Consider the following 57671-nt stretch of genomic DNA (forward strand, 5'->3'; position numbering starts at 1 on the left):
AATCAATCTCTCAGCTGAGCTGGCATTACAATGAAGTTCCCGAAGGAGAAAAACTTTGTTTATTCGGAATCAGTAATTACCTCGAAATTGCTATTAATAAAGGCAACGCAAGCGGATTGCTGGGCTTGCACCTGAATGATATTGTGAGGATTGAGTTTCACTCTTAAACAATAGTCCTTTTCTGCGGTTTCTGTCTGTACGCTTATTTCCAATCTCAAATCATTTAAAAATGAGAATTTTTATACTTCTTTTCTTATTTAGTTCTTTTTATTTGACAGCAGGGGCTCAAAACAATTCCGCTTACGAACTACAGCGTAAAAAGGTTAACGGCCTGCTGGAAGCAAGAAGTTCTAAATTCGGGCAGTATGATGAAAGCCTTACCATGCATACCGGCATTTTTGGCCTGAAGACAAAAAAAGATATGCAACGGTCGATCGACATCTTAAGAGATATAGTACAAACAGACAACGCTGTATTTAAAGAGCTTAAAATTTTACTTGATTATAAAGATCTGGAGAAAAAAGAAGTACAGACAAAAGCAGAAGAAACAGGAAGCAGAATTTCTAAATACATGCAAACCATAACAAAACTGCAGGCGCAGAACGATAAACTACAGAAAGAAGTAATCGAAATGGAGAATAAAAACACGTCGCCAACCTTATATATTGTTACCATTGCAGTACTTGTTATCGCAGTTGTTTTTCTTATTATCCGCAAAAATTGACCTTTAGTTGATACGCCTCGCCGATTTTTCATCCGCTAAAACCTATTTTTGCATTGCTTTACTTTAAGCACTTGAAAGATTCAGATGGCCCGAAACAGATTAAACAGCAGTACAGCAGCAGCAGAAGAACTACCCAAAGCAAAAATAAATTCAGAAACTATTAATAAGATTTCAGGCTTGCTGGCATACCTGAAACCCTACAGGGTTAAATTTATTCTCGGACTGATTTTCCTTTTTCTTTCAAGCCTTACCGGACTTGCATTTCCGTCTTTGCTTGGTGCTATGATCGATGCCGCACAGGGTAAACAAAAGTTCCCTTTTATTCCCGCAAGTATCAATATGATCGGAATAATATCGTTTGTTATTCTTTTTGTGCAGTCGTTTGTATCTTTTTTCCGGGTTCGGCTATTTGTTGAAGTTGCAGAAAAATCACTCGCTGATATTCGTCGTGATACCTATTTCAAATTAATTACTTTACCCATGAATTTCTTTGCCAATCGTCGTGTTGGTGAATTAAACAGCCGCATTTCTGCTGATTTATCGCAAATACAGGACACACTTACCACAACGTTGGCAGAACTGGTAAGACAAGTAGTTTTACTAATTGGTGGTATCGCTTTTTTAATAATTGTTTCTCCCAAGCTGACGCTGTTTAACCTTTCTATATTACCGGTATTGGTTATTGCTGCTATATTCTTTGGCCGTTACATCCGGAAAATCTCAAGGCAAGCGCAGGATAAACTGGCAGAATCGAATACCGTAGTGGAAGAAACCCTGCAAGGCATAAGCAATGTAAAAGCTTTTGTAAATGAAGCGTATGAAGCTAACAGGTACGATAAAAGCTTAAGAGAAGTGGTACAAATCGCTTTAAGAGGAGCCACTTTTCGTGGTGGTTTTGCTTCTTTTATCATCTTTTGTTTATTCGGCGCTATTGTAGGTGTTATCTGGTACGGATCAACCCTGGTTGCTCACGGCGATCTTTCTGTAGGGAGCCTCACAACCTATATTTTATATTCCATATTTGTTGGCGCTGCGATGGGTACCTTTCCTGAGTTGTATGCAAACGTTCAGAAAGCAGTAGGCGCAAGTGAACGGGTTTTAGAAATCCTGAGCGAAGAAAACGAGCCTATTTCTATCAAAGCAGAAGAAAATAAAACTCAAAAGGTTTTAGAAGGAAATCTTGCTTTTGAAAATGTTGAGTTTGCCTATCCTTCCCGCAAAGAAATTACCGTGTTGAAAGGCGTATCTTTTGAGGCAAAAGCAGGCGAAAAAGTAGCAATTGTAGGTTCAAGCGGCGCCGGAAAATCAACTATCGCATCCTTAATCCTTCGCTTTTACGATCCGGAAAAAGGGCAGCTGTTATTTGACGGAAAACCTTCTTCCTTGTATTCGTTAACTGATATCCGTAACCAGGTAGCAATTGTTCCGCAGGACGTGATTTTATTTGGAGGAACGATACGGGAAAATATCGCTTATGGAAAACTGGAGGCATCAGAAGAAGATATAATGCAGGCGGCAAAAAGAGCCAATGCGCATAATTTTATTTTAGGATTTCCTGAAGGCTATGATACCATAGTCGGCGAACGTGGAGTAAAACTATCAGGGGGCCAGCGTCAACGCATTGCTATTGCCAGGGCACTATTAAAAAACCCTGCTATTTTAATCCTTGATGAAGCTACTTCGTCATTAGACAGTGAATCAGAACGGCTGGTTCAGGAAGCCCTGGAAGAACTAATGAAAGAACGGACTTCCATCATTATCGCACATCGCTTGTCTACAATCCGCGAAGCAGATAAAATCGTCGTGCTCGAAAAAGGAAAAATTTCTGAGATCGGAACACATCTCGAACTGATGAAAAATGAGGAAGGCTTATACCGTTATTTAAGCAATTTGCAGTTTGAAGCGTAGAAAAGCTTTCAGTTGCGGGCGATAGCTTTTAGCTTTCTGTTTTGAGCTACTCGCTTTCTTAACACCTAACTACATTAAATGAAATTAACAATATGGGGTGCAGCGAAACAGGTTACCGGAAGCATGCATCTTTTAGAACTTGATAATTATAAAATCCTTATGGATTGCGGCCTTGATTACGAACGTGAAACGCGGCTGGAAGATAACCTGTTATTTCCGTTTGATCCTGCAGATATTGATGTTGTAATTTTAACACATGCTCATATTGATCATTCCGGCAATCTTCCTACCCTGGTAAGACTGGGTTTTGAAGGACAAATTTTAGCTACCCCCCCTACTGCCGATTTAACAGAACTATTACTGCTTGATTCGGTAAATATCTTTTTAAGTAAACAAAGAAAGAGCCATAACGGGAGAAGAAAACACACATCAGGCCCTCAGCCATTATTTCTTCAAAAACATGTAATGGATACGATGGAACGATTTGTAACAATTGGTTTCAATAAACCGTTCCGGCTGAACGGACAGGTTGAACTTACATTTGTTCCTATCGGCCATTTGTTAGGAGCAGCCGCAGTTGTATTAACTATTAATGAAAAAGGCACGGAGCGAAAAATTGCTTTTACCGGAGATGTGGGCAGAAAAAACTATCCCGTACTTTGTGATCCGGAGGCTCTTCCACAGGTCGATTTTTTGGTATGCGAATCTACTTATGGCGGGCGATTTCACAGTACCGGCAAAACAGTAGAAGAAGTTTTAACCGAAACTATTAAAGAAGCATGTATTAAAAATCCCGGAAGACTTATTATTCCAGCTTTTAGTATCGGCCGCACGCAGGCACTGGTGTATTCGCTGAATAAAATATTCACTGAAGGAAAATTACCGCCTGTAAAGGTTTTTGTGGATAGTCCGCTGGCTAATTATGCTACCGATATTTTCAGGAAATACCATTACCTGCTGAGCGAAGATGCCCAGGATTTTTATCACCAAAAAGGCGACGAATTTGAATTTGATAACCTGGAATATACCCAGAATATGAAAGAGAGCAAGGAGCTTTCCAATTATTTTGAACCTTGCATCATTGTTTCTTCAGCCGGCATGCTTGAAGGTGGCCGTATCCAGGACCATCTTTTTTACAATATCTCGAATTACTACTGTACCATCCTTTTTATTGGGTACAGCGCAAAAGGAACACTTGGAAACCGCTTATTAAGAGGCGATCCTATTGTTCACATTCGCGATCGCGAACTTCCTGTATATGCAACCATTAAACAAACAGATCTTTTCAGTGGCCACGGTGATCATACTGACCTGATGAACCTGGTTAAACAACAGGATAAACAGCATCTGAAAAAAGTATTCCTGGTACACGGGGAAGTGGAAAGCATGAATAGTTTGGGTAAAAATCTTGCAGAAGAAGGCTACACGGTAGAAATGCCTGAACAGGGACAGGTTTTTGATCTGTAATAATATAGAAATAATAATTTCAGATTTCGTTTGTATATTTCATTTATGAATTCTGCAACCGAACCTCTTACCTCCGCTCCCATCATCAATCCTGCCCTTAAACCCAAACGCATTGTTTCCGTAGATGCGTATCGCGGCTTTGTAATGCTGTTGATGATGGCTGAGGTTTTATCTTTCAGAAATATTTCAGAAGCTTTACCCGAAAGTTCCTTCTGGAGGTTTCTGTATTTTCACCAGGACCATGCTCAATGGTTTGGGTGCTCGTTGCATGATCTTATTCAACCCTCATTTACTTTCCTTGTTGGTGTAGCTCTGCCATTTTCGCTCGCCAGCCGACTAGCCAGAGGTGCTGATAAACCGTCACTTTTTAAACATGCGGTTATTCGTTCGCTGATTTTAATTCTCCTGGGAATTTTCCTGAGGTCGATGTACGCAAAGCAAACGTATTTTACATTTGAAGACACGTTAACCCAGATCGGCTTAGGCTATACCTTTCTGTTTATTCTTGGATTTTATTCAGAAAGGGTTCAACTAATTGCTCTGATCAGCATCCTGTTAGCCTACTGGGCTGCTTTTGCCCTTTATCCATTACCGGATTCTTCTTTTAATTATTCAGCAGCAGGCGTAACTGCAAACTGGGAACATAATTTTAATGGCTTTGCGGCTCATTGGAACAAAAACACCAATCTGGCATGGGCCTTTGATAAATGGTTTTTAAATCTTTTTCCAAGGGAACATACTTTTATGTTTAACGAAGGCGGATACTCAACCCTAAGCTTTATTCCAACGCTTGGAACAATGATTCTCGGCCTTTTTGCAGGTAATGTATTAAAATCTCAAATTGATATTTATCAAAAGATAAAACGCTTTATACTTATCGGATCAAGTTTGCTTCTGCTTGGCTTTATTCTTCACATATCCGGTATTAACCCGATTGTAAAAAGAATCTGGACTCCCGCCTGGACTATTTTCAGTGGCGGCTGGTGCTTCCTTCTTCTTGCCCTGTTTTACTGGCTGATCGATGCAAAGCACTATCAAAAGTGGAGTTTCCCGCTTATGGTAATTGGTATAAATTCCATTGCGGCATACGTTATTGCCCACACGTTACCTTCATTTATTGTCAGCTCCTTTTCTACTCATTTCGGTCAGAATTTTGATAAGATTCTCGGGAATGCTTACACTACACTCATTTCAGGCGGAGTTGTACTATTAATAGAGTTCTGGATTTTATACTGGATGTATAAAAGGAAATTGTTTATCAAGATTTAAAAAGCCTGTCAGGGCAAAGCAAGAACTTACGCCCTGATACTTTAACATTAATATTTCATCAATAAATTCAGCATCTTTCGGTCAAGTTTATGTCCGTACCAGTCTTCGTACTGTACATCTGCCCTACCGGAATCAAGAACACCGAAATCACCAGAAAATTCCCAGATTGCAAAGCCGATGCCGTTTGAAGTTAAAATATCGAGGACATCATTAAACCATGAAAGAAAAACCGGGTGAGGGGTTTTGTTCCAGCAACCGCATTCTCCGCAATGTACGCCAACTCCCTGTTTTACTAATTCAATCCAGGGTTTATAGTATTCTTCCAGCATCTGGCGACTCAAATATTTATCCCCAACTTGTCCGGGCCATTTTGGTTCCGGCATGTGCTCCACATCTTTATTGGCCCATGGCGCTTTGTAATGAGAAATTAAACCGGGATTGTACCCTCTGCAGCTTTGAGCGATGTTCAAATCAATTATTTCAGGAATTACAGAGCTGCCAACATTATTCCCATCCGCTATTATCAAACGGTTCGGATTTTCCTTTCTGATAGCTTCTGAAGCAGCTTTAGCTACCTTTCTGTATAATTCTCCCGGAACAGTACTTGCCCTCGAATGCTGATCATTCATATCCTCCCTCATACTGGGCTCATTCAATAAGTCAAAACTTATTTTTTTGGATGATACATTCTTATACTTTTTAGCCCACATATTCCAGTGAAAACAAAAAGCATCAAGGGCAGCCTGATCTTTCCACAAATTATACGGTTCATGAAAACCTGCATTGATACAATATCCCGGAGCACGGTGTAAGTTCAAACTCACGTGCATATTATATTTGTGAGCAATGGAAACAAGTTGATCGATTTTATCTACTGCCCGATCGTCGATGTGGTAAACCTCTTCCGGTTTTATATTTCTGGAACGGTCGAAATTGAGATAATACGGGTAAGCTATGGGAATGCGAACAAAATCAAATCCCCAGTCAGACATCCATTTAAAATATTCTTCAGGAGTTGCTTTTCTGGAATTTGAAGGGTCGGGAGAAAAGAAATCGAGGAGGTTAAATCCTTTCCACTTTGGCAGTTTATTTTTTGCTTTCCCCAAAAAAGGGTCACTTGCAAAAGCTGCAGTTCCGGCCAAACCCAAACCTGCTGTAAGAAGTGCAGTGCTTTTTATAAAGGCCCTTCTGCTTAATTCTGTATTTTGTTTCTTCCCCATTTAATTGCTTATTGAAAGGTTAAATTAGAAATGTATTCCTGTTTTTAAAAATTTATAACTCAAATGATACGAAAAGCAGGACATAAAAAAAGTCCCAACCGAACGGAAGGGACTTTAAAAATTAACTTTTATTAATTATTATTTATTAAAATGATCTATGATCAGATTGGCAAGTTCTACACCTATGCGTTCCTGTGCCTCGTTGGTAGCAGCACCAATATGAGGAGTTAAAGAAACTTTAGGATGGGTAAGCAGATCCTGACGTGGAGTAGGTTCGTTTTCAAATACATCTATACCTGCAAAACCTACCTGGCCTGAATTTAGCGCTTCAATCAAAGCTTCTTCGTCAATAGTACCACCACGGGAACAGTTAACAACTCCTACTCCTTTTTTCATGCGCTCAAATTCTGTTCTTCCTAATACAGGCTTATCAAGAAAAGGAACGTGTAAACTGATAAAATCAGCATCAGTAATCAGTTCGTTAAACTCCACTTTTTTTACCGGAATTTTTACCTTGATGCCGTTGGCAAGGTCGAGTTCAAGTTCTGCAGGAACGTCATATAAGTCGTAAGCCAGAACTTCCATCCCTACACCTAAGGCTACCTTTGCCGTTTCACGACCAATGCGGCCGAAACCAACGATACCGATTTTCTTACCTTTCAGTTCAACTCCTTTTGCGTAAGCTTTTTTAAGTCCGTTAAAATTGGTTGCCCCTTCAACCGGCATTTTCCTGTTAGAGTCCTGTAAGAAACGAACACCGGTAAAAAGATGCCCAAAAACAAGCTCTGCAACAGATAAAGAAGAAGACGCGGGAGTATTAACTACAGCAAGTCCTTTACTTCTAGCATAATCAACATCGATGTTGTCCATTCCTACTCCGCCACGACCAATTAATTTAAGATTTGGGCAGGCATCAATCAGATCTTTGCGAACTTTAGTTGCACTGCGTACAGTTATAGCATCGTAATTCAACAATGCGTCTTTTAATTTATCCTGGGGAATATTCTCTGTATCAACAGTAAAACCTGCTTTTTCCAGCATAGCCTTACCTACAGCATCTATTCCGTCATTAGCTAATATTTTAATCATGATTATAATTTTAGGTTTAAGCTAATAGCTTTTGATCTTTTATTTATTATTATCTGCAAACTCCTGCATGGTTTCAATTAAACGATGCACACTTGAAATTGGCAATGCATTGTAAATAGAGGCTCTGAAACCACCTACACTACGATGCCCCTTAATACCGATCATACCGCGTTCCTGTGCAAACTGAAGGAATGGTTTTTCCAGTTCTTTGTTTTCCATAACAAAGCAAACATTCATCATGGAACGGTCTTCAACTTTACAGGTTCCTTTAAACAAGGGGTTTCTGTCTATTTCTTCATATAAAGCCCTTGCTTTCGCCTGATTTTCTTTATAGATCTCTGCCACGCCGCCTTTTGCTTTTAACCAACGTAAATTAAGCATAGAAACATAGATTGAATAAACAGGAGGCGTATTATACATAGAACCACCAGCTATCTGAACTTTATAATCAAGCATAGATGGAATCTTACGATCAATCTTTCCTAAAATTTCATCTTTAACAATAACCAGTGTTACGCCTGCAGGGCCCATATTTTTTTGAGCTCCGGCATAAATCAAACCAAAATCAGCTACATTGATGGGACGGCTTAAAATGTCTGAAGACATATCGCTTACAACAGGAACAGGTGATTTTGGAAATTCATGAAGTTGAGTTCCGTAAATCGTATTATTTGATGTACAATGGAAATAAGCCGCATCAGCAGGAATTTCATATCCTTTAGGAATGTAAGTATAATTAGCTTCTTTGGATGAGGCAACAACATTTACTGAGCCAAAAAATTTAGCTTCTTTCATTGCTTTACTTGCCCAAACTCCCGAATCAAGATAAGCTGCAGTTTGACCTTCACCTAAAAGATTCATTGGAGCCATGGAGAATTGCAAACTTGCACCTCCCTGAAGCAAGATAACCGAGTATCCTTCAGGAACATTCAACAGTTCTTTAACTAAACGAACTGTTTCTTCAACAACTGCTTCAAATTCTGGTGTTCTGTGTGAAATTTCCAGGATTGACAACCCGGTTCCATTAAAATCAAGAACAGCCTGAGAAGCTTGTTTGAATACTTCCTGAGGTAAAATACAAGGGCCTGCGCCAAAATTACATTTCATTTTTACTAGGATTTTTATGTTTGGTCAAAAATAACAGAATTCTAATAAATTCCCTATTTCTATTTAATTTTTGCAATAATTCTTAAATTTAGTTGACGGGATGTTAAATAATTAGGAATAGCGTACTGATTATTATCAACATCCTTTATCCACAGGTAAGAAATGGTATTATTTATATCCAGCAGGTTAAAAATTTCTGCATAAATAATTAAGGAGTTCAGATAAGATGAAAGCAAGCTGGACCGGTTTTTACCCGATTTTTCCAAAAGATCTTTAGAAAACCCGATATCAACCCTGCGGTAGGCAGGAATTTTAAACACATCTTTATAACGTTCTTCCTGCGGTGGACCAACGGGCAAAGCCGACCCGTACAAAATATTAAGGTGCACCTTATAGGTAGGACTGTTAAGCAATTTATCCTGAAAAAAAGCGGAAAAATTAAGCCGCTGATCGGTGGGCCTTTTTAAATACCCTGGTTCTGTTCTTACAGCGTTTCCATTAATCGTTGTATAGTTAAAGTCATTCACAATGTCTTCTGAAGTTTTCATCAGTGAAAGGCGAAAAACCGATTCCAGATCTTCCACAAATTCTCCGCTTAAATTAAAATCGGCACCCATTGCATATCCACGAGAATGTTGATCCGGGAAATATTTTACCCGCAGGTTTTCTATTTTATAAGGAATTAAATTAAACAGCTTTTTATAATATAATTCAGAAGAGAATTTCAACTGCTTTTTCCAGGATTTGAATGAATAATCGGCACCGGCAAGTAAATGAAACGAGCGTTGGGCTTTTGCATTCTGATTGATAGATCCATCGAAATTTCTAAACTCCCTGTAAAAAGGGGGCTGACTATAAATTCCTGCCGCCAGACGTAAGGAAAAATTATCAGCAGGAGTATAGAAAAAATTTAACCTGGGACTAACTAAAAACTGTTTTGTAAATGAATTATAATTCCCTCTTAATCCTCCTGTAAAAGAAACTGCTGGTGATAAATTAAATAAGCTTTGCCAATAAGCAGTATATATATTTGTTTGAATTGAGTTAAGTGTATTGATAGTATCAGAATTCCCTGAAAGATATTCAGGAGAAGGAAAAGCATACGTTGCTGAATCAATAGTGTTATATTCGTTAAGCCTGTCATCAATCAGATTTCGCTGGTACCGCAGCCCCCATTCCATGTACAGCCGCTTTAACTGCTGATATATTTTAAGTTCTGAACTGATGATAGAAGAATTTAGCCTGTTATTGGCATAATCGGCATAAAAACCCTTTTTCCGAATTAATTCAGGTTCGCTATCCGGCTTCTGTTTATCTGAAATATTAAAGAGGTAATCCGCTTTAATATCAAGGTTTTCCTGGTCAGAATTACTGAATACAGAACTCATCCATTTTATATTGAACCTTTCGGAAGGTTTATAAAGAGCCGTAACGTTTGCCGCAACAGAGCGGAAAGCATCCAGTTCCTGGCCGTTGAAATTTACATTGAAGCTCTTCAACTGATTTAAAGTCCCAAACTTAGTTTCCCTGCTTGCAGGAATCAACTTAAAACTACCTGTATTCAGATTACCAAAAAAAGAAAGATTCAGCGATGAATTGATATCGCGATTATACAGGAGTTGTAAATCATAAAAATTGGGGTGATAGCTTCCTTTAACCTCCTGCGTTTTAAGTAAGCCTCCATTTTCCTTCTTCCTAAACCCGAATAAAAGGTAGCCGGATGTAAGTGAAGCCTTGTAGGTAGCGGAAAAACCAAGCAACCCGGCAGAAATGATAGTTTCGGTGCTATCTGGCCGAAGGTATTTTACATCCAGTACGGATGACATTCTATCTCCGTATTTAGCTGCAAACCCACCTCCGGAGAAACTTGCCCGACTTACAAAATCGGGGTTAATAAAACTTAACCCCTCCTGCTGGCCATTGCGGAGTAATAAAGGCCGTATCATCTCAACATCATTCAGATAGAGTAAATTTTCGTCAAAATTTCCTCCGCGAACAGAATACTGAGCACTTAATTCATTGTTTGTAGAAACGCCAGGAAGTGTTTTTAATATTGATTCAAAATTCTGCGAAACAGAAGGGAACGATTTCATCAGCCCTCTTGCAACAGCAATACTGTTTCTGTTTGGCTCTGAACTTGTCTGAATTACGATTTCATCCAGGGGCTTAATATAGCGCTGCAGAACAATATTTTTTTCTATAACAGCATCAGCAGTAGTTGTAACTTCTTCAGCTTTTGTAATATACCCTGTAATGCTAAAAGTAAGTTTAAAGCTTCCTGAACTTAATCTCATACGGTATTTACCATATTGATCGGTACTGGTAAATACCTTGTCATTGACAGAAATTGTTACACCATCCAGCGTTTCGTGTTGTTCATTAAAAACTCTACCTTCCAGAATGCTGCTTTTTTGAGCCATACAAATGCCTGAAAAAAACATCAGCAGTATGGACAAAAAAAACTTCATTAAGAACAATCAGGCCTTAAGTGTATATGGCGACAGTTGTTTTAATTTAGATATAGTAGCGGCCGGATATTCTGATGCAAACACGAAATTGCCAGCAACCAAAACATTAGCTCCTGCTTTTAATAAAGCTAAGGCGTTTTTATCATTTACTCCGCCATCTATTTCAATATATAACCCTTCATTTCGTCCGGCTGCAAGAGCCTTTAGCTGAGCGATTTTCTGGTAGGTCTGCTCTATAAATTTCTGCCCTCCAAAACCTGGGTTAACAGACATGATTAAAACCAGGTCAATATCCTGAATAATATTTTCGAGTACACTAACCGGTGTATGCGGATTTAAAGAAACTCCTGCTTTACAACCTAAATCCTTTATAGCCTGAATTGTGCGATGCAAATGAGTACAGGCTTCGTAATGAACCGTAATTATCTCCGCACCAACTTTTTTAAATTGTTCAAGGTAACGGTCGGGCTCAACAATCATCAAATGAACATCCAAAGGCTTTTTAGCATGGCGGGCAATAGCTTCCAGCACGGGGAACCCGAAAGAAATATTAGGAACAAAAACGCCGTCCATTATATCAATATGAAACCAGTCGGCCTCGCTGTTATTTATTACTTCGATATCTTTTTGGAGATTGGCAAAATCAGCTGCCAGAACTGAGGGAGCGATGAGATGATTCATGCGCAAATATACGAGGATTTTTAGATTGAGTTAAGAGTGAATCAGTTTGTTTTATCATTACCCTGCATCTCCCGGATCTTTTCAAGCATTATAATATCGATTTCATCCTTTGGTCTTGCGGCAGCTTTTTTGGCTTGTATTAGTTGGTTGATATGCAAAAAAGGGACTTTGATATCGTAAATATTAGCAATTGAAGCAAGTTGTAAACAATTATCAAATGAATATTCCTCAAGGCCTTTTACAGCAGTCATAATATCTAATCTTATTCCATTATTTAAATGAAAATAAGTCCAGCCTGCTATAAATTCTATTCGTTCAAGAGATTCAAAATCTCCCAATCCATATTCCTTAAAAGCAATACGCAGCTTCTTCCTGTTTATCAATGTATCTTCCAGCCATATATCTATATCTTCCGTTGTACGCTGGTAACCATGCAGGTTTGTTGCAACCCCACCAATCATAATATACTTAATCTGATGTTTATTTAGGATTTGCCAAAACAAAAGAAGCTCTTCATCAAAAACATCCATACTTACTTATCTGACGGAAAAGGCTTATGAGTAATTACAGCCTTACGAAAAAAAGCATTCATTTTCATCAGCTTTGTCATCATTTCAAAGCGCTCTGTGTGCGTACGTTTTAAAGCAGCTTTAAGAAGATCCATTTCGGCCTTTTCATAATCATGCAAAGGCTCCTGCAAAACAGGTTTGGAAGTTTTTTTCATTATGATGTCAAAGTATTAATGCAATATAACCAAAATAAAACAGTTATAAAACAAAAATCCCGCCGAAGCGGGACTTGATTTTTTATTGATTTTCCTGTTGAGGATTTTCCTGGGCCTGTGGTTTTGGCTGGCCTTCAGGTTTTGGAGGGCGTGGAATCAACGCTTTTCTTGATAATTTAAGTTTCCCTTGTTTATCAATATCAAGCAATTTAACTCTTACCTCGTCTCCTACTTTGAAGATACCTTCCATGGTTTCATAACGTTTCCAGTCAATTTCTGAAATGTGAAGCAAACCATCTTTTCCAGGCATAATTTCAACAAATGCCCCAAATGGCATAATTGACTTCACTTTACCTTCGTAAACCTCTCCTACTTCAGGTTTTGCAACAATCGCCTTGATTCTGCGGGTAGCATTATCAATTGATTCTTTATTGTCGGCAAAGATCTGGATGATACCCTGGTTATCTTTTTCTTCAATAGAGATAGTTGCGCCTGTTTCACGCTGCATTTCCTGAATGATCTTTCCACCGGGACCAATAACGGCGCCAATAAATTCTTTATCGATACGCATTTCGATGATTCTCGGTGCGTGAGGTTTAAAGTCTTCGCGTGGTTGAGCGATGGTTTTCTTCATTTCATTCAGAATATGAAGACGCCCTTCTTTTGCCTGTTCTAAAGCAGCTGTTAAAACCTCCCAGCGTAAGCCGTTTATTTTCAAATCCATCTGGCATGCTACAATACCATTTTCAGTTCCGGTTACCTTAAAGTCCATATCACCCAAATGATCCTCATCTCCAAGAATATCTGAAAGGACTGCGTATTTTCCTGTCTTTTCGTCGGTAATCAATCCCATTGCAATACCAGAAACCGGGGCTTTAAGTTTGATACCAGCATCCATTAAAGCTAAAGTACCTGCACAAACTGTAGCCATTGAGGATGAGCCGTTCGATTCAAGAATATCAGAAACTACACGGATAGTATACGGGTTTTGATCGTCGGCAGGTAAAACCTGTTTCAATGAACGCATTGCCAAATTTCCGTGACCAATTTCTCTTCGGCCTGCTCCCCTGTTCGGACGAACTTCGCCGGTTGAGAATCCGGGAAAATTGTAATGCAGAATAAATTTCTGGTAGCCGTTAATAAATGCTCCGTCAATTAATTGTTCATCTGTTTTAGCTCCAAGGGTAACGGTAGTTAATGACTGAGTTTCGCCACGGGTAAAGACAGCCGAACCGTGTGCTGCAGGCAAATATCCTACTTCGCTCCAGATAGGACGAACGGTACGAACGTCACGGCCATCGAGACGGATTCCCTCATCCAGTATCAGGTTACGAACGGCGTCATACTGCACATCGTGAAAATATTTTTTCGCCAAGAACTTAGTAACATCATCGATTTCCTCACCTAACGAAGCAATAAACAAATCTTGTATCTCAGCGAACTTTTCAGAACGTTCATGTTTTGAAGAGCCTGATTTGGCTATATCATACACTTTCTGATAGGTTTCTGCAAAAGCACGTTCTCTCAATTCGGGATTGCTGTTTTCGTGAGAATAAGCACGTTTTTCAGTTTTACCAACTGCAGCAGTTAATTCTTTCTGAACCTGAACCTGAACTTTAATTGCCTTGTGCGCAAACTCAATTGCTTCTACCATTTCAGCTTCAGAAATTTCACTCGCCTCACCTTCAACCATCACAATATCATTTTCAGAACCTGCTACAATAAACTCTAATGTAGCACGCTCCAAGTCATTCATGTATGGATTGATTACCAGTTGTCCGTCAATTTTCGCCACACGAACTTCAGAGATAGGCCCGTTAAACGGAATATCTGAAACAGCCAGTGCTGCAGAAGCGGCCAAACCCGCTAAGGCATCGGGCATTATATTTTTATCGGCAGAAATCAAAGAAATCATTACCTGGGTATCGGCATGGTAATCTTCAGGAAACATTGGACGCAAGGCACGATCCACTAAACGTGAGATTAATACTTCATAATCTGAAAGACGCGCTTCACGGCGTAAAAAACCTCCGGGTATGCGGCCCGTTGCAGCGTATTTTTCCTGGTAATCTACTGATAAAGGAAGAAAATCTACTCCCTCTTTCGCTTCTTTTGAACTTACTACGGTAGCAAGAAGCATGGTATCACCCATTTTAACAACTACCGAACCGTCTGCCTGCTTTGCAAGTTTTCCGGTTTCAATTTCGATCATCCGGCCATCGCCTAAATCGAATGATTTTGTAACTAAATTATAATTCATCGTTTGTTAATTACAATGTGCTTTTCCTCTTTCGAGCACATTGGTTTTTATATTGACTTTGTTTTGTGCGAATTTAAAACAAAAAAGCCATCCCCTATTGAGATGGCTTTGATTTTTTTTGTTAAGAATTATTTGATGATATCTCTTAATTCTAAAGCTTTGATAATAGCACGATATCTGTTGATATCTTTCTTATATAAATAAGCTAATAATGCCCGGCGTTTACCAACTAATTTCTGAAGAGATAACTGGGTTGAAAAATCTTTTTTATTTTTCTTTAAGTGCCCTGTTAAATGTGCAATACGAGTAGTAAATAATGCTACCTGTCCTTCGGCTGAGCCTGTATCTGCAGCGCCTTTACCATGTTTAGCGAAAATCTCCGCTTTTACTTCTTTACTTAAATACATTACCTGAATAATATTAAAGCGATTAAAAATTTTTGTTAATTGAAGTGCAAAGGTAGAATTTAAAAACGTAACGAACAAAAGTTTTTAATTCAGCCCCAGGGCATATTACAAAATAATATTTCTCATTTGTTTTTAATATACCAATTTTACAGCGTCTAAAAGTATTAAATAATGAGTACTGATAAAACCTACAGCAAGTTTACAACAGAATTTAAAGTCCGGCCTGACGATATTGACATGTTTAACCATGTACATAACAGTATTTACTTCGATTATGTACTTGCTGCCAGATACGAGCAAATGGAGACTTATTATGGTATGCCGATGGAAAAATTTCTTGAACTGGGATATGGCTGGGTTGTAAAAACTGCGTATGTAGATTATAAACGGCCGCTTGGTTTAGGCGATTATTTCCTGGTTACTACCGGTATTGTTACTCTTAACGACAGAGGATGTCGTGCCGAATTTGATATCAAATTTAAGAAAACAGGCAAAGTAAGTTGCGACGGTTGGTTCGACTTTGTTCTTATAGACTTAAAAACAGGCAAAGGAATGAAGGTTACGGAAGAAATGATTGAGAAGTATTCTATTTGAGCGGAAAGCACACAGCAGAAACTATCTGCTTGACACTTACTACTTGATACTTACTACTTGATACTAATACTTACTACTAATCCAAAGCCACTTCTATTAATTCATTATAGAAATCTTTGATATCAATTCCTGCGGCTTTTACCTGCTGAGGAATAAAGCTGGTTGGAGTTTGCCCCGGAATAGTATTAATTTCTACAAAATAAAATTTGCCTGTTTCAGCTTCAAGGAAATAATCTATCCGAACCATTCCCCTGCAATTTAATTTCTTAAATACATCCTTTGCTATTTGTTCTACCCTTTTTCTTTCCTCTTCATTCATCCGGGCAGGAGTAATTTCTTCGGTTACACCGGGAGTATATTTTGCTTCGAAATCAAAAAACTCTTTTGAACTGATCACTTCAGTTGCAGGCAGCACGGTTATTCCTTCCCTGCTCTGATACAAACCAACCGTAAATTCTCTACCACTTATAAATTCCTCTACCAGCACCTGCGTATCTTCTTTAAATGCCTTTTCTAAAGCTTCGGGCAGTTCGTCCAGCGTTTTCACCTTACTCATCCCAATACTGCTTCCACCATTATTGGTTTTAACAAATAAGGGTAATTTCAACGCTGATCCAACTTTTCCTACAGGATCTTCTGTATTAAAAAACAACTGGACAGAGCGTGCGACATGGAGATTTTCTATATCTGAAACAATGGCTTTGGTATAGCCTTTATTCATAGTTAAAGCGGAGGTTAACGCGTCGCAGCCGGTATAAGGTATTGCCAGCATATCGAAATAACTTTGCAATTTTCCATCCTCGCCCGGAGAACCATGAAGCATGATAAAAGCGAGGTCGAATGTTACAGTCCTGTCATTTAGGGCGATACTGAAGTTATTTTTATTTACCGGATGCTCAAAATCATTTTCATCTACATAATACCAGCTTTCTTCTGTTATAATGATCTTGTACACATCGTATTTCTCCCTGCTGATATTGCCATAAACAAATTCTGCACTCTTTAAAGAAATCACTGATTCGCCGGTAAATCCTCCGGTAATAAGGGCAACTGTTTTTTTCATAACTATTCCTGCACCAAATATAGTTTATGATAAAGACCTTTTCGATTAAACTTCCAAAATCTTAATTTTTCAAGTAAGTTTGACTTTTTAAATTTTTGAAGCGTATCCTGAAAGATTAATGAATAAATTCTTTGCTTATTTAGGAACCACCACGTTCCGCAATAACCTGCTGATAGCCCTGGTATCAATTATCGTTTTTGTGACGTTAATTTTCATGAGCCTTCGTTTTTATACACGTCATGGCGATAGTATTCCTGTTCCAAAGCTTAAAGGTTTATCCATTGAAGAAGCTGTGCAATTGCTGGAAGAACAGGGTTTTCAATACCAGGTAGATTCTGTTTACCAAATGGATAAAGAGCCTGGCCTGGTAATTGAGCAGGACCCGGATCCAAATACCAGTGTGAAACAGCACCGTACCATTTACCTTACTATTATCACCAGCAATGCCCCTGATGTAGGTTTTCCGGACATTCTTTCGTTGACTTTTCTTGAGGCAAAAGCGATTCTTAATAATTACGGATTAAAACTTGGTGATACTTCCTACGTTTCTGACATTGCCCGGGATCGGGTACTCGAGGTTCAGTTTGGAGGTGTTCCGGTAAAAAAAGGACAGCAAATCCCAAAAGGCTCAAAGGTTGATCTTGTTTTAGGCGACGGCAAGGGAGCAAGCGAAGTAGACCTTCCTAACCTGATAGGCCTTCCGCTTGATGAAGCGAGGTTTTCTTTGCGAGGTTCTTCTCTTGAACTAGGAAATGTAACTTATGAAGGCACATTAACCGACTCTGCTTCAGCAAAAGTGATTAAACAATATCCTGCCTTAAGCGATTCTCTGACAAAAGTAAGTATTGGCACACGTGTTGACCTGATACTTTCAAACGATCCTCCACCTGTTGAAACTCCATGAATATTTCAGCAAAAGAATTAAAAGAAAAAATAGATTTAAAAAGCAAATTAACAATTCTGGATGTTCGTGAAGAACTTGAATACCATACCTTTAATATAGGGGGTAAAAATATCCCTTTGGGTAAATTGCCGGTTGTTTTAGAAGATCTTGATTATGAAAAATCAGAAGAAATTATTGTAGTATGCCAGCGCGGACTACGAAGTGCAACAGCCCAGAAAATACTTCAGGCGGCCGGCTACGTTAATACGAAAAATCTGCAAGGCGGATTGCTTGCTTATAGAAGAACTAATAATTAATTTAAAAAACTTTAACGGGAAAACAAAAATGACTGAGAAAAAGGGAGGGCGGTTTAGTCTGACCACTAAAATACTGATTGCATGCGCTCTGATACTCGTACTGGCTTTAGGATTAACAGGCTTGACGTATTACCTGCGCTATTTTGGCCCGAATGTTACAGATAACCAGGAGTATTTATACATCCCCACGGGATCTGGTTTTGATGATGTAGTAAAAACTATAAAAGAAAAAGAAATTGTAAAAGATACTACAACGTTCATCTGGTCGGCAGAAAACATGGATTATACCAATCGTATTAAACCGGGAAAGTATAAGTTAACAGCTGGAATGAGCAACAGAAGGCTTATAAACATGTTGAAAGCGGGAAATCAGGAGCCTGTAAAATTACGCTTTCAGAATATCCGGTTAAAAGAAGATTTTGCAAAATTTATCTCAACCAAAATTGAAGCGGATTCAACAGCGCTTATTCATTTGCTTGATTCTTCTGCATTCGTAAGCAATTATGGCTTTAACACAGAAAATGTGTATACGATGTTCATTCCGAATTCGTATGAAATGTACTGGAATTTATCTGCAGAACAGTTTTTTAAAAGAATGTACGATGAATATCAAAAATTCTGGACGGAAGAACGAAAACAAAAAGCGAATGAAATTGGCTTAAATCCTATTAAAGTAAGCATTCTGGCTTCTATAGTAGATGCAGAAGCTTTGCACGACGATGAAATGCCAACCATAGCAGGCTTGTATATGAATCGTTACAAAAAGGGTGTGCGGCTGCAGGCCGATCCTACCGTTATTTATGCAACAAAAGATTTTACCATACGAAGAGTGCTTAACAAGCATTTAAGAGTGAGCTCGCCCTATAATACATATCAAAATACCGGACTTCCGCCGGGCCCTATTATGATGCCAAGTATCAATGCAATAAAGGCAGTTTTAAACTATAAAAAACATGACTTTTTATATATGTGTGCCAAAGAGGATTTTTCCGGATATCATAATTTTGCAGTTAGCGAAGCAGAGCACCGCGTAAATGCAAAAAAATTCCAGGCAGCACTCAACAGAATGAACATAAAAAAATAATGTACATACACGAAACGAAGCTCAGGGTAAGATACGGCGAAACTGACCAGATGGGCTATATGTATTATGGTAATTATGCCGAATTTTATGAAGTAGGAAGAGTAGAAATGCTTCGCAGTCTGGGCATGACCTATCGGTGGATGGAAGAATCGGGAATAATGATGCCGGTATTAGATATGAAATGTAAATACTTAAAACCGGCCTTATACGACGAAGAAATCACCATTAAAGTAATACTGGCGAAAATGCCCGGAGTAAAAATTCATTTCCGGTACGAACTTTTTAATGAAGATAAACAGCTTATAAACGAAGGAGAAACTACCCTTGCTTTTATTGATATCAAACGCAACAAACCCTGCCTGCCTCCTAAGAGCTTTCAGGATAAACTGAAGCATTATTTTGAATAAACAGTATGCAATGGCTCCACAAGTTATTATTACGAACACATTTATACCAGTCATTTATTGAGTGGACTAAAAGAGTCATTTTTCCCGGATTCAGCCTTCCCCTTTATACCGTTGGTACTTTCTTTTTCCAGGAAATTGCAAAGGACTCGCTGGTAAGCCGGGCATCGTCTTTGTCGTACAACTTTATGCTGGCCATTTTTCCGGCAATCATTTTTATTTTCACTTTAATCCCATACATCCCCATAGACAATTTCCAGGATCAGTTACTATCGCTGATTGCGCTTGCTTTACCGCATAATGCATATATTACAGTTAGATCAACGCTGGAGGACATTGTAAAAAATCAAAACGGCGGACTTTTATCGTTTGGTTTCCTGGCAGCTTTATTTTTCTCAACAAACGGGGTACACAACCTGATGCAGGCCTTTAATAAATCCTCACTGCAAAGAGAATCGCGTACCTGGCTTAAAAGGAGGCTTGTTGCTCTTACCCTTACAGTTTTAATTGTTTTCGCCTTGCTATTCGGCCTTGCCATTATCACTATTGGCGAATTTGTGATAGCATTCTTAAAAAGCGAATTAAAATTTAAGGCATCCTTCTGGCTTTTTTTAATCGGAGTTGTACGGTGGATTATCCTGATTGCCGTTTACTTTCTCACCATCTCCATATTGTATCGCTATGGCCCTGCTCATCCAAAAAAATGGAAACTTTTCAGTGCAGGTTCCTGGCTGGCAACTATTCTTGCCGTTTTAACTTTTGTAGGATTTGGCTTCTATATTAACAATTTTGGCACTTATAATAAAGTTTACGGATCAATCGGCACTCTGATCGTTATAATGATCTGGCTTTATTTAAATTCACTCATCATCCTGCTGGGATTTGAACTAAATGCCAGCATCGACCTGTCTAAGCGAAGCATTAAGGTTGTAAAACCCAGGTTCAATACATTTAAAAATCAACCCGTTGAGGGAAAATACGAAAGACGGTAACACAACCGAAAATATTTGTTAATGAATACGCCCTCTTTCTTCCTCATTACCAGTACTTCTGTTGCTATTGCCAGTTAAACCAGCGCCGAAATGGTAATTGAGATTTAACTGAACATAGCGGTTGATCTGAAAATTAGTAAACTTTTGAGGGATATCATTTACAATATAGGATACCGAAGATGCGCTGCTTCGAAATGCATCATTTAAAATAACGGCAATATCCCATTTCTTATCAACCACACTTGCTTTAAAACCTAAATCTAACTTGTAATACCTGCTTGCTTTTGCTACATGATCTACTTCCGGAAACTGATACCAGAAGTTTACTGCTGCAGCGAGTGTTTTAGCAGCATTGAAATAGATGTTATTGCTGCTTGAAAAGTAAGCACCGAACCCTTTCAAATCACGGATGTTAGAAATTGATGATTGTGCATCGGTGTAATATAAGCTGATAAGTTCATTACTTTCCCAATGTGCTATCGGCTTAAAAGAAATATTTTCCGATATCCCAACTCTTTTTGTATGTATAAAGTTTAAAGGCCGGGTGTAAACCAGATTAGTATCCGCAGCAGCCATTGTTACACTGCCGAAACCATTATCTGTTTTATTGAAAAATACAGAAGTAGTAAGAACATCGCTTAAAGTATGCGAAAGCTCCACATTGGTATTATACTCTGGCTGGAGATAAGGATTTCCTTCACCATAACTAGATGCTGTGAACAAAGACTTAAACGGATTTAAATTCCAGAACGAGGGACGGTTAATTCGCCTTCCAACTGAAATGGAATATATGTTTGTGGCGCCTGCTTCGTAACTTACAAGTAAAGAAGGAAATAATTTCAGGTAATTATTTACTGTGATTTGCCGGAGCGTATAGGAAAACCCTTTGGTCTGAGTTAATTCTCCCCTTATTCCCGCCTCAAACTTCCATTTTTTAATATCCTTACTTATACTTCCGTATAGCGCCTGCGTATTTTCTGTATAATCAAACTCATTGCTCAGGTTGGTATTGTAACTCAGTGAGCCATTACCGGCTTTATTATAATAGAACGCATTGCTGTAATTACTGATAAAGCTGAGTTTAGCTCCAAAAGAATATTTTGCAAATGAAGTGGGCAGATCAGCATCGGCTTTGAAGGTATATACTGAAATATTTTGCTTGTTGCGGTCAAAGTACCTTGTTTGCCCCTCAGGATTTAAATTGCCGCTTCCGTCGTAGCTATCAGACTGAAAATCGGAACGGTCGGTTCGATAGTAGTTGAAGTAATCCGCATTAAAGAACAGTTGTTTACCCGTTGTATCTAACTTAATATCTGTATGAACGTTCAACGAAACAGGTAATGCAACCGGATAATAGGTAGCATACGTGTTAAATAGTGAATCCAGCTGGCCAGAAAGATTATAAACCGGATTACGGACATTATCAGAGCCATCGTAATTATCTCTTCCGCCTGAATAAGAAATACCGATGGTAGTTTCACGACTGATCTTATAATCTATCCCGAGAATGACATTAAAAGCATTGTGGGTATAAAGCCCCGTATCCGTTTGAAGCCAGGTTTTATCCGGATAAAAGACATCCGTTTCAAACCCTTCCAGATGCCTGTCACGGCTATGATTAAAACTTCCGTAAGCAGAAAAGTTGTTTCTGTTGTAAGAAATATTTCCGCTGCCGCTTATTTCGCCAAAGGTACGAACACCATAACGTGAACTTATTCCGGGAAGATAGTACTTGGATGCCAGTTGAAGACTTCCGGAATAACCCTGCCGCCTGCTCCTTTTAGTTATAATATTTATTAATCCTGCGTTTCCTTCCGCTTCATATTTTGCTGAAGGATTTGCAAGAAGTTCAATCCGTGTTATTTCGTTTGATGACAAGCTTCTGAGATATCGCATCAAATCTTCTCCCTGAAGCTGTAACAAGTGGTTATTAACCATTACCTTAACGAGTCCTTTACCCACAACATTAATCTGGTTACTTCCAATCCGCACACCAGGCACCTTACTAACAGCTTCCAGCGCATTACTCCCCGTTGCAGTAATACTATTGTTAAGATTATACACTACTTTATTCGCAGATCGTTCTATTACTGCTGTGTTACCTGTAATTACTACTTCATCCAAACGCTTACTTTTTTCTGGCATATGAATGGTAAAAGAAGTATCGCTAGCCAAATAGAAAGAAAGTTCTGCAGGTTCATATCCCATGTGTGAAAAAGCAAGTATATACTTCCCCTTTTGAAGGTTTTTAAAGTCAAACTTACCTAAACTATCTGTCTGGATAAACCTTTCAGATTGATTAGTATCGCCTTTTAAAGACACCCCTGCAAATGGGATAGCTGTATTGGAAGTGTTTAAAACTCTTCCGAATAAATTGCTTTGAGCATATATACTTTCGAAGAATATTGTGAAAAACAACAGCAGAATTAATCTCATTTGCTTACTGGATTGAAATATAGCGTTCATATTCTTTTAATCCTTTTTCTGTTAAAATGCCCTTAACAAGCGGATAAATAGTATTTTCGAGAATTACTGGAGTACTATAACCATAAGTTGAATACGCCGATTCTCTGGTGATAGAATGATACAAACGCACAAAGGCAGCCATAAAAAGCTCGGGTTTAATGTCACTTTGAACCGTTCCTTCTGCAATCCCATTTTTTAAAATTTCCACACTTGAATCCGGAAATTTAGGATGAATCTTATTTAAAACAGCATCCTGAATAGCTTTAAAGTTTCGGTTAAGATCCGTAAAGAATGCCTGGTTGGTATTAAACTCTCGCGAAAGGATAAAGGAAGTTGCCTTTAAAAATGCAGTAACAGAACTTTTTTCTGTACAATAAATTACCTTGATCTCCTCTAAAAACTGCTCATAGTAAAGTTCCAGACAAGCAGCAAGCAACTGATCCTTACTTTTAAAATTCAGATAAATTGTTTTTGTGGAAACGCTCACTTTCTTTGCAAGCTGCTGTATGGTATAGGTTGAAATCCCTTCAGAGAGAAATATTTCAAGTATTTTTTTAACAAAGTGATGCTTCAAAAGAAATTTATTTATAAGGAGATTCGAATTTAGGGAAAATATTTCTACATTTATATTTTCCTATTAAACTAACTAACATAAACCAAATCTTAACAGAATGAAACAACTTATAATAGCTTTTTTATTCCTTTTCCAGCTAAATCTGGCTTCCTATTCACAGCAGATCACTGAGGTAGATTTAAAAGGGTTAAACTTAAAGTGGGAAATAGTTGATACAGGTTTGAAGGGAGGACGATCACGGGCTACCTTTACCTTTATAAACAATGGCAGCAAAGCTTTTCCGGCACAGGGCTGGACAATTTATTTTAATTCGGGCTTTCTAAAGTCTGCCGATACCACAGAAGCAAAAGTAAAGCACGTAAACGGCGATCTGCAATCGCTTGCTCCCGGCTCCAAATTTGGTACTTTACAACCCGGAGAAACCAAAAAGATAGAAATATACGGTGGACCAATCCGGAATATAACAGAGTTTCCGGTTGCATTTTATTTAAGTTTCGATAACGAAACTGAAAAAGGATATCCATTAAATGTTTCGGTTGGAAATTTGGTCAACACCGAAAAAAATGATCTCCTTGTTGCCAACAGAATCTATAATCAGAATAAAGAAATAGTAAATATACCAGTCGAAAAGCTTGTTAAAATATTTCCAACACCGGTAAGCTATAAAGAAAGCTCAGAAAAATTCATACTTGATACTACAGTAACCGTTTCAGCAGAAACAGCCTTCAAAAACGAAGGTGAAGCATTGGTCACTTATATTACCCAACTAACGGGGAAACAACCTGCTTCAACTAAAGGAGGTAAAAAAACGATAGAAATTGTAAAAGTAACAGGTTTAGATCCCGAAGCATACAAACTATCTGTAAACCAACAAAAAATTACCATTTCAGCTTCTGCACCAGCCGGCGCATTTTATGGTATTCAATCATTGAAAACCCTCGTTTCTCCATCGGCAAAAAACAATGGCAAATCCATTTCAATTCAGAGCGTGGAGGTGAGTGATGCTCCGCGATTTCCTCACAGAGCTTTTATGCTTGATGTTGGACGAAACTTTCATTCAAAAGCCGAGATTTTAAAACTTCTGGATTTAATGGCATTGTATAAACTTAACGTGTTTCATTTTCATTTCAGTGAAGACGAAGGATGGAGATTAGAAATACCTGCATTGCCTGAACTTACCAGTGTAGGTTCAAAAAGAGCGCCAACGCTTGACAGTAAAAATTATCTTCAGTCTTCTTTTGGCTCGGGTGCCGAAGCTGTAAATAGCGGTACAGGCTTTTATAGCAAATCAGAATTTATTGAGATTCTTAAATATGCCAATGCACGCCATATCAAGGTAATTCCTGAAATTGAATCACCAGGGCATGCCAGAGCAGCTATTAAAGCGATGGATGCACGCTATGAAAGATTACATAAGGCAGGACAGGAAGAAGAAGCAAGGAAATATCTTTTACGCGATCCGCAGGATAAGTCGAAATACAGGTCAGTTCAGGGATGGGATGACAATGTCATTAATGTTGCCATGCCTTCAGTTTACACGTTTATGGAAACAGTGGTGGATGAAATAAGAAAAATGTATGCTGAAGCGGATGCCCCGCTGGAAACAATTCATTTTGGCGGCGATGAAGTACCAAAAGGAGTATGGGAAAATTCGCCTGCAGTAAATACTTTATTAGCTAAGAATCCTGAATTAAAGAGCACGAATGATTTGTGGGCCTATTATTTCGGGCGAATAAGCGACATTTTAAATAGCAGAAACCTGTACTTATATGGCTGGGAAGAGGCCGGATTGGTAAAAACTTTTGTAAACGGAAAAGCTGTGTGGCAACCAAATACGGAGCTGGCAAAGAAAAACATCCAGGTAGATGTATGGAACAATTTGCCGGGATCCGGAGCGGAAGATTTAGCATACAGGATGGCAAATAAAGGAATAAAAGTAGTTCTTGCTAATGTAACTAACCTGTATTTCGACCTTGCCTATAACCAGTCTTTTAATGAGCCCGGATTATTTTGGGGAGGCTATGTTGATATTGATAAGCCCTTCTATTTTATTCCGTTTAATTATCTTAAAAATCTTAAAGACAATAATGGAAATCCAATTAATAAGGCAATAATTAAAGGGAACGAACAATTAACCGAGTTTGGAAAATCAAACATTGTTGGTTTACAGGGAGCATTATGGAGCGAAAATATACGAAGCCCTGAAAGATTAGAATACATGCTGTTACCCAAATTCCTTGGTCTCGCAGAACGTGCATGGGCTAAACAACCCGAATGGGCAAAGGAAAATGATCCATCAAAAAGTGAAAAATTATATCAGGCTGCATGGTCTGAGTTTATTAATGTTACAGGAAAGAGGGAGTTACCACGTCTTGACCAATATGCCGGTGGATTTAATTACAGGATACCTGCTCCGGGAGCTGTTATAAAAAACGGACAGGTAGAGGCAAATATCCAATTTCCTGAATTTTCCATTCGCTACACTACAGATGGCTCAGAACCAAACAGTAACAGCCCGCTGTATAAGAATCCAATCAAAACTAAGGGAACAATAAAGCTGAAAGGGTTTAACTTAACAGGAAGATCAAGCAATACTTTAACTGTAGCAAACGAATAACAAAATCGAAATTAAACTCTCTTTTATATTAACTAACTAACCTAAGGGCCGGTTTTCCGGCCCTTATTTCGTACTTATATTTTTGTATCTCTATTAATAAAAGTTCTGTTATTTTTGAACGAAATGGAAAATCAGGATAAAAAACGCGAACTGATTATTGAAGCGGCTCTTAAAAGATTCGCTCATTTTGGTTTAAATAAAACAACAATGAGTGAGATTGCTGCAGATATCTCCTTTTCCAAAGCCCTGCTATATTATTATTTTCCTGATAAAATCAGTCTTTTTTCTGCTGTAATGGATACTATCATCCGCCGGATAGAAAAAGAAATGCAGGAAGGCTTAAGCAAACAATCCTCCAGTCACGATGCCATTCTTTTCTATCTTGATAAGAGGCAGGAATTTGTACGAAAGTATTTTTACCTGATAGAATTTGCCATTTCTGTAGGAGCCGAACTGCCAGCAGAATTAGTGACAATCTTTAAAAATTCCAGAAGTTCTGAAGTAGCTTCTATTGCATCCATTATAGAAAGAGGTAATTCTGTAGGAGAATTTAATGTTGTAAATCCCGCGTTAACAGCAGAAATCCTGCTGGATGCATTAGCTGGGATGCGCTTAAATCATTTTGGTGCTTCTAAAAGCTTTTATCCCGACAAAGACCAGTTTGAGCAAATACTTCTTAAAGAAAAACAACTCGCAGTTATCTTCTTAAAAGGCCTTACCAAATAAACCTTCGTCATCGTAAAGTAATCTCTTCTTAATTCATTACCTGATTGTGCTTTTTAAATAGTATGGTCATTTTTTTGCTGTACATTTGACTAATTAATTTAAAAAGTCAGAAAGTAAAAATGACAGAAACTGATAGAAAAAGAGAATCGATTATAGAAGGGGCGATTAAACGTTTTTCTCATTTTGGAATTAATAAGACCACAATGGCTGAGATAGCAGAGGATTTATCCGTCTCAAAGCCAGCCCTTTATTACTACTTCCCTGACAAGCAAAGTGTCATAATAGCTGTTGCCGAAAAAATTATAAGCGAATATTTAAAGGATGTAGAGAATGCCTTTTTACAATATCCGGATACAGAAGAAGCGCTTATAAAACTTCTGAATATCAGAAGAGAATTTTTCCAGAACTATTTTATGCTGCATATGGGAGAAGAATATTCAGATGCTTACCTGAAAGACCCCGGGCTAATTCTGATAATGAAGCAAACAAGACAAAGGGAAGTATCTATAGTTGCTGAAAGTTTTCGGAGAGGAATGGAGAACGGGCAGATTAAAAAAATGGATGCTGAAAAAACGGCTGCATTGCTTTTAGATACCCTGATGGGATTACGGGTGTCTATGCGAATCGAACAGCTTCCCTTTCCGGATAAAACATCCTTTGAAGAATTATTAAACAAGCAAAAGGACGTTGCCCGAATCTTCTTAAATGGAATTAAAAAATAAGGCTGATGGAAGAACGGATATTAAGTAAAGCGAAAGAACTGTTTTTCTTATACGGTATAAGAAGCGTGACAATGGAAGACATTGCCAAACAAATGGGCGTGTCGAAAAAAACCATTTATCAATTCTTCCGGGATAAAAATGAAATAGTTACCAAAGCAATAACAGGGCTTATTTATCAGCATAGCGATAAAATAATAAACTCTGCCGCTGCCGCAGAAAATGCCGTACATGAAGTGGTTTTGCAAACGGAAGCATTGTATGACATTTTTAATGCAATTACTCCCGGTATATTTTACGACGTGCAAAAATACTTTCCTGAAATATGGCAATTAATTAACGGGCACAAGCACGATTGTATATTAACAGGAATATTCCGCAACCTGGATCGGGGTATTACAGAAGGATTGTACCGCAGGGATTTAAACATTAAAATAACTGCACAAATGCGATTGGTGCAATTAAGCTCTGCCTTTAATCAACAAGATTTTCCTGCACCTGAATTTGAGTACAGAACAGTAACAGCTCAACTAACAGAATTGTATCTGCATGCTATCACTTCTCCAAAGGGCCAGCAGTTAATATCAAACTATTTAAATACGAATTATAAATGAACATAATAAAAATGAAACCAATAAAAGTAATACTAATGCTTTTTGCCCTCTCCTTATCAACTGCAATATCGAAGGCGCAAACTGTTCAGTTAAGCTTAAAAGATGCCTTAAAATACGCACTCGAAAACAACCAGAATGTAAGAAAAGCCCGGTTGGATATTGAAGGTGGAAAGTATAAAACAAGTGAGATAAAAGCTCAGGCTCTTCCCCAAATTAACGGAAGTGCAAGTTTAACCGACAATCTTATCATTCAAAAAAGCGCAATTCCAAACATCTTTCAGGGTAAACCGGATGAAATAATCCTTGTCCCTTTCGGGCAGCAATGGAATGCGAACGCTTCTGTACAATTGAGTCAGCAGTTATTTAACCAGTCGGTGTTTACCGGATTAAAGGCAGCAAAAGTTGGTGAGGACTTTTATAACCTGAACGCCTCGCTTACTGAAGAAAATCTTTTACAGCAGATAGCCGCTGCCTACTATCAGATACTGATTAACCGCCAGAACCTGGCAGTCATTGATACCAATATCAATTCATTGGTACGCATTGAAAAAACAGTTGGAACTCAATATAAAAACGGATTGGCACGAAAAATAGACCTTGACCGGGTGAGAGTTAATTTAACGAATCTGAGAAACGAGCGCCAGCAACTGGCAAACGGAGTAACACAGCAGGAAAACGCGTTAAAGTATTACATGGGAATGCCCATTAATACTATAATTGAAATTCCCGAAGCTGCAGTTACCCAAATAACTACCGATGCCAACATGCTTTCTGAAACTCTGAATGTTGACGAATTAACCGAGTACCAGTTAATTCAGAAACAGGAGCAATTGCTAAATCTTCAAAAGAAAGCTTATCAGGCAGAATATTTTCCTTCCTTGTCTTTAACCAGCAGTTATTTATACAGCGGATTAAGCAATAAGCTAGATTTATTTAAACGTAATTCAACCGCTAACTGGAATGACGCCGCCACTATAGGATTAAGCCTGCGAATACCTCTTTTTGATGGAAACGCCCGGAAGTCACGTGTAAAACAAGCTGATGTAGAACTTCAAAAAGCGAAAGAAGATTTAAAAAACACTTCCCAGGCATTGAACCTGGCCTATGACAATGCTCAATTACAGATCAGGAACAGCATCAATACTATCAATTCACAAAAAGAAAATGTACGCCTGGCAGAAGAAGTTTACAGCAGTACGCAAAACAATTATAAAAACGGCCTGGCGTCATTAACAGATTTGCTGGATGCTGAAAACTCTCTTACAGAGGCAAAGAATAGCTACAATCAGGCTTTACTCAACTACAGGGTTGCAGAAATACAATTAATAAAATCAAACGGAAATATCAAATCACTTTTAGATTAATCACATGAAAAAGAGCATACTAACCACAGTATCTATTATTGCAGTTATTGCATTAATTGGTTGGGTTTTATCAAATAATAAGAAGAAAAATCAGGCTAAAACGGAAATAGTAGCAAAAGGGGCAACCGGAGATGTTACTGTCCGGATTGCTGCTATCAAAAAAACGCCGGTTGATCTAGATTTTAGTGTAAACGGAAATTTTCAGGCAGCGCAACAGTTAACATTTACTGCAGAGAATTCTGGCCGTATAACAAAAATATTTGTTGATGAAGGCAGCAGAGTTAACAAAGGACAGGTTCTTGCAACCATAGATGCTGAAACTTTAACTGCAGACCTTCAGGCTGCACAGGCTGCCTATCAGACAGCTCTTAAAGACCAGGAACGTTATGAAAGTTCTTTTCAAACAGGCGGCGTTACACAACAGCAGTTAGATCAGGCAAAATTAAATACCAGAAATGCCTTAACCCGATTGCAGCAAGCAAAAATTAAAACCGGAGATGCTAATATTAAAGCTCCTTTCAACGGGGTTGTAAACAAAAGATTTATAGAACAAGGTGCTTATGTTTCTCCCGGCACTCAATTATTTCAGCTGGTAGATGTATCGAGGTTAAAACTGGCTGTTACCGTTAACGAAACACAGGTGGCTAACTTAAAAGTTGGAGACAAGGTTAGAATTAAATCCAATGTTTTTCCGGATAAGAACTTTAAAGGAAAAGTAAGTTTTATCGCTCCATTGGCTGATAATACCTTGAATTTCCCGGTAGAAATTGAATTATCAAACAATGCAGATAATCAATTAAAAGCGGGAATGTACGGAACGGCAATTTTTGAATTTCCGGAGCAGGCTCCTGCAATTACTGTCCCACGAACCGCTTTTGTTGGAAGTGTAAGCAGCAATAAAATATTTGTTTTAGAGAACGGAAATATTGCACGCGAACGTAAAGTAGTTGCCGGCCGGGTTTTTGGAGACCGGGTTGAAATATTAGAAGGACTTAAGGAAGGTGAAACGGTAATTATCAGCGGACAAATTAACCTGGTTGACGGAACGAATGTATCTCCTATTAAATAGCTGATAGCTAAGGGCAAAACGCATTCATAAATAAAGTATAAAAGCTGACGGCTAACGGCCGAAAGCTAATAACAAAAATAAAATGAAAATCACAGAAGTATCAATAAAACGACCTACACTGGTAATAGTTGTATTTACTGTACTCACACTGATGGGGCTATTAAGCTATTTCTCGTTGAATTACGAGTTATTGCCCAAATTTTCTCCTGCAGTAGTATCAGTAGCTACCGTATATCCGGGTGCTTCGCCCAGTGAGGTTGAAAATACCGTAACAAAGGAGCTTGAGGATGCGGTATCCTCAATGGAAAATATTAAAAAAATTGATTCCAGATCGTACGAAAGTTTATCCGTTATTACCATTACCTTAAATGATAATGCGGATGTAGATAAGGCATTGAACGATGCGCAACGTAAGGTGAACGCCGTATTAGGAGAACTTCCGGAAGATATACAATCACCGGCTTTAAATAAATTCTCGTTAGATGACCTTCCAATCATTACCATGTCTGCTTCGGCAAATATGGACGATGCGGAATTTTACGATCTGATAGATAAACGAATTGCTCCGATAGTTTCACGGGTGCCCGGAGTTGCACAGGTAAACCTGATTGGCGGCCAGGAACGTGAAATACAGGTGGGTATTAATGCTGATAAACTGGAAGGTTACGGCCTGTCGCTTTTACAGGTACAACAAGCTATTTTAAGTTCAAATCTGGATTTTCCTACTGGTAGTGTTAAAACAGAAGACCAGGATATTCTGATTCGGCTGGCAGGAAAATACCAATCTGTGCAAGACCTCAGAAACCTTGTTATTACTACTACAAAAGAAGGTGCACAAGTTCGCCTTGGTGATATCGCCGATGTTCAGGATACTCAAAAAGACGTTGAAAAAATAGCACGTGTAGATCGTAAAAGTGCAATTGCCTTACAAGTGCTTAAGCAATCGGATGCGAACGCGGTGGCTGTAAGCGAAGGGGTTCGTAAAATTGTAGATAAGGTTCAAACCGATTACGCGAAAAATGGATTAAAAGTAAATATAGCAAGCGACAGTTCGGTATTTACCTTAGAATCTGCAGATGCCGTAATCCACGACTTAATTCTTGCGGTTATACTGGTGGCATTTGTTATGCTATTCTTCCTCCATAGTTTAAGAAATGCGGTAATTGTAATGGTTTCCATTCCGGCATCCTTAATTGCAACCTTTATCGGGATGAAGCTTTTTGGTTTCTCTTTAAACCTGATGTCGTTACTTGGGCTGTCGCTTGTTGTAGGTATCCTCGTAGACGACGCGATTGTGGTTCTTGAAAACATATACCGCCACATGGAAATGGGCAAAAACCGCGTACGTGCAGCATTCGATGCTACCAAAGAGATAGGTGGAACTGTAACATCCATTACGCTGGTAATTGTGGTCGTATTTTTCCCTATTGCAATCAGCACAGGTTTGGTATCAAATATTCTTAGAGAGTTCTGTGTAGTTGTTATTATCTCTACACTGCTTTCGTTGCTCGCATCCTTTACCATTGTACCTCTTCTGTCATCCAGGTTTGGAAAGTTAGAACGCATAACAGGAAAAAGTTTCTTTGGAAAAATAATTTTAGGATTTGAAAAACAGCTTCACCGTTTTACCGATTGGGTAACCTCAGTTTTAAAATGGTCACTTGCTCATAAAAAAACCACATTAGGTGTTACGTTCCTTTTACTTATTGCCTCTTTCTTCTTGCTCGGTGCCGGATACATCGGAGCAGAGTTTTTCCCAAAAAGTGACAGGGGTGAGTTTATCGTTCAGATTGAACTGCCGAAAGATGCATCGGTGGAACAGACAAACCAGATAACCCGCAAGGCCGAAGAGTTTCTATCCAAAAAACCGGAGGTAACTTCCCTGATTACTTCCGTAGGCCAGTCAAGCGAAGGCATGGGCGGCTCACAGGCAACAGCATACGCAGCGGAAATTAACGTAAAACTGGTAGAGAAAAAAGATCGGGAACACGACGCGACAGTGTATGCAGCTAAAGTTGGCGCTGAACTTAAGAAGTTATTGGTTGGAGCAAAGGTAAAAACAGTTCCTGTAAGTATTTTAGGTACGGCAGAGCGTGCTCCTATCGAATTGATTGTAGTAGGTTCTGACCTTGACAGCGTAATGAAATTTGCCGAAACTGCCCGGAAAGAGCTGATGACTGTACCGGGTGCGGCGGAAACCAAGCTTTCTGTTGAAGCAGGCAATCCGGAAATCCGGGTTCAGGTTGACCGTGATAAAATGGCCGCCTTGGGTTTAAATCTTCAAACCGTTGGCGGAACCATGCAGACAGCATTTAGCGGTAATACAGACGGTAAATTTCGCCAGGGTGAGTATGAGTATGATATCAACATACGGTATCAAAGCTTTAACCGCCGAAATATTGACGATGTAAGAAACCTCATGTTTGTAAATAATGCCGGTCAGCAGATCCGTCTATCTCAATTTGCTGCAGTTACAGAATCTTCGGGCCCAAGCCAGTTGCAACGCCGAGATAAAAGTACTGCTGTTTCTGTTCAGGCACAGTCTGTAGGACGCCCGACCGGAACAATTGTATCAGATTTTCAGCAAAAGCTGGATAAACTTGAAAAGCCTGCAGGAGTAAGCCTTGTATGGGGAGGTGATATGGAAAATCAAAGTGAAGGTTTTGGAACTTTGGGTGTCGCCTTGCTTGCCTCTATCATCCTGGTGTATCTGATTATGGTTGCCTTATACGATAGCTTTATTTATCCGTTTGTGGTGATGTTCTCTATCCCGCTGTCAATTATAGGTGCTTTGTTAGCGCTTGGGCTAACGAACAATTCACTGAATATCTTTACAATCCTTGGTTTGATTATGCTTATAGGGCTGGTAGCGAAAAATGCGATCATTATTGTTGACTTTACAAACCAGATGAAAAAAGAAGGTAAGAGTACATATGAAGCCCTTATACTCGCCAATCACGCACGTCTTCGCCCGATTTTGATGACAACCATTGCAATGGTTATCGGTATGCTTCCGATTGCAATAGCTTCCGGAGCAGGTGCAGAATGGAAGAACGGGCTGGCATGGGTAATTATTGGTGGTCTGATCAGTTCGCTGTTCTTAACGCTGGTTATTGTACCGGTTATGTATCAGATCTTCGACCGTTTAATTGAAAAATTCAGAGGGAAGAACAAAGAAAAATCCATTGAAGAACTGATGGAAGAACCCTATGAGCACCATGAGGTAAAAGAATACGAATTTGAACCGGAATTAATGTAACTGAAATAGTTAATATATTGAAGAAGCCGTCTCCTAAATGCAGACGGCTTTTTTATTCGAAACATTTTGCAGTGAATGAGAATATCCGTCACTAATCAATTATCTGATATTGCTGGCAAATCTGCAGATGCAGATACTCCCCAATTGGGCGAGGGTTTGTTACTCATGCGAATAAGAAGCTCTCCGCCTTTAACAATGTCTTCGTGTTTTATAAAAGGTTTGTTATACTCAACACCGTTTAAGTAAACAGCGCTGATATATTTATTTTCACTTGTATTGTTTTGAATTTCAACATGCAGGTTTTTCTTTCCAACCTGAATAGTTGCCTCATTTATAAGTGGCGAACCGAATACATAGGTACCATTTGCCGGATTTACAGGATAAAATCCAAGTGCTGAAAAAACATACCAGGCAGACATTTGCCCCACATCTTCGTTTCCGCACAGGCCATCAGGCCTGGAGGTATAGAAAGAGTTTGCTATTTGCCTCACACGTTCAGCGGTTTTCCATTGCTGATCAGCAAAAGCATATAGATATACTGTATGATGTCCCGGTTCATTTCCCTGTGCATACTGTCCGATTAAACCGGTAATATCCGGAGAGCCGGAATCGCTACGAGCCGACTCTGCAAGAAAAAGAGAATCAAGTTTCGATGCAAAAGCCTGCTTACTTCCAAATAAATCGATCAGGCCGTTTACGTCGTGAGGAACAAGCCATGTGTATTGCCAGGCATTTCCTTCTGCATAATCGTCTTCCCGGTGTTTGGATGCTACCGGATCAAAAGGAGTTCTCCAGCTTCCGTCCTTTAATTTACCCCGCATAAACCCTGTTTGTTTATCAAAATATTCTTTATACAGCTTCGCCCGCTTACTGAAATAGTTATAATCATCTGTTTTATTTAATGATTTTGCCATTTGAGCGATACACCAATCATCGATAGCATATTCGAGCCCCTTGGCAACAGTTTCCAGAATGGTATCAGCGGGTATGTATTGAAGTTTTTGTACATAGTCTATACCTTCTGTTTTCTGCATAGCCGAATGCCTGATAGCGTCATAGGCCAAATCCACATCAAAACCTCTGAAACCTTTTAAATAAGCATCCACAATGATCGGAACAGCATGATACCCGAGCATGGTATTGGTTTCAGAACCCATTAAATGCCATACAGGTAGTTTCCCCTGCTGTTTATAGATAGCAAGCATCGTATTAATAATATCAGGCACCTTGTCAGGATGCAGGATAGTAAATAAAGGGTGGTAAGCACGATAGGTATCCCATAAAGAAAAAGTGGTATAATTAGTAAACGGAGCCTTTTTATAAACATTTTTATCAGTACCCCTGTAGTCGCCATTTGCATCATTAAATATTGACGGCGCAATCATAGTATGGTACAAAGCCGTATAAAAAATAGTCTTAATATCTTCAGAGGCGTTTATCTTAACTTTCGAAAGTTCTTTATTCCACTTTGATTCCGCTTGTTTTACTACTATTGCAAAATCCCATCCCGGAGTTTCTGCAGAAATATTTGACAACGCGTTTTCATAGCTTACAGGAGACAAGCCGACTTTCAGTTTCAAAACCCCGGCTGCTATATTCTTAAAATTAAGAACGGCCTTCATCCGTTGCCCTCTTCCCTCCTTTCCTTTAATGGCAGCAGTGCTATCATAAAGCGCCAGAGATGAAAGGCCCTGAGAGAGTTTTATAGCAAAATACACCCGTTGGTCGCTCGACCACCCTTTGGATAAGCGGTAACCAACAATAGTTTTCTCATCTGCTAATTTTATATACGTATCAACCGGGCTATCCCATCCGGCACCTTCATTAAGGTCGATAATAACGTGAGGATTGTTTGATGGTTCATTGAAAGTGTATTGATGAAAACCTACCCGCTCTGTCGCAGTAAGCTCTGCCTTTATTTTATATTTATCCAACAAAACCTGGTAAAAACCCGGTTTACTGATTTCATTTGTATGCGAAAAGGTTGACAGGTAACCATTATTTAAGTCTTGTTTAGTCCCTTTATTCAGGAAAGTTTTGCCGGTTGCAGGCATTATTAAAATATCATTTAAATCTCCGATACCTGTACCGCTAAGATGAGTATGTGTAAAACCAACGATTGTATTGCTGGCATAATTGTACCCGCTGCACCAATCCCAGCCTTCAAAGATATTTGTAGGGCCTAATTGAACAGCTCCAAACGGGACACTGGCACCAACAAAAACATGGCCATGTCCTGCCGAGCCAATTAAAGGGTTAACATATTTAGTTAAATTAGTTTGTGCCTGGGTTGTAAACGTTACTACAACACAAAGCAAGTAAGCGACAGCAGTTAATTTCCGGTTCATTAAAAAAATAGTATTGTTAGAAAAACTCATCAATAATCACCAAAGATCGTATTTTTAATTATATCTCTTCGATTCCTGCCGTTGGAACGTTTTAAAACAATGTGAAAGAACTATTTTAATATCTGCTATACCATGGAACAATTATTTTTGTCGCAAATGCCCCCATCTTTGCCGTATTTGCCATTGGCTGTTTTTTTAAATTTCTATCATATTTGTATTGGTAATAGTCAGAAAGATTAATAGTATATTAAAATAAAATGGAATCAGAAAACAAAAAAACAATCACTGTAGAAAACACAGTTAACGCACCGGTGGCACGGGTTTGGAAATTATGGAACGAACCAGAACATATTCAGAACTGGTGTCACGCCTCCAATGACTGGCACGCACCTTATGCAGAGAATGATTTAAAGATCAACGGTACATTTAAAACCACCATGGCTGCCAAGGATAACAGTTTCAGCTTTGATTTTGGAGGGGTTTATACTAATATCAAAGAAAACCAGTTGATTGAATATACTATTGACGACGGAAGAAAAGTTGCAATTAGGTTTATAGACGAGGGTAATCAAACTAAAGTTATTGAAACGTTTGAAATGGAAAGCCTTCATCCGGAAGAAATGCAGAGAAGCGGATGGCAGGCCATTATGGATAATTTTAAGAACTATGCAGAAAGTATAGCTTAAGCTTCTTCCCTCAGACTTTAACCACTAAGACATGATTTTTCAAAAAACGCATTAAAAGCACTCACCGAAACATCGTATATTTGTAGACGTAAACAAACTAAAACTCATCTCCATGTAGGATATAATTTCTTTCAGAAAGATAAAATAGAAAAAGGCATCTAGCTTTTCTATGATTATTTACTCTTTAAAGAAGAAATTATGCTTATTCTACAAGACATTTCATACATCCACCCTAACAGGGATTTGTTGTTTAACAACATCAGTTTCAGTGTAAACCAACACGATAAGATAGCCCTGATTGGAAATAACGGTGCTGGAAAATCAACTTTGCTTAAAATTATTGCAGGAGAGTTACCGGCTTCTCAAGGACAATTTAACAGTAGCAGGAAATCTTATTATGTACCCCAGATTTTCGGGCAGTATAATCATCTGACTATTGCGAATTGAGGACAAACTACATGCCCTGAAAGACATTCTTGACGGCCATGCAACTGAAAACAATTTCAATACACTGGATGACGACTGGACAATTGAAGAACGTTGTATAGAAGCACTTAATTACTGGCTTTTGACAGACCTGGATCTGAGCCAAAAAATGGGAACATTAAGCGGCGGACAAAAGACCCGGGTTTTCCTTGCAGGAATTTCAATTCACGAGCCTGAACTCGTATTACTCGACGAGCCCAGCAACCATTTAGATGCAGCAGGCAGAGGCTTATTATACAACTTCATCCGTTCTACTCCAGACACACTGATTATTGTAAGCCACGACAGGAAACTATTAAACCTTTTGGATAAAGTTTACGAGCTAAGTGCAAACGGTATAACCGTCTACGGAGGCAATTATGATTTTTACTCGCAACAAAAGCAGATAGAGAAAAATGCCATTGACCAGGACCTGAAAAGCAAAGAAAAATCTTTACGCAAAGCTCGGGAAAAAGAACGTGAAACTTTAGAAAGGCAACAAAAGCTGGACTCACGGGGAAAGAAAAAGCAGGAAAAAGCCGGTGTTGCACGAATTATGATAAACACGTTGAGGAACAACGCAGAAAACAGCACGTCGAAAATAAAGGGCGCACATGCTGAAAAAATTTCAGGGATATCGCAGGAATTGCAAAATCTGCGAAAAGAAATGCCTGGCATTGATAAGATAAAATTCGGCTTTGACAATTCAGTATTGCACAAAGGAAAAATACTATTTACAGCAACCAGCATTAATTTTAGTTATTACAATAAACCGTTGTGGAATGAAAATCTGACTTTTCAAATCATAAGCGGTGAGCGAATTGCATTGATGGGACTTAACGGCTCCGGAAAAACAACATTGATAAAAATAATCTTGAAAAAATTAGAGCCGAAGAGCGGGACCGTTTACAGAGCCGATATCCGAGCGGCTTATATTGACCAGGACTACTCGTTAATTGACAACCAATTAAGGGTTTACGAACAAGCCCAGCTCTTCAATGTTTCTGCATTACAGGAGCACGAAATCAAAATCAGGCTTAACCGTTTTTTGTTCACTAAAGAAGATTGGGAGAAAAAATGTAGTGCGCTAAGCGGAGGAGAAAAAATGCGTTTGGTGCTTTGCTGCCTTACTATAAATAAGCAATCGCCTGATCTTCTTATACTTGACGAACCAACCAATAACCTGGACATCCAAAACATAGAAATATTAACGGCCGCAATTAATGAATACCAGGGGACCCTTCTGGTTGTATCCCATGACGACTATTTTTTGGAGCAAATACATATAGAACGTGTAATTGATCTTGAAAAAGTATAAATAAGGACAAGTTTAAAATGAAATAAACAAAACTTAATCTCCAGCAGGCCGATGTAAAAAGCGCCAGATATCGAAAACTATTGTACCTGATGCTTATGTTGCGCAGAATCGGCTTTATAGGATATGATCAATTGTCTTATTTCTCCTTTTTCCCAGGCATTAGCCCCGGCATCAGGCTTTCCCGCTGGAATATCTCGGCGTTTTTTGCGTGTTTCTTCTGTACTTATTTTGAAGCGCTTATCTCTTTCTTCTACCAGGTGTGGTTGAATTTGTCCGTCTTTTGTAAAACCCATCATGATCATGGGTGCTCCAAGGGGCAAGACCTTTTCCTGGTCGGTATGCCAGGTATGGATGGTTTTGCCATAAGTTGATACCAACTTTTCCATTAACTCATGTTCTGCAGCATCGGGTATTCCCGGAGCAATGAGTGTTCCTGATTTAACTTCGTATTGATGGCTATGCCATAGTTTTTTCTCTTCTTCGGGTAGCTGTTTAAAAAGCTTTTCAGTAATAATGTACTCGATCCCCATAATTTTCGCATCCTCCCCGTTCCCGTCGTATATTATTGCCTGATAGAGGTCGTCATTAAGTTGTGATACATAATGATGCGCTTCCATCTGGGCATTCATGTTGCCATTGTAAAAATGGAAGCCATCCAGGTATGTATTGATCTTGCTCAGCGGCGTTTTTTTCTGGAGGAGATCAGCCCCGGTCTCCAGAACTTTATCCTTTCCCGACTTCTCTGCTCCGGGCGATTTGACATTGGAATCAGTATTATTTCCGCCACAGGACGAAAGAGCTAAAACGAGATAAGCAGCGACTGAAACACAGAATAATTTCATAGCAGACTTGTTTTACTGCTAATAATCTTTCTAAAATAATTTTGTTTTTATTATTGGTTTATTTGAAAATCCTCTTCTTTCTGTTAAACCTTATCCCCTTCTTATTTATTCTTTTTCAGACGCCTTATAAAAACCTATTTCTGCTAACTGAACCTTACGTTTCGATTTTAATATCGTTAGCCTTACTTTAGAAGTTTCTATTGAGGGGAAACGCAGCAGCCTTTTATATCCCACCGTAGTAAACTGGCTGATCTCCTTCCACTGCTTTCCATCCCAGTACTCTACAACAGCTTCCTTAATTGATTGTCCGTTGGCTATATTTTCCTGAATAGATATGCGGTCAAAGTTCACGGCTTTTTTAAAGTCTAGAACAAACGGTTGATTCTCGCTTAATTGAATAAATGAACTTAGTTTCTTGTCAGTTAATGCTGATTTTGTTTTACCCTGAGCAAGATTAACTTTAAATGTTTCATTCAGAATAGCCCTGAAATCGTGTAGGCTTTTAATGTCTTCTTCGTTGAACAATCCTTTTTTATTCGGAGGAATATTGAGCAACAATAAGCTGTTTCTTCCAACTGATTTGTAATACAGGTCAACAATATTTTTTCCTGGTCGCACTTTGCTATCTTCCTCTTCATGATAAAACCATCCCGGACGAATAGATACATCTGTTTCAGCAGGTATCCATGATTCTCCGTTAGGGTCACCTGTATTCAAATAGGAAGCATCTGCTACGCCTGGTGCAAGACCTGTAGTATCAATGGTTGACCAGCAGGTTTCACCTGCATTACCTTTTTCATTGCCTACCCAACGCACATCAGGACCAGCATCAGAAAAAAGCACTGCCTTGGGTTGCAAGGTTCTTACCAGTTGCCAGTAACCCTTAAAATCATACTGCATAGCTTTGGCGTTTTCGCCTTTGGCTCCGTCAAACCATACCTCCGACACTTCTCCGTAATTTGTGAGTAGTTCCTTGAGCTGATTTTTATAATAAGTATTGTATGCATCAGTACCATAAGAAAGTTCATGGCGATCCCAGGGAGAAAGATAAAAACCAAACTTGATTCCGTGCCTTCTGCAGGCATCAGCAATCTCTTTTACAACATCGCCTTTTCCGCCCTTCCAGGGACTATTCTTTACAGAATGTTCTGTGTACTGGGAAGGCCAGAGGCAAAAACCATCGTGATGTTTAGCTGTGATTATAGCCATTTTAAATCCTGTTTCCTTCAGAGTTTGCACCATCTTATCTGCATCAAAATCTGTAGGATTGAAAATTTGAGGGCTTTCCGAACCATCTCCCCATTCTTTACCTGTAAAGGTGTTGACCGTAAAATGTAAAAATGCAGTAGTTTCCAATTGCTGCCAGGCCAGTTGCCGTTGCGAAGGTTTGGGAAAACTTTGCGCTTTTACGTTTATTGAAGTGTAAATTGTGGCAGTAAAAACTAAGAATAGTCTGAACAGGAGCTTCGTCATATTATTTTTAATTGATTAGTATAGATTATTGTGTTTGTAATTGAACAATCTGGTCAACATCATCAAAAGAAACATTTTTCAGATAAATAAACACCCCTTCCGGCTGTTGTTTAAAAGTAATTGATTTGTTGGTATTAAGCAGTACCGCTTTGGTAACTTTTTGATTTATACCTGGAACAAACACATAGGCTTGTTTTGGTTTTGATAGAATGTGTACGTTTAAAACCTTATCCTTTGCTGTTACCACCCCCCAGGGCTGAGGCGGAATAATCTTACCTCTGGTACCGTAAATTGTTTCCCCGTATTTGTTAAGCCAGGTACCCACTGCAGCAAGTGTGTCAGTAAACTCAGGCTGAACGCTACCGTCCGGCAGCGGACCAATATTCAATAACAGGTTTGCATCACGGCCTGCTGCATTTACTAAAAGATGCACTACCTCTTTTACTGATTTATATTTCGTATCTGTAATATTAAAGCCCCATGAGCCGTTCAGGGTTTCACACGTCTCTACAGGCAGGTGTTCCGTTGCCTTTTGAAAGCTTAAGCCCGATCGGTTTTCTCCCGGCAGATCACGTTCGAACATTTGAAAATCTTCTCCTTCAAAAGGAGTCATATGGTGGTTGTTACCGATAAGACACTGAGGCTGCAAGCGATGAATTAAAGAGTAAATTTCATCATATTTCCAGTCAATTCTTGAACTTCTGTCCGCTTCTCCTTCTGGCGCTGTCTGATCCCAATGCCCGTCGAACCATACGCCTGCTATCGGCCCGTAGTTTGTAAGCAACTCAGTTAGCTGATCTTTCATAAACTGAAGATAATGAGCATAATCGCTTTTAGCTGTACGGCCGGTGCCCTTACCGGTTCTGCCTGTTTCATAAGGATAATCATCCCTGGACCAGTCAAGGAGAGAATAATAAACGAACAACTTTATTCCCTGCTTATGGCACTCTTCTGCGATATCTTTAAAAACATCCTTTCCGTACGGCGTATTGGTAATTTTAAAATCACTGGCTTTTGTATCCCAATTACTAAAACTATCGTGATGGCGGGTAATGAATGTAATATACTTCATACCCCCGTTTTTCGCTGCAGCAACCCATTTCTTCGCATCAAAATGAACCGGATTAAATATCTGCTGCAGCCTTGCGTAATCTTTTACTTTTATGTTGCGGTTGTTCATCACCCATTCGCCATCACCAAGTACACTCGAAGCGCCCCAATGAATAAACATGCCAAACCTCCGGTCTTTAAAATCTTTTCGTGCTGCCAGGTTTTCTGCTGTGGGCGTATACTTTTCAGCAGGAGCTTGAGCAGTGGCAATGCAATAAAAACAGGTAAGTAATGCAGTGGAAATTAGTCGGTTCATAAAAATTCAGATTAATAAGTTAGTATTTTAATGCATTAAATAGGATTAATACTATTCTGCCTTTAACACAATTATCCCATGTTTAGGGATACTGAAAGTTTGTCCTTCTTTCAGCCTGCCCAGGTCTTTATGAAGCCATAGATCTCTGAACATGCTTTTTTTGTTTACACTTAATTTTTCTGCGTTAAATGTATAAGTAGCTTCCTTATCTTCACGATTCAAAATGGCAATTGCTTTGGCCTTGCTGTTAGTTCCAAGCGATTTTACCCATACTTCCACATTTTTTTCTGTCAGCACTTTTTGAGCTTGTTTAAATCCCGGATCCTGGTTTAGGGCAATCAATTCTTTGTTGGTAAGAATTTCAATTGTTTGTTTTGACATCGTTCTGAGATCGTTTCCGGCAAGTAGCGGTGAATTGAGCATACACCACATTGAAAAATGCGTTTTATCCTCATCGTAACTCATACCCCTGCCTACCTGTAACATATCCATATCGTTGTAATGCCCAGGCGAAGCATATTTATACAAGTTGGCGCTGGCATCAATAATTTTCATAATAGATCCAAAATCTTCTCTGATGTCTCCTGAAATGCGCCAGGAATCGGCTTTTTTAATGGCCCACTCACCGGGAAATTGCCAACGGCAAATGTTAAAGACGATATTAGAGTCGATTGCCTTAACCGCACCAAGGATTTTTAGATATTCAGTTTGCTCGTCGAGCTTCATCTTTTCGCCCCCGCACCAGTCTACTTTAAGGAAATCATACCCCCATTCATTAAAGAACAGGTTGCAGTCCTGCTCAACGTGACCATAAATGCCTACTCCTACGCCATTTTTGTCGTTATCCCACATAGATGCGCAGGTATTCTGGCCCGCATCCGTATAGATACCTGCTTTCAGGTTCTTGCTATGAATATAATCGGCCAGAGCTTTCATGCCGGATGGAAATTTGGCAGAATTGGAAAATAATCTCCCATTCTCATCGCGTCCACCGAAATAGCCATCGTCAATATTAATAAAACGATAGCCTGCGTCGTATAAACCTGAAGATATCATGGCATCTGCCTGTTCACGTATCATCTTCTCGTCGATATTTATGTGGAAATTATTCCAGCTGCTCCAGCCCATTATGGGAGGTTTAGCCTTTTGAGCAATTGAATTTACAGGCTGGAATAGCGCCGCAAAAAACAGCAGCATTAACCATGTTATTGATCTGAAATTCGTGTTCATCCCTGTTAAATTTAGCGATCTCAAACCTTGAGATTTGAGATTCAAAAAGTAAGAAATAAAACTTTTTAAGATGCTTCTTAGAAGGAACATCACAAACTTATTACGTTACTATTATCTTTTAAAGCTTTACACTTACAGGGGGCAGGATAAAGTGATTTCAGCTATCAAAGGATATTTTATTCTGAAAAGATGAGAAGAACTTTATCCATATTATTTTGCTTTTGGGCGATAAATGGATTTGCACAGCAACAGGCCATGTTCTCGCAGTATATGTTCAACGGACTTCTAATCAACCCTGCCTATTCTTCTTTAGATGAAACCTTAAATATTAAAACTTTATACAGAAGGCAATGGACAAGTTTTGAAGGAGCGCCAAACACACAAACTTTTTCTATTCATGCTCCCATAAAGGCTTCTAATACTTCTGTTGGAATAATTATGATGAGAGATCAGATAGGTGAGGTAATTAATGATAAAACGATCCTGTTAACGGCGGCACAGCGGGTGAAAGTTGCAAGCGCCACTTATCTTAACCTGGGAATTAATTTCGGGGTGAGTAAATATTCGGCATCTTATACCGATGTTGCAGATTTTGACACCAGCATTGACCCCGTATTTACTGATCAGAATAATTTAAGAAGTAATATAGGCTTCGGCGTATTGCTTTTCTCCAAACGTTATTTTGTAGGATTTTCCTCTCCATTTTTTCATTCTAAAATTTTTCAGGACAATTCGAATCCCGGTACACCTTCTTTTCGTCCTCATTATTTACTCGCGGCAGCATATTTATTGGATATAGGTGAATCTTTTAAATTAAAACCAAATACTTTAATTAAATACGTAAGCGGAGCACCTGTGCAGGTTGATCTGAATATTAATTTACTTATTAAAGAAAGGGTCTGGATCGGAGCATCCTGGCGATCTTTCGATTCTTTTGATTTTCTTACCCAAATTGAATTCTTACCCGGATTCCAGATAGGGTATGCGTATGATTTTACAACTTCCGATCTTTTTGATCAGCAAAAAGGCTCGCATGAAATTATGTTAAATTACAGGATTCCACTTAAAGGAAGGAGTTTTCCACGATGCTATTTTTAATTCCATGTTTTCAGGATGAACTTTTATTCTCAGAAAAAAAAGATTTCATATTGATCCCAACCGAGGTATCCTGCACTTTCCTGAAAAATCATCAGTTCCTCAATATTCGCCAACCTAATTACTATTTTTTCATATATTGCTCAAAACAGTATGAGTGAAACGTCAAACCGATAATTATCAGGACGACAGCTTTATTACCTTTAAAAATATCTATTCAAATGAAAATAGTTGTAGCAGACGGTTATACCTTAAATCCCGGTGATTTAAGCTGGGAGCATCTGAATACGTTAGGCGAAGTAACAATTTACGAGCGAACACCTGTCGAATTACTTGTTGAAAGATGCCGGGAGGCCGATATTGTTCTTACAAATAAAGTTCCTTTCAAAAAAGAAACACTCGAAAAACTTCCCGGATTAAAGCTGATCAGTGTGCTTGCTACGGGATATAACATTATCGACATAGAGGTTGCAAAAAAGCTGAAAATAAGAGTTTGCAATGTTCCCGCTTATGGAACGGCTTCTGTCGCCCAACATGTTTTTGCCTTATTACTTGAACTGACGAATCATGTAGGATTAAATGCAAGAGCTACCGCTGAAGGTAAATGGGAAAGAAATCCTGATTTCTGCTTTTCAGAAAAGCCTATATCGGAATTAAGCGGAAAAGTTTTTGGAATTGTAGGAATGGGCGATATCGGCGAACAGGTTGCCCGCATCGCTGCAGCTTTTGGTTTAAAAGTAATTTATAACAACAGAAATAAAAAGCAAACGGAATTAGCTGAATACCATGAGATGAAAAGCTTATTTTCTCAAAGTGATTTCATTTCCCTCCATTGCCCCCTTACCGAAGAAAACCAGCAATTTGTAAATAAGGATCTGATTGAATTAATGAAACGCTCCGCTTTTATTATTAATACAGCAAGAGGTCAGCTGATTAATGAGCACGATTTGGCCGAAGCATTAAATAAAAACAGGATTACCGGAGCAGCATTAGATGTTTTATCAACAGAACCTCCCCTGTCAACAAATCCCTTATTAAAGGCAAAAAACTGTATTATTACTCCGCACAACGCCTGGATGAGCAGGGAAGCCCGTGAAAGGATGATGAATACGACAATAAAAAACATTGAAGCTTTTCTGAACGGAAACGCAATAAATGTGGTGGCATAAACTACTTATTGTAATTCGAACCTAATACTTGTGCAATATTAAAGGCTGTTTCAGAAACCAGTTCAGATGCTTTTTCAATCGCTTCTTCCAGGAGCATTGGTCGGTTTACAATTGAAAAGGCTGATAAAACCTTTAGTTTTTTCAGTTCTTCACATGTTAAATCTAAACTGCCGCAAATAGCTATAAGCGGTTTATTGTATTTCAAACACAACCCGGATATTTCTGAAATTAATTTACCCTCTAAAGTCTGTTTATCAATTTTTCCTTCTGCTGTAATAACAATATCGGCATCTTTTATATGCTTCTCTGCTTCACTATACTGAAATACAAGCTCTGAGCCGCTTATTAATTTTGCATTTAAAAAAGCCATACAGCCTGCTCCCATTCCGCCTGCCGCTCCGGCCCCGGGAACTGAGGAGATATCCGTTCCTAAATCTCTTTTTAACACTTCCGAAAAATGAATCATCCCTCTCTCGAGTTCTTCAACTAACTGCCGGTCTGCACCTTTTTGAGGCGCATAAACTCTGCTTGCTCCGTTTTCTCCGGTTAACGGATTTATAACATCACAGGCAACTTCTATGCATAGGTTACTCAGAGGTATTTTTTCGGAAGAATCTATTGAATCGATATTTATCAGATTTTCCCCGATTGGTTTTATATCTTTTCCATCTTTATTAAGAAAACGATAGCCTACAGCTGCCGCCATTCCAATTCCGCAATCGTTTGTAGCACTGCCACCCACTCCGATAATGATTTTTTCAACACCCAATTTTAATGCTTCAGCTATTAATTGCCCTGTACCAAAAGAAGAGGTAACTGCACAGTTATATTCAGATGGTTTTAATAGGTGCAGTCCTGAAGCCTGAGCCATTTCCATGAAAGCTGTTTTTCTATCTTCAGACAATAAAACGCTTGCTTTTATAGGACGAAATAAAGGATCGGATACTAAAAATTCATGTTTCGTTACAGAAATATAATGACGAATTACTTCGATTAATCCGTCACCTCCATCGGATAAAGGCATTTTGAAAATTTCAAAATTTCCGGATGATTTTGAAAAACCCCTGCTTACAGCTTCACAAACTTCAAAACTGTTTAACGAATCTTTAAATTTGTCGGCAGCAACTACTACTTTCATATTGAAATAATGTATTCTTCAGCAAGATACAATGAATCAGAAAAACAGCTTCATGTCCTTTCCAAATCTTATTCAAATACATTCCCATTAACCAGTGTAACCATGCTCAATGCTGGCAGTATAATTTCATCTTTTTTTACTTTTTTCTCTTTTTTCTTACAATTATCACTGGCAGTAGTGTAATAGAAATCGAACTCTTCCGGAATATCTGCTCCTGTTAAATTAACTTTTACTTTTTTATTTGTAGGATTAATTAAAACGACTGTAAAAGAACCCATGTTTTCATTTTCAAAAGCGACACCAGATACTTTATCAGCATTGTTAAATGTAAGTTTTATCATTCGGGATCCGGGCCTGATAAAGCGGTAAAAATGTTTGGAAGTATAATATTTTTTCCCAGCCTGCATTCCGTTCATCAACGAATAATCTTCATCGCCGCCGCTACCCTGCCACCAAACCCATCCCGATATTTTGCCGTAATATAAAGCTGCAAGAATATCCATACCCAGATCTAAAGCGCCTGGTTTATCTCCAATTTTTGTCCAGTTATTGCCGTAACCCGAGGTCTCCGTCATCCAAACCGGCTTATTGGATGGCTCTGCATATTCAGTTCTTACCGTTTGCCACAGGCCGGCAACTTTTGATGATTCTGTAGGCTTTATTCCCTCCAGATAACCATGAAGTGCCCAGATATCCAACATACTCAAAGCTTCTGGATCTTTCATGATATCGGCTCCGTAAAACCATTGCCTGTCTGTACCGCCTTCCATTTCCAACATATTTTCAGAGCCAAAAATCTTTACGTTCGGGAACCTTGCTTTTACTACAGGTACTACGTTTTTCAACATTTGTGAATACCATTTTTGCGGCTTATAAACGCAGGAGTTATAAGGTTCGACAAATAAAGGCTCATTTTGCGGACTGATGGCATAAACATCAACGCCGCTATTTTTATATAATTGAATTCCATCCGCAAGCCAGTTAGCAAATTGAGTATATTTTGCAGGATCGAGGGTACCACCTTTTATGGTACCGTAAGGGTGTGGCGTTCCTGAAATGGGTTCGTTTGTATTGGTATCAACCGCACATTTCAATTCGGCCGGAGGCGACCATATTGTAAATATAACTTTTAACGGCACTTTATTTTCTCTGGCAACTTTTGCCAGTCCTTCAACTACCGGCTTATCTTTTTCCCAGTTTGAATCCTGATTCTGCGCAGGCGTAGCAGGTGGGTGGTATTCATTTCGCCAGATAGTAATTCCCAAATCATTAATTACCTGCTTAGCCCAGGCTTCGCTGTATAATTTGCTTTGGTCCTGCTCCCACCACACATCCTGGGCACCAAAAAAACCAAAACCGTCTATTGACTGGTATTTTTCGGCCCGGTTGATCTCAATTCTGGTTGTTATATCAAAGGAAGAAGTACCTGACTCATTTTTAACCGCACTTTTTTTACAGCTGTTAAAAAAAGCAAGGCCGGCTATCACAATACATACAGAATTCTTTAAGATCATATTAATTGGTTAAGATTAGTACCGAAACTAATTGATCTCTGTTTCTTAAGTATCCTGAACTATCCTGTATTATCACAAATTAAAATGCTCCTATAATTGAGATGAAAAATTATAATCCCCTGAACCGACCGATATTACTGCATATCCCTTTTCGTACCGCACAAATTTCACTCCCGACGCTTTTAAATCTTTTCCTCCTTCTTGCAATTCTCCGTTATTTTTTGATGGGATCCATATCTCGGCAGTAGTATTTGCAGGTACTGAAACCTTTAGATGAAAGTTCTCTTTATCTTTTTTCCAGTCGCTTACAATTTTTCCCCGAACAGACTGATAACTTCCTTTTGCCCATGTTAAATCGCCTGCGGGCTGCGGTTTTATAATAATCTTTTTAAAGGCAGGGGCAGCAGAGTTAATTCCTAAAAGAGATTTATAGAACCATTCTTCTATGGAACCGAACATAGGATGATTTTGAGAAGCGGCATTATCAGGATAAGCCCATGTTTCCCATAAAGTTGTGGCTCCTTTGGATAACATGTATCCCCATCCGGGAAAATCACGGTGGTTAGCCAGTCGGTAAGCAATATCATTTTGATCTCTTTCCCTGAGAATGTCAAACATCATTTGGGTAGAAAATATACCGGTAGCTATATGCCAGTTATGACGGGCAAATTCATCCATAAGCACCTTAAAACTGGCCTCCTTTTCGGGAGAGAAATTATACCACAAAGCAAATATCTGTGCTGATTGCGTGGCATTATCAAATCTTCCGGTACCGGGGATAAGAAATTTCTTCACGATAGCATTTTTTATTTTCTCGGCAAGAGCCGCGTAGTTAACAGAATCTTGCTTTTTACCTAAAATCCCTGCAAATTCGGACACTAATAATACATGATGGTAATAGAAAGCAGAAGCGGTAAAAGCTTCAGGTTTAGGATCCAGCGCTTCGTGGTCACTAATATCCCAATAAAAAAGACCATCTACCGCTTTAGAATTTATAAAGTCTATCTGCCGCCTAAAGGCGGGATAGTTTTCCTCGATAATTCTTTTATCCCCATAATACTCATACAGTTGCTTCTGAACATAGGGAAATGCCAGCTGCCAGCCTAATGGGCCCGACTTGTCACCAATACCCAAAACTGCAATTCCCGTACTTGGAGCAATTTCGGTTATACCTCCTGCCGGTAACTGCTCGTTTGCAAAATCGCGAACAGTTTTGCGATAGAAGTTGGCCATATTGAAATTGTAGATATAAGATGGAGAGGTAACAACAATGTCTGCGCCGTAGCCCATTTTTTCCCTTCCCGGACAATCTGACTGAACGCTGAAAACATTGCTTAAAAAAGTCCATTTTATCACCTCGTGCAGCTTATTAAACATTTGATTTGATGAAGAAAAAGTTCCATTTGAATCAAGGTCTGAATTCATTCTTAATCCTTCAATATCATTAAGTGTTGGTTTGCCCGGCCATCCTGTAACTTCTACATATCTGAAGCCGTGAAAGGTAAATCGTGGCGCCCAAATCTCAGTTCCTTTTCCTTTTAAAGTATAGCTATCTTCCTGCCATGCCGTTTTTGGTGCTCCCGGCCCGCCTTTCAGGTTCCACATTTCTTTAATATGGCCGGCTACGGTTGTCAAAAAATTCAATCTTCCGTCAGGATGTATATCTTCTCCGTAACGCAGCGTAATTTTTGAACCAGTTGGACCTTTTACTTTTATTCGGGCAACTCCGGCAAAATTTTGCCCCATATCAACAATAAAAGTATCTTTTCCAACTTCTGTAATTTCGACAGGTTTTAAAACTTTAGTTACTCTTACCGGAGGCTGCATTTGTGCTGTTAAAATTCCGGATGGCCCTTTTGCGATTGCAGCTTTTTTCCATCCGGTGCTATTGGAAACAAACCAATCTGACCTTTCTAACCGGGCATCGTAATGTTCGCCTAAATAAATGCTGTTTCTCAAAATCGGCCCTGGTGCAGTGAGCCAGGTTTCATCCGTGTTTACCTGTTCCTTTGTACCATCAGCATACTTTATCAAAATTTGTGCTTTAAGAACAGGACGACCGGTTTGCTGAACGTCCCGGATATTATAACGTCCGAACAGCTGAAGAGGTAAGGGATTATACCAGCCATTTCCCAGCATAACCCCAAAGATGTTTTTACCTGTTTTTACTTGGGATGTAATGTCGTAAGTTGAATATAAGTCCTGCTTACTGTAAGTTGTAAAACCCGGATCTAAAACATTATCGCCTATCTTTTCACCATTGATAAAGGCTTCATAGTAACCTAACCCGCTTATGTATAATCGTGCAGAAGCAACCTTCTTAATTGCATTTATCTCTTTTTTAAAAAGCGGCATCGGGTCATTCTGATAAAAATCTTCATCCCGCTCAAACTGCTTGCTGCCGTCGCCTATCCATTTTGCCTGCCAGTCTGATTCTTTAAGCATAGCTGTTTCAAACCATGCAACAGCACTCCAATCAGACACCTGACCTTTTTGATCGAAAACTCTTACTTTCCAGTAATATCGTGTAAAAGGTTTTAAAGGGTTGCCGGCATATTCAATATGAAGACTCTCGGAAGATGTTACTTTTCCACTTTCCCAAACAATTGCTTCGGTGCCATTCAAATTGCTGCTGACAATAATTTCATAGGCGTTTTGTACCTGGTTCCTTTGTGCTGAACTTAACATCCAGCCCAACCTTGGTTTTTGTATATCGATACCTAAAGGATTCTCCCTGTATTCACACGTAAGAGTTTGCGGTATTAATGGAGACGAGGCTTTGATGATCAAGGGATACACAAAGGAGAAAACAACCAATAAAATATAAAATTTAATTTGTTTGATTGCAGGTATTTTGAGGTTGAGAATCATTAGTTGTAATACAAATGCTTTATCCGATAAAAGTAGAAAACAGGCTTATTTTTGCTGTCATGCCGTATCCTGCCTGCCTGCTACATTTACTTCTGAAAAGATCTTAATTTTTTTCTGTCGGTGATAATACAAGCGTAAAACCTCCATGCGGAAGCACATCTATATCTAAAGAGCTTTTTCTATCCAAATGGGTTTCTGTTACTTTAATTTCTCTTCCTGCTTTCCCGTCAGAAAAGAGGATGGCTTTATAGGTTTTACCATTTAGAAAAGGCAATTTGAGATTAATTTTTATAGCCTGATCATTACCACTCGCTCCTGCAACATACCAATTGTTGCCATTTTTCCGGGCGATAACTGTTTCTTTCCCGGGTTCACCCTGAACAAATTTTGTATCGTCCCAGGTAGTAGGTACTTTACGCAGAAACTCTTTTATTCTGTTATCCAGATTCTGATAATAAGCTGCCCTGTCTGCAAAATGCAGAATTCCGGTTTCAAACAAAACGCTTAAGGCCAGTTCCTGCGCATTGGTTGTAACATGCGGACAGCATTCGTAATCAGAGAAAGTTACAGGCGTATAATCCATCGGGCCAACTACGTTTCTGGTATATGTTAAAATATTATTCTGAACCGGCGCCTGCTGTGCAAATTCGTTACTCCAACCATAGTTCTCTGCTCCTCTTACTGCTTCCATACTCATTAAATTCGGGTACGTTCTCGACCACCCCCGTGGAAGCGTACAGCCATGAAAATTAACCAAAATGTGTTCGGCGGCGGCATCTTTCAAAATGTCATGATACAGCTGAATAAGATTCTGTTTATCACTTTGAAAAAAGTCAACCTTAACTCCTTTTACACCCCATGCCCTTAACTTTTTAAACTCTTCCTTCCGTTTTACCGAATCAAACATGATATCCCGGGGCTGTTCTGTAACTGCCGTATGAGGGCCGCTGGAATTATACCACATAAGCAACCCTATATTTTTTTCTTTAGCATATTTAACAAGGTCATCAATAGTACCACCGCCTTCCATGATATTCCAGTTGGCATCAACTAAAGAATACTCCCAACCCATTTCATTTGCCAGGTCCACAAAGTTTTTAAGTTTACTAAAATCTCTGCTGCTGTCATGATCTCCCCACCAACTCCAGGAAGCACGGCCGGGTTTTACCCAGCTGTAATTGCCAATACTATTAGCTTTTGACAAATGGTAAACCAGGTTCGACTCAACAATAAGCCCTATATTTTTGGAAATAATAAAGGTGCGCCATGGAGTAGTAAAGGGAGTTTCGGAAGTAGCCGCAGCTCTGCCTACACCGGTCGCTTCACTAGGTAACGGCATGGCTAATTTGTAAACGCCATTTTCGCAATTCTGCTGCAAATGCGAGCCGAAATAACTACCCTCCAGGTTTGATTCGGTTAAAAGCAGCCAGTGTCCGGATGTTTGAAATAAAGCAGGGAATCCCCATCCTCCTTCATTTTTTGCATTTGTACCGATAGCAACACCGTTTGTATAAATTCCTTCATAAGCCGGATCGAGATCGTAATTTTGAAGCCATACTTTACCGTTTAAGGGAAGTGTAAAATTTGTATTTTCACCGGTGACAGTTACACTTTTTCCGTTTTCAGGAAAATGATAGCGAAAGGCAACACCGTCATTATAAGCTCTTAAATCAATCTGTATAAACTGGTTTGCGGAATTTTTGAAAGAAACAGTTGTTTCATTTCCTAATGCATGGTTAACTTTTCTTTTCCCAATAGTCAGTTCATATTTTTCGTCAATTTTTCTCGAATTAACTTTAACAAAGTTCAAATTATGCCCAAAGCTGCCGATAGAAGTTTCTATACCTAATAAGGAAGGCTTAACAATTTCTGTATTTCCCGAAAGAACTTTATAGGATAATTGACCTTTTGCATTGGAAAGAATTAGTGTTAATGATTTATCAGGTGAATTTACGGACCATTCTTCCTGTCCAAACGCAATAAAAACCTGCAGGAGACTAAAAAGAGATAAGAGGACTTTTTTCATTTTTTGATATTCAGATTGTTATAAGATATTTCAATTCATCCTTTAGATGGAATGTATTTCATTTTAATCATCCACTCTTTAACCAGATCCATCCATTTCACGCTACTCGTTTTATTATTCATTCCATAACCGTGGCCTCCTTTTTCGTATAAATACAGTTCAACCGGCACCTGATTTTCTTTTAATGCTTTTTCGAATACTAAAGAATTCTTTACACTGAGCGGATCATCTTTAGCATGCACAAGAAAGGTTGGAGGAGTTTTAGGAGTTACCTGCAACTCATTCGAATATTCTTTTATTTTCTCTGGCGAAGGATTTTTTCCCAGTAGTTGCTCTGCCGAACCCGAATGTCCGATGCTGTCTGTAAAACTTATTACAGGATATACCAGAATCATAAAGTCAGGCCGCAGGCTGGTATGTTTTGGATTTGCAATATATTCCTTATTAAAATGCGTTCCAGCAGTAGATGCTAAATGCCCACCAGCAGAAAAACCCATAATGCCAATACGATTTTTATTAACACCCCATTTTACTGAATTTTCCCGAACCAGCTGTATTGCACGCTGTGCATCCTGCAATGCCCCAATTTCCCGGTTTATCATCGTTTCATCACTTGGAATCCGGTATTTCAACACAAAAGCAGCAATACCGCTTTCATTAAATTTCCTGGCAACGTCAGCACCTTCATGGCCTGCCGCCTCTACCCAGTAGCCGCCGCCGGGGCAGATTATAACTCCTGCCCCGGTAGCTTTTTCCTTTGACGGCAAATATATCGACAGCTGCGGACGGCTAATCTTGCTGATTATTAAAACACTGTCTTTATTAATTTCAGATTTCTCCTCGTCTGTGGTTGGTATTGAATTAGGAATACTGCCTTTATAAAGCGGAATTACCGTTTGCGAAAAACTGTTAACATAGGTTCCTGCTATTAATAAAAACAGTAGCAGACAACATTTAAAAGAGTAATAATAACTGGTCATATATTAAAATTGGTATTTATTACAGATCAATTTGAAAGAGCTTTTCAAAATTCAGTGAATTAGCAATCTACTTTAAAATATAAAACTATACCCGATATATCAATTATGATTAGCGGAGAGATCAGGTATAATCAGTTTTTTACCAAGTTATAATTAGTAAATTACAGCAGTATCCTGCACTGTCCTGATTTTTATTAAAAACCGTTAATTTTAATACTAAAGCATAAATTTTACGGCTAAACGCTTGCACCCGCCTTTACTTTAACTTTCACAAATTGTATCTTTAGTTATCCAATTAAACCAACGCTTCCTGTCATGAAATTTGATTTAAAGTTATATTTCCAGGAGAATAAACCTTTATATATTCAGATATCTGATTCTATTATAAATTCAATCAGCCTGAAAAAATTAAAGCTGGGCGACCGTATTCCCTCCATTAACCATTTAAGCGAAGAACATCTGCTGTCGCGTGATACGGTAGAGAAAGCTTACAAAGAATTGATGAAAAAAGGGATCATCACTTCTGTAAAGGGAAAAGGCTATTACATAAACCGGGTAGATGTAGAGAAGAAATTACGTATTTTATTAATCTTTAATAAATTAAGTACCTACAAAAAACAAATCTACGACAGCATTATTCATACACTGGGCAGCAATACCACTATCGATCTAAGTGTTCATCATTCTAATATTGATATTTTCAGCAGTATAATCAATAAAAATGCAGGCAGCTATGATTATTATATGATTATGCCCCATTTTTATACAGATAATGAAAAAGCTGCCGAAATAATTAAACAACTACCTAAAGAGAAAGTAGTTATACTGGATAAAAAGCTTACAGACCCTGCATGTTCTTATGCTTGTGTTTACCAGGATTTCGAGAAAGATATATTTGAAGCCTTAAAAGATGGTTTTCCTCTTATTCAGCGATATAAAAAGCTGATTCTTGTTTTTCCAAAATTAGTTCCTTATCCCGCAGAAATAGCCAAAGGATTTAAGTTGTTCTGCATCTATAACACGTTTGACTTTAGTATTATTCACGGAATCGAGGCATTCAGCCAAATAAATAAAGGTGATGTTTATATAGTTATCGAAGAAACAGATCTGGCAAATCTGATAAAAATATGCCGGCAATCGCACTTAAAACCCGGGCATGATATTGGGATCATTTCTTATAATGATACTCCTTTAAAAGAAATTTTGCTGGAAGGAATTACTGTAATCTCAACAGATCATGAATTAATGGGACGTACCGCTGCAACATTGATACTTGAAAATAAATGTACTAATATCAAAAATCCATTTTCGCTGATCAGAAGGAATTCTCTGTAAATATGGACAATCAAGTATCTCAATGTCCCCACTTTTTTACTCTGATATTTCAAACTTTTATAAAAACAAAAAAACCGGATAAAAGCAGGATAGTGCAGGTTGCAGATAAAATAAGTAAAAAATACTTTTACAAACCTTGTTAAAACCTATTCCGAGCTATTTGAAGGAGCTGCAATGACGGCAATAAATTTTAAATGTCTTTACAACAGCAATAAATCAGCAAAACGAATAAATAAACAATTGAACGCTTTATTACCGTTAAAATGGATAAAATTATAGGAAAGGATATTATAAAAACTTCTACTGGTCAAAACTTTATCGTAACATAAACAAAAAATATGCAGGCACTCATAGGAGTTTTTTTTCATTTTATAGGAGGTTTTGCCTCGGGAAGTTTTTATATACCTTATAAAAAAGTTAAAGGATGGGCGTGGGAAAGTTACTGGATTGTAGGAGGAATTTTTTCCTGGCTGTTTGTTCCTTTTATTGCTGCGTGGCTTACTGTTCCAGGTTTCATGGAGATTATTAAATCTGCCAACTCAACTACCATCTTCTGGACTTATCTGCTGGGAGTACTTTGGGGAATCGGCGGACTTACATTTGGGCTGGCCATGCGCTATTTAGGAATGTCTCTGGGCATGTCGGTAGCGCTGGGATTTACTTCGGCATTCGGTTCTTTAGTACCTCCCATTTACCGAGACCTTGTTCTTCATCAAACAGAAGGCAGCTTTTCAGCCATGTTAAAAAGCCAGGGAGGCAATGTAGTTTTGGTTGGAGTATTAGTTTGTCTGATTGGAATTTATATCTGCGGAAAAGCCGGTATGATGAAAGAAAAGGAGCTTTCAGATGAACAAAAAAAAGAAAGCATCAAGGAATTTAATATTACAACCGGATTGATCGTTGCCATTGTTTCCGGTATTTTGAGTGCCTGCTTTAATTTTGGTATAGAGGCAGGCAAGCCAATGGCCGAGGTTGCAATAAAACAAGGCAGTAATCCGCTGTTTCAGAATAACATAATTTTTGTGGTGGTTTTATGGGGCGGTTTAACTACCAACCTGATCTGGTGCATGATCTTAAATACTAAAAACAAAACATTTAAAGATTACACCAACAAGAAATCTCCGCTGTTGCGAAACTATATTTTTTCTGCCCTTGCCGGTACCACCTGGTTTTTACAATTCTTCTTTTACGGAATGGGCGAAAGTAAACTGGGCAACGGTGCCAGTTCATGGATACTCCACATGGCCTTTATTATTTTAATTTCCAACATGTGGGGAATTCTATTGCATGAATGGAAAGGCGTAAGCCGGAAAACATTTTTAACAATTTTAACAGGAATAGCAACCATTTTATTGTCAGTAGTTTTAGTAGGATACGGCAACTCGCTATAATATAATTTCAAGAAAAATATGTCAGAATTTACAACAAACACAGCCTTTAAACATGTAAGTTACTTATGGGATGAAGCCGAAGCTGCAAAACTTGCGGGAGATGAAGTTGGCCTTTTGATCTACCGGTCAAACCTGTTGGGAGCGGATTTGCGATTAACAAATTATGGCGGTGGAAATACTTCCTGTAAAGTAACTGCTAAAGATCCGCTTACAGGAACCGACACAGAAGTAATGTGGGTAAAAGGCTCGGGAGGCGATCTGGGCACGTTAAAACGAAGCGGCCTTGCTGCTTTGTACATGGACCGTTTTCTCAGTTTAAAGAATGTGTATAAAGGTATAGCCCATGAAGACGAAA

The 57671-nt window shown here is 38.8% G+C and carries 46 protein-coding genes and 1 pseudogene (2 of these 47 running past the window's edge); 25 read left to right on the plus strand and 22 right to left on the minus strand.

The genetic code is table 11. From position 1 onward, the window contains the following. The 5 genes from ACLCDL_RS00960 to ACLCDL_RS00980 form a co-directional block, all read left to right on the plus strand. Nucleotides 1-167, plus strand: partial view of an SAM hydrolase/SAM-dependent halogenase family protein gene (locus ACLCDL_RS00960; RefSeq protein ID WP_423146117.1) — the 3' end only. Its footprint begins 613 nt before the window's first position; 167 of the gene's 780 nt are visible here — the last part of the coding sequence; its start codon lies beyond the left edge, outside the window; the stop codon is at nucleotides 165-167. A gap of 62 nt (nucleotides 168-229) precedes the next feature. Next, the gene (locus ACLCDL_RS00965) at nucleotides 230-724 is read left to right on the plus strand and encodes a hypothetical protein (RefSeq protein WP_423146118.1); all 495 of its coding nucleotides are present in this window, start codon (nucleotides 230-232) and stop codon (nucleotides 722-724) included. Between the two features lie 84 nt (nucleotides 725-808). Then, nucleotides 809-2632, plus strand: coding sequence for an ABC transporter ATP-binding protein (locus ACLCDL_RS00970; protein WP_423146119.1), 1824 nt, complete (start codon nucleotides 809-811; stop codon nucleotides 2630-2632). Nucleotides 2633-2710: 78 nt separating this feature from the next. Beyond that, nucleotides 2711-4099 (plus strand): MBL fold metallo-hydrolase RNA specificity domain-containing protein, encoded by a 1389-nt coding sequence (locus tag ACLCDL_RS00975; RefSeq protein ID WP_423146120.1) that lies wholly within the window; start codon nucleotides 2711-2713, stop codon nucleotides 4097-4099. Nucleotides 4100-4144: 45 nt separating this feature from the next. Continuing rightward, complete coding sequence (locus ACLCDL_RS00980; RefSeq protein ID WP_423146121.1) at nucleotides 4145-5368, plus strand: acyltransferase family protein; 1224 nt, start codon at nucleotides 4145-4147, stop codon at nucleotides 5366-5368. A 47-nt stretch (nucleotides 5369-5415) separates the two neighbouring features. Here the strand turns inward: ACLCDL_RS00980 and ACLCDL_RS00985 are convergent, their stop codons facing one another. From ACLCDL_RS00985 to rpsO, 9 genes are all read right to left on the minus strand, one after another. Beyond that, nucleotides 5416-6588, minus strand: coding sequence for a cellulase family glycosylhydrolase (locus tag ACLCDL_RS00985; RefSeq protein WP_423146122.1), 1173 nt, complete (start codon nucleotides 6586-6588; stop codon nucleotides 5416-5418). A 138-nt stretch (nucleotides 6589-6726) separates the two neighbouring features. Continuing rightward, on the minus strand, nucleotides 6727-7677 hold the full coding sequence (locus tag ACLCDL_RS00990; protein WP_423146123.1) for a D-2-hydroxyacid dehydrogenase: 951 nt from the start codon (nucleotides 7675-7677) through the stop codon (nucleotides 6727-6729). Between the two features lie 39 nt (nucleotides 7678-7716). Beyond that, nucleotides 7717-8784, minus strand: a complete 1068-nt coding sequence (serC, locus tag ACLCDL_RS00995) for a 3-phosphoserine/phosphohydroxythreonine transaminase (RefSeq protein WP_423146124.1) — start codon at nucleotides 8782-8784, stop codon at nucleotides 7717-7719. A 59-nt stretch (nucleotides 8785-8843) separates the two neighbouring features. Then, the gene (locus ACLCDL_RS01000) at nucleotides 8844-11252 is read right to left on the minus strand and encodes a TonB-dependent receptor (RefSeq protein WP_423146125.1); all 2409 of its coding nucleotides are present in this window, start codon (nucleotides 11250-11252) and stop codon (nucleotides 8844-8846) included. 9 nt (nucleotides 11253-11261) lie between these two features. After that, nucleotides 11262-11933 carry a ribulose-phosphate 3-epimerase gene (rpe, locus tag ACLCDL_RS01005; protein ID WP_423146126.1) on the minus strand — a complete coding sequence of 224 codons (672 nt, stop codon included), beginning with the start codon at nucleotides 11931-11933 and terminating at the stop codon, nucleotides 11262-11264. Nucleotides 11934-11974: 41 nt separating this feature from the next. Next, nucleotides 11975-12463: a hypothetical protein gene (locus tag ACLCDL_RS01010; protein WP_423146127.1), complete on the minus strand. Its 489-nt coding sequence runs from the start codon at nucleotides 12461-12463 to the stop codon at nucleotides 11975-11977. Nucleotides 12464-12465: 2 nt separating this feature from the next. Beyond that, a complete protein-coding gene (locus tag ACLCDL_RS01015) occupies nucleotides 12466-12657 on the minus strand; it encodes a hypothetical protein (RefSeq protein WP_423146128.1) in 192 nt (63 codons plus the stop codon). Between the two features lie 82 nt (nucleotides 12658-12739). Continuing rightward, the gene (pnp, locus tag ACLCDL_RS01020) at nucleotides 12740-14917 is read right to left on the minus strand and encodes a polyribonucleotide nucleotidyltransferase (RefSeq protein ID WP_423146129.1); all 2178 of its coding nucleotides are present in this window, start codon (nucleotides 14915-14917) and stop codon (nucleotides 12740-12742) included. Between the two features lie 128 nt (nucleotides 14918-15045). Continuing rightward, entirely contained in the window at nucleotides 15046-15324 is a 279-nt protein-coding gene (gene rpsO / locus ACLCDL_RS01025) for a 30S ribosomal protein S15 (RefSeq protein ID WP_423146355.1), read from the minus strand. A 171-nt stretch (nucleotides 15325-15495) separates the two neighbouring features. Between rpsO and ACLCDL_RS01030 the strand changes: the two genes are divergently transcribed. Then, nucleotides 15496-15918 carry an acyl-CoA thioesterase gene (locus ACLCDL_RS01030; RefSeq protein WP_423146130.1) on the plus strand — a complete coding sequence of 141 codons (423 nt, stop codon included), beginning with the start codon at nucleotides 15496-15498 and terminating at the stop codon, nucleotides 15916-15918. Between the two features lie 76 nt (nucleotides 15919-15994). Here the strand turns inward: ACLCDL_RS01030 and ACLCDL_RS01035 are convergent, their stop codons facing one another. Then, the gene (locus ACLCDL_RS01035; RefSeq protein WP_423146131.1) at nucleotides 15995-16981 is read right to left on the minus strand and encodes a D-alanine--D-alanine ligase; all 987 of its coding nucleotides are present in this window, start codon (nucleotides 16979-16981) and stop codon (nucleotides 15995-15997) included. Nucleotides 16982-17099: 118 nt separating this feature from the next. On the opposite strand from ACLCDL_RS01035, the gene ACLCDL_RS01040 reads away from it, so the two are divergent. The 5 genes from ACLCDL_RS01040 to ACLCDL_RS01060 are packed head-to-tail and all read left to right on the plus strand — an operon-like array spanning nucleotide 17100 to nucleotide 20661. Beyond that, nucleotides 17100-17885, plus strand: coding sequence for a PASTA domain-containing protein (locus tag ACLCDL_RS01040; RefSeq protein ID WP_423146132.1), 786 nt, complete (start codon nucleotides 17100-17102; stop codon nucleotides 17883-17885). Beyond that, nucleotides 17882-18181 (plus strand): rhodanese-like domain-containing protein, encoded by a 300-nt coding sequence (locus tag ACLCDL_RS01045; RefSeq protein WP_423146133.1) that lies wholly within the window; start codon nucleotides 17882-17884, stop codon nucleotides 18179-18181. The genes ACLCDL_RS01040 and ACLCDL_RS01045 overlap by 4 nt, the downstream gene beginning before the upstream one ends. Nucleotides 18182-18209: 28 nt before the next feature. Next, nucleotides 18210-19265, plus strand: coding sequence for an endolytic transglycosylase MltG (gene mltG, locus ACLCDL_RS01050; protein ID WP_423146134.1), 1056 nt, complete (start codon nucleotides 18210-18212; stop codon nucleotides 19263-19265). Beyond that, nucleotides 19265-19672 carry an acyl-CoA thioesterase gene (locus ACLCDL_RS01055; protein ID WP_423146135.1) on the plus strand — a complete coding sequence of 136 codons (408 nt, stop codon included), beginning with the start codon at nucleotides 19265-19267 and terminating at the stop codon, nucleotides 19670-19672. The genes mltG and ACLCDL_RS01055 overlap by 1 nt, the downstream gene beginning before the upstream one ends. Nucleotides 19673-19677: 5 nt before the next feature. Then, the gene (locus tag ACLCDL_RS01060) at nucleotides 19678-20661 is read left to right on the plus strand and encodes a YihY/virulence factor BrkB family protein (RefSeq protein WP_423146136.1); all 984 of its coding nucleotides are present in this window, start codon (nucleotides 19678-19680) and stop codon (nucleotides 20659-20661) included. Nucleotides 20662-20679: 18 nt separating this feature from the next. On the opposite strand, the gene ACLCDL_RS01065 is transcribed toward ACLCDL_RS01060, so the two are convergent. Together ACLCDL_RS01065 and ACLCDL_RS01070 are read right to left on the minus strand one after the other, a co-directional pair. Continuing rightward, complete coding sequence (locus ACLCDL_RS01065; RefSeq protein ID WP_423146137.1) at nucleotides 20680-23127, minus strand: outer membrane beta-barrel protein; 2448 nt, start codon at nucleotides 23125-23127, stop codon at nucleotides 20680-20682. Then, nucleotides 23102-23701 (minus strand): TetR/AcrR family transcriptional regulator, encoded by a 600-nt coding sequence (locus tag ACLCDL_RS01070; protein WP_423146138.1) that lies wholly within the window; start codon nucleotides 23699-23701, stop codon nucleotides 23102-23104. Before ACLCDL_RS01070 ends, ACLCDL_RS01065 begins: the two co-directional genes overlap by 26 nt. Before the next feature lie 97 nt (nucleotides 23702-23798). Between ACLCDL_RS01070 and ACLCDL_RS01075 the strand changes: the two genes are divergently transcribed. From ACLCDL_RS01075 to ACLCDL_RS01105, 7 genes are all read left to right on the plus strand, one after another. Beyond that, a complete protein-coding gene (locus ACLCDL_RS01075) occupies nucleotides 23799-26318 on the plus strand; it encodes a family 20 glycosylhydrolase (protein WP_423146139.1) in 2520 nt (839 codons plus the stop codon). Nucleotides 26319-26441: 123 nt separating this feature from the next. Further along, nucleotides 26442-27044 carry a TetR/AcrR family transcriptional regulator gene (locus ACLCDL_RS01080; protein ID WP_423146140.1) on the plus strand — a complete coding sequence of 201 codons (603 nt, stop codon included), beginning with the start codon at nucleotides 26442-26444 and terminating at the stop codon, nucleotides 27042-27044. A 119-nt stretch (nucleotides 27045-27163) separates the two neighbouring features. Further along, nucleotides 27164-27766 (plus strand): TetR/AcrR family transcriptional regulator, encoded by a 603-nt coding sequence (locus ACLCDL_RS01085; protein ID WP_423146141.1) that lies wholly within the window; start codon nucleotides 27164-27166, stop codon nucleotides 27764-27766. 5 nt (nucleotides 27767-27771) lie between these two features. Continuing rightward, nucleotides 27772-28377 (plus strand): TetR/AcrR family transcriptional regulator, encoded by a 606-nt coding sequence (locus tag ACLCDL_RS01090; protein WP_423146142.1) that lies wholly within the window; start codon nucleotides 27772-27774, stop codon nucleotides 28375-28377. Beyond that, nucleotides 28374-29741 (plus strand): TolC family protein, encoded by a 1368-nt coding sequence (locus ACLCDL_RS01095; RefSeq protein WP_423146143.1) that lies wholly within the window; start codon nucleotides 28374-28376, stop codon nucleotides 29739-29741. The genes ACLCDL_RS01090 and ACLCDL_RS01095 overlap by 4 nt, the downstream gene beginning before the upstream one ends. 4 nt (nucleotides 29742-29745) lie before the next feature. Then, nucleotides 29746-30810 carry an efflux RND transporter periplasmic adaptor subunit gene (locus ACLCDL_RS01100; RefSeq protein WP_423146144.1) on the plus strand — a complete coding sequence of 355 codons (1065 nt, stop codon included), beginning with the start codon at nucleotides 29746-29748 and terminating at the stop codon, nucleotides 30808-30810. 82 nt (nucleotides 30811-30892) lie between these two features. Then, nucleotides 30893-34069, plus strand: a complete 3177-nt coding sequence (locus ACLCDL_RS01105; protein WP_423146145.1) for an efflux RND transporter permease subunit — start codon at nucleotides 30893-30895, stop codon at nucleotides 34067-34069. A gap of 95 nt (nucleotides 34070-34164) precedes the next feature. On the opposite strand, the gene ACLCDL_RS01110 is transcribed toward ACLCDL_RS01105, so the two are convergent. Continuing rightward, entirely contained in the window at nucleotides 34165-36417 is a 2253-nt protein-coding gene (locus tag ACLCDL_RS01110; RefSeq protein ID WP_423146146.1) for a GH92 family glycosyl hydrolase, read from the minus strand. A gap of 257 nt (nucleotides 36418-36674) precedes the next feature. Between ACLCDL_RS01110 and ACLCDL_RS01115 the strand changes: the two genes are divergently transcribed. Both ACLCDL_RS01115 and abc-f read left to right on the plus strand, forming a co-directional pair. After that, nucleotides 36675-37103, plus strand: coding sequence for an SRPBCC family protein (locus tag ACLCDL_RS01115; RefSeq protein WP_423146147.1), 429 nt, complete (start codon nucleotides 36675-36677; stop codon nucleotides 37101-37103). Between the two features lie 198 nt (nucleotides 37104-37301). Continuing rightward, nucleotides 37302-38886, plus strand: a pseudogene (gene abc-f / locus ACLCDL_RS01125) (ribosomal protection-like ABC-F family protein). Nucleotides 38887-38963: 77 nt separating this feature from the next. Here the strand turns inward: abc-f and ACLCDL_RS01130 are convergent. The 4 genes from ACLCDL_RS01130 to ACLCDL_RS01145 all read right to left on the minus strand — a co-directional run bounded on the left by ACLCDL_RS01130 (nucleotide 38964) and on the right by ACLCDL_RS01145 (nucleotide 43797). After that, nucleotides 38964-39728 carry an OBAP family protein gene (locus ACLCDL_RS01130; protein WP_423146150.1) on the minus strand — a complete coding sequence of 255 codons (765 nt, stop codon included), beginning with the start codon at nucleotides 39726-39728 and terminating at the stop codon, nucleotides 38964-38966. 105 nt (nucleotides 39729-39833) lie between these two features. Further along, complete coding sequence (locus ACLCDL_RS01135) at nucleotides 39834-41201, minus strand: alpha-L-fucosidase (RefSeq protein WP_423146151.1); 1368 nt, start codon at nucleotides 41199-41201, stop codon at nucleotides 39834-39836. 25 nt (nucleotides 41202-41226) lie between these two features. After that, entirely contained in the window at nucleotides 41227-42567 is a 1341-nt protein-coding gene (locus ACLCDL_RS01140; protein WP_423146152.1) for an alpha-L-fucosidase, read from the minus strand. A 51-nt stretch (nucleotides 42568-42618) separates the two neighbouring features. Beyond that, nucleotides 42619-43797 carry a glycoside hydrolase family 27 protein gene (locus ACLCDL_RS01145; protein WP_423146153.1) on the minus strand — a complete coding sequence of 393 codons (1179 nt, stop codon included), beginning with the start codon at nucleotides 43795-43797 and terminating at the stop codon, nucleotides 42619-42621. Between the two features lie 189 nt (nucleotides 43798-43986). On the opposite strand from ACLCDL_RS01145, the gene ACLCDL_RS01150 reads away from it, so the two are divergent. Then, nucleotides 43987-44895, plus strand: a complete 909-nt coding sequence (locus ACLCDL_RS01150; RefSeq protein WP_423146154.1) for a PorP/SprF family type IX secretion system membrane protein — start codon at nucleotides 43987-43989, stop codon at nucleotides 44893-44895. Nucleotides 44896-45113: 218 nt separating this feature from the next. Continuing rightward, a complete protein-coding gene (locus tag ACLCDL_RS01155) occupies nucleotides 45114-46061 on the plus strand; it encodes a D-2-hydroxyacid dehydrogenase (protein WP_423146155.1) in 948 nt (315 codons plus the stop codon). Nucleotide 46062: 1 nt separating this feature from the next. Here ACLCDL_RS01155 and ACLCDL_RS01160 read toward each other — a convergent pair whose 3' ends face one another. From ACLCDL_RS01160 to ACLCDL_RS01180, 5 genes are all read right to left on the minus strand, one after another. Continuing rightward, a complete protein-coding gene (locus tag ACLCDL_RS01160) occupies nucleotides 46063-47199 on the minus strand; it encodes a glycerate kinase (RefSeq protein WP_423146156.1) in 1137 nt (378 codons plus the stop codon). Nucleotides 47200-47267: 68 nt separating this feature from the next. After that, on the minus strand, nucleotides 47268-48713 hold the full coding sequence (locus tag ACLCDL_RS01165; RefSeq protein WP_423146157.1) for a glycoside hydrolase family 30 beta sandwich domain-containing protein: 1446 nt from the start codon (nucleotides 48711-48713) through the stop codon (nucleotides 47268-47270). Between the two features lie 90 nt (nucleotides 48714-48803). Then, nucleotides 48804-51584, minus strand: coding sequence for a family 78 glycoside hydrolase catalytic domain (locus ACLCDL_RS01170; protein ID WP_423146158.1), 2781 nt, complete (start codon nucleotides 51582-51584; stop codon nucleotides 48804-48806). Between the two features lie 103 nt (nucleotides 51585-51687). Continuing rightward, a complete protein-coding gene (locus tag ACLCDL_RS01175) occupies nucleotides 51688-53610 on the minus strand; it encodes a glycoside hydrolase family 97 protein (RefSeq protein ID WP_423146159.1) in 1923 nt (640 codons plus the stop codon). Nucleotides 53611-53645: 35 nt separating this feature from the next. After that, nucleotides 53646-54590 carry an alpha/beta hydrolase gene (locus tag ACLCDL_RS01180; RefSeq protein WP_423146160.1) on the minus strand — a complete coding sequence of 315 codons (945 nt, stop codon included), beginning with the start codon at nucleotides 54588-54590 and terminating at the stop codon, nucleotides 53646-53648. Between the two features lie 315 nt (nucleotides 54591-54905). On the opposite strand from ACLCDL_RS01180, the gene ACLCDL_RS01185 reads away from it, so the two are divergent. From ACLCDL_RS01185 to ACLCDL_RS01195, 3 genes are all read left to right on the plus strand, one after another. Further along, entirely contained in the window at nucleotides 54906-55925 is a 1020-nt protein-coding gene (locus ACLCDL_RS01185) for a GntR family transcriptional regulator (protein ID WP_423146161.1), read from the plus strand. Between the two features lie 338 nt (nucleotides 55926-56263). Further along, nucleotides 56264-57316: an L-rhamnose/proton symporter RhaT gene (gene rhaT / locus ACLCDL_RS01190; RefSeq protein WP_423146162.1), complete on the plus strand. Its 1053-nt coding sequence runs from the start codon at nucleotides 56264-56266 to the stop codon at nucleotides 57314-57316. 18 nt (nucleotides 57317-57334) lie between these two features. Then, nucleotides 57335-57671, plus strand: the beginning of a protein-coding gene (locus ACLCDL_RS01195; protein WP_423146163.1) for a bifunctional aldolase/short-chain dehydrogenase. It continues 1790 nt past the right edge of the window; only the first 337 of its 2127 coding nucleotides appear in the window; the start codon lies at nucleotides 57335-57337; the stop codon falls past the right edge of the window.

The sequence above is a fragment of the Rubrilithobacter danxiaensis genome, from assembly GCF_047272945.1.
GTDB lineage: Bacteria > Bacteroidota > Bacteroidia > Sphingobacteriales > Sphingobacteriaceae > Rubrolithibacter > Rubrolithibacter danxiaensis.

Excerpts from the sequence above, each read along its gene's own strand:
- ACLCDL_RS00965 (WP_423146118.1), top strand. The coding sequence starts at position 230 with ATGAGAATTTTTATACTTCTTTTCTTATTTAGTTCTTTTTATTTGACA.
- ACLCDL_RS00970 (WP_423146119.1), top strand. The coding sequence starts at position 809 with ATGGCCCGAAACAGATTAAACAGCAGTACAGCAGCAGCAGAAGAACTA.
- ACLCDL_RS00975 (WP_423146120.1), top strand. The coding sequence starts at position 2,711 with ATGAAATTAACAATATGGGGTGCAGCGAAACAGGTTACCGGAAGCATG.
- ACLCDL_RS00980 (WP_423146121.1), top strand. The coding sequence starts at position 4,145 with ATGAATTCTGCAACCGAACCTCTTACCTCCGCTCCCATCATCAATCCT.
- ACLCDL_RS00985 (WP_423146122.1), bottom strand. The coding sequence starts at position 6,588 with ATGGGGAAGAAACAAAATACAGAATTAAGCAGAAGGGCCTTTATAAAA.
- ACLCDL_RS00990 (WP_423146123.1), bottom strand. The coding sequence starts at position 7,677 with ATGATTAAAATATTAGCTAATGACGGAATAGATGCTGTAGGTAAGGCT.
- serC (WP_423146124.1), bottom strand. The coding sequence starts at position 8,784 with ATGAAATGTAATTTTGGCGCAGGCCCTTGTATTTTACCTCAGGAAGTA.
- ACLCDL_RS01000 (WP_423146125.1), bottom strand. The coding sequence starts at position 11,252 with ATGAAGTTTTTTTTGTCCATACTGCTGATGTTTTTTTCAGGCATTTGT.
- rpe (WP_423146126.1), bottom strand. The coding sequence starts at position 11,933 with ATGAATCATCTCATCGCTCCCTCAGTTCTGGCAGCTGATTTTGCCAAT.
- ACLCDL_RS01010 (WP_423146127.1), bottom strand. The coding sequence starts at position 12,463 with ATGGATGTTTTTGATGAAGAGCTTCTTTTGTTTTGGCAAATCCTAAAT.
- ACLCDL_RS01015 (WP_423146128.1), bottom strand. The coding sequence starts at position 12,657 with ATGAAAAAAACTTCCAAACCTGTTTTGCAGGAGCCTTTGCATGATTAT.
- pnp (WP_423146129.1), bottom strand. The coding sequence starts at position 14,917 with ATGAATTATAATTTAGTTACAAAATCATTCGATTTAGGCGATGGCCGG.
- rpsO (WP_423146355.1), bottom strand. The coding sequence starts at position 15,324 with ATGTATTTAAGTAAAGAAGTAAAAGCGGAGATTTTCGCTAAACATGGT.
- ACLCDL_RS01030 (WP_423146130.1), top strand. The coding sequence starts at position 15,496 with ATGAGTACTGATAAAACCTACAGCAAGTTTACAACAGAATTTAAAGTC.
- ACLCDL_RS01035 (WP_423146131.1), bottom strand. The coding sequence starts at position 16,981 with ATGAAAAAAACAGTTGCCCTTATTACCGGAGGATTTACCGGCGAATCA.
- ACLCDL_RS01040 (WP_423146132.1), top strand. The coding sequence starts at position 17,100 with ATGAATAAATTCTTTGCTTATTTAGGAACCACCACGTTCCGCAATAAC.
- ACLCDL_RS01045 (WP_423146133.1), top strand. The coding sequence starts at position 17,882 with ATGAATATTTCAGCAAAAGAATTAAAAGAAAAAATAGATTTAAAAAGC.
- mltG (WP_423146134.1), top strand. The coding sequence starts at position 18,210 with ATGACTGAGAAAAAGGGAGGGCGGTTTAGTCTGACCACTAAAATACTG.
- ACLCDL_RS01055 (WP_423146135.1), top strand. The coding sequence starts at position 19,265 with ATGTACATACACGAAACGAAGCTCAGGGTAAGATACGGCGAAACTGAC.
- ACLCDL_RS01060 (WP_423146136.1), top strand. The coding sequence starts at position 19,678 with ATGCAATGGCTCCACAAGTTATTATTACGAACACATTTATACCAGTCA.
- ACLCDL_RS01065 (WP_423146137.1), bottom strand. The coding sequence starts at position 23,127 with ATGAACGCTATATTTCAATCCAGTAAGCAAATGAGATTAATTCTGCTG.
- ACLCDL_RS01075 (WP_423146139.1), top strand. The coding sequence starts at position 23,799 with ATGAAACAACTTATAATAGCTTTTTTATTCCTTTTCCAGCTAAATCTG.
- ACLCDL_RS01080 (WP_423146140.1), top strand. The coding sequence starts at position 26,442 with ATGGAAAATCAGGATAAAAAACGCGAACTGATTATTGAAGCGGCTCTT.
- ACLCDL_RS01085 (WP_423146141.1), top strand. The coding sequence starts at position 27,164 with ATGACAGAAACTGATAGAAAAAGAGAATCGATTATAGAAGGGGCGATT.
- ACLCDL_RS01090 (WP_423146142.1), top strand. The coding sequence starts at position 27,772 with ATGGAAGAACGGATATTAAGTAAAGCGAAAGAACTGTTTTTCTTATAC.
- ACLCDL_RS01095 (WP_423146143.1), top strand. The coding sequence starts at position 28,374 with ATGAACATAATAAAAATGAAACCAATAAAAGTAATACTAATGCTTTTT.
- ACLCDL_RS01100 (WP_423146144.1), top strand. The coding sequence starts at position 29,746 with ATGAAAAAGAGCATACTAACCACAGTATCTATTATTGCAGTTATTGCA.
- ACLCDL_RS01105 (WP_423146145.1), top strand. The coding sequence starts at position 30,893 with ATGAAAATCACAGAAGTATCAATAAAACGACCTACACTGGTAATAGTT.
- ACLCDL_RS01110 (WP_423146146.1), bottom strand. The coding sequence starts at position 36,417 with ATGAACCGGAAATTAACTGCTGTCGCTTACTTGCTTTGTGTTGTAGTA.
- ACLCDL_RS01115 (WP_423146147.1), top strand. The coding sequence starts at position 36,675 with ATGGAATCAGAAAACAAAAAAACAATCACTGTAGAAAACACAGTTAAC.
- ACLCDL_RS01130 (WP_423146150.1), bottom strand. The coding sequence starts at position 39,728 with ATGAAATTATTCTGTGTTTCAGTCGCTGCTTATCTCGTTTTAGCTCTT.
- ACLCDL_RS01135 (WP_423146151.1), bottom strand. The coding sequence starts at position 41,201 with ATGACGAAGCTCCTGTTCAGACTATTCTTAGTTTTTACTGCCACAATT.
- ACLCDL_RS01140 (WP_423146152.1), bottom strand. The coding sequence starts at position 42,567 with ATGAACCGACTAATTTCCACTGCATTACTTACCTGTTTTTATTGCATT.
- ACLCDL_RS01145 (WP_423146153.1), bottom strand. The coding sequence starts at position 43,797 with ATGAACACGAATTTCAGATCAATAACATGGTTAATGCTGCTGTTTTTT.
- ACLCDL_RS01150 (WP_423146154.1), top strand. The coding sequence starts at position 43,987 with ATGAGAAGAACTTTATCCATATTATTTTGCTTTTGGGCGATAAATGGA.
- ACLCDL_RS01155 (WP_423146155.1), top strand. The coding sequence starts at position 45,114 with ATGAAAATAGTTGTAGCAGACGGTTATACCTTAAATCCCGGTGATTTA.
- ACLCDL_RS01160 (WP_423146156.1), bottom strand. The coding sequence starts at position 47,199 with ATGAAAGTAGTAGTTGCTGCCGACAAATTTAAAGATTCGTTAAACAGT.
- ACLCDL_RS01165 (WP_423146157.1), bottom strand. The coding sequence starts at position 48,713 with ATGATCTTAAAGAATTCTGTATGTATTGTGATAGCCGGCCTTGCTTTT.
- ACLCDL_RS01170 (WP_423146158.1), bottom strand. The coding sequence starts at position 51,584 with ATGATTCTCAACCTCAAAATACCTGCAATCAAACAAATTAAATTTTAT.
- ACLCDL_RS01175 (WP_423146159.1), bottom strand. The coding sequence starts at position 53,610 with ATGAAAAAAGTCCTCTTATCTCTTTTTAGTCTCCTGCAGGTTTTTATT.
- ACLCDL_RS01180 (WP_423146160.1), bottom strand. The coding sequence starts at position 54,590 with ATGACCAGTTATTATTACTCTTTTAAATGTTGTCTGCTACTGTTTTTA.
- ACLCDL_RS01185 (WP_423146161.1), top strand. The coding sequence starts at position 54,906 with ATGAAATTTGATTTAAAGTTATATTTCCAGGAGAATAAACCTTTATAT.
- rhaT (WP_423146162.1), top strand. The coding sequence starts at position 56,264 with ATGCAGGCACTCATAGGAGTTTTTTTTCATTTTATAGGAGGTTTTGCC.